Origin of the sequence: Duganella radicis (genome assembly GCF_009720825.1) — a bacterium.
Classification (GTDB): Bacteria; Pseudomonadota; Gammaproteobacteria; order Burkholderiales; family Burkholderiaceae_D; genus Rugamonas; species Rugamonas radicis.
The window spans coordinates 173,014-230,684 of sequence record NZ_WNKY01000001.1 but is presented as its reverse complement, the minus strand read 5'-3'; the positions used below and the strand labels follow the sequence as shown (position 1 = coordinate 230,684).

Sequence of the window (57,671 nt, the reverse complement as noted above, 5' to 3'; positions counted from 1 at the left end):
CCGGTACGGGCAGCGCGCTCGCTCACGGAGAAGGTGCCAAAGCCGACCAGGGTGACGCTGTCGTTTTTCTGCAAGCTGGTGGTCACGCCGTCGATGACAGCGTCCAGCGCGCGAGCAGCAGCCGCTTTCGAAATATCAGCGGTGGTGGCGATATGGTCGATCAATTCAGTCTTATTCAAAGCAATTCCCCGTCACAAAGGTTATATCGTTGTTTCCGCTTAAAACACGGAAACAGAAAAATTTCAGGCCGTATTAAACAAGCCAGCCCACCTTGGTGTCAAGGCTGCACAATAGAAAAATAAGTAAAAATAACAAAACAGGCGCTATATAAGCGCCTGTTTTAAAGTTATTACAGATAAAAACTTAGTGTTTTACTACGTCACCCTGGCCATCGGCCTTGGTCGCCGCGGCCGCCACGGCTTCCACCGGGGCGGTTTCCGTCAGCGCTTCCGGCTGGCGTTCCAGCGCGATTTCCAGCACTTTGTCGATCCAACGCACTGGCACGATTTCCAGCTTGTTTTTGACATTGTCCGGAATGTCGGCCAGATCCTTGACGTTCTGCTCAGGGATCAGCACGGTCTTGATGCCACCGCGCTGGGCCGCCAGCAGTTTTTCCTTCAAGCCGCCGATCGGCAGCACTTCGCCGCGCAGCGTGATCTCGCCGGTCATCGCCACATCGGCGCGCACCGGGATGCCGGTGAACACCGACACCATCGCCACCGTCATGGCGGCGCCGGCGGACGGGCCGTCCTTCGGCGTCGCGCCTTCCGGCACGTGAATGTGGATGTCGCTCTTCTCAAACACTTCGTTCTTGATGCCGAGTCGCTGCGCGCGGCTACGCACCACGGTGCGGGCTGCCTCGATCGACTCTTTCATCACGTCGCCCAGGGTGCCGGTGCGGATCACGCCGCCCTTGCCCGGCATCTGCACCGCCTCGATGGTCAGCAGATCGCCGCCCACCTCGGTCCACGCCAAGCCGACCACCTGGCCGATCTGGTTTTCCTTCTCGGCCACGCCGAAGTCGTAGCGGCGCACGCCCAGGAACTTGTCCAGGTTTTTCGGCGTGACGGTCACTTTCTTGTCCGACTTCTTCAACAGCAGCATCTTCACTACCTTGCGGCAGATTTTCGACACTTCGCGTTCCAGCGAACGCACACCGGCTTCGCGGGTGTAGTAACGCACGATGTCGCGCACGGTCGCTTCGCTGACCGAGATCTCGTCCTCTTTCAGGCCGTTGTTCTTGATCTGCTTCGGCAGCAGGTAGCGCTGGGCGATGCTGGTCTTCTCGTCCTCGGTGTAACCCGACAGGCGGATCACTTCCATCCGGTCCAGCAGCGCCGGCGGGATGTTGTACGAGTTCGAGGTCGCCACGAACATCACATCCGACAGGTCGAAGTCGACCTCGATGTAGTGGTCGGAGAAGGTGTGGTTCTGTTCAGGGTCCAGCACCTCCAGCAAGGCCGACGATGGATCGCCGCGGAAGTCCGCGCCCATCTTGTCGATCTCGTCGAGCAGGAACAGCGGGTTGCGCACGCCGACCTTGGCCAGCGATTGCAGCACCTTGCCCGGCATCGAGCCGATATAGGTACGGCGGTGGCCGCGAATCTCGGCCTCGTCGCGCACGCCACCCAGCGCCATGCGCACGAACTTGCGGTTGGTGGCGCGGGCGATCGACTGGCCCAGCGAGGTTTTACCCACGCCCGGAGGACCGACGAAGCACAGGATAGGCGCCTTCAGCTTGTCGACGCGCTGTTGCACCGCGAGGTATTCCAGGATGCGCTCTTTGACTTTTTCCAGGCCATAGTGGTCGCCTTCCAGCACTTTTTCAGCGTTGGACAGGTCGTTGTTGACCTTGGATTTTTTCTTCCATGGCAGGCTGACCAGGGTGTCGATGTAATTGCGCACCACGGTGGCTTCGGCCGACATCGGCGACATCAGCTTCAGTTTTTTCAGCTCGGCGGTTGCCTTGTCCAGCGCCTCTTTCGGCATCTTGGCCATGGCGACCTTTTTCTCCAGCTCGTCCAGGTCGGCGCCGTCTTCGCCCTCGCCCAGTTCCTTCTGGATGGCCTTGACCTGTTCGTTCAGGTAGTACTCGCGCTGCGACTTCTCCATCTGGCGCTTGACACGGCCACGGATGCGCTTCTCCACTTGCAGGATGTCGAGCTCGCCTTCGAGCTGGCCCAGCAGGTGCTCCAAGCGCTTGGCGACCGAGAAGATCTCCAGGATGACCTGTTTCTGTTCCAGCTTGAGCGGCAGGTGCGCCGCCACCGTGTCGGCCAGACGGCCCGCATCGTCGATGCCCGACAGCGAAGCCAGGATCTCCGGTGGAATCTTTTTGTTCAGCTTAACGTACTGGTCGAACTGCTGAACGATGGCGCGGCGCATGGCTTCGATTTCCGAATCGTCGCCCAGCTCGGATTCGAGCGGCGTCAGATCGGCCACGAAGTGCGTCGGCGTATCGGTGATTTTATTGATGCGCGCGCGCTGAGCGCCTTCGACCAGCACCTTCACGGTGCCGTCCGGCAGTTTCAGCATTTGCAGAATATTGGCCACGCAGCCGATCTCATAGATATCGGAAGCAGAAGGTTCGTCCTTGGCAGCGGCTTTTTGCGCGGCAAGCATGATGCTCTTGCCCTGCTCCATAGCGGCTTCCAGCGCCTTGATCGATTTTGGGCGCCCTACGAACAGCGGTATCACCATATGCGGAAATACGACGACGTCCCGCAGCGGCAATAACGGCAGTTGAGTTTGCTCAGTTAATTTGGAAGTTGTCATGGCGTACCTTATGTGAAAGCGTGATTATGATGTGGGCGCTGTTTTGCCAAATCACAAGACCGACCTGCAAGAAATAATTCCTCATATTAAAGAATGTTTTCCAAAGAAGCAGTCCACTCTAAAAGCCGGGCTAAATAAAAAAGCCACGCGCGACCGGGGTCACGTGTGGCTTTCCGAATGAAGCCTGAATTCTTTTATTGGTTTTGATTGTACCGCCTTGCCCCACGGATGCGAAATGAATTTTGCTGCTGAGCGGGGCAAGTGTGCACAAGTTATTTAATTCTCACCGGAGGCTTTGGCCTGCTCCTGATAAATCAACAAAGGTTTGGCGCCACTGGTGATGGTATTCTCATCAATAACCACTTTGGTGACATTGGTTTCATTCGGCAATTCATACATGGTATCGAGCAGCGCGTGCTCCAGGATGGAACGCAGGCCGCGGGCGCCGGTCTTGCGCGCCAGCGCTTTCTTGGCGATCGCGTGCAATGCCGCCGGGCGGATTTCCAGTTCCGCGCCTTCCATCTCCAGCAGCTTGGAGTACTGCTTGATCAGGGCGTTCTTCGGCTCGACCAGGATCTGGATCAGGGCTTCCTCGGTCAGCTCCGACAGCGTGGCCACCACCGGCAGACGGCCCACCAGCTCAGGGATCAGGCCGAACTTGATCAGATCTTCCGGCTCCGCTTCCATCAGCACCTCGCTGACGTTGCGCTCGGACTTGCTCTTCACCGAGGCGCCGAAACCGATGCCGGATTTCTCCGAACGGTTCTCGATCACCTTGGCCAGGCCGTCAAACGCGCCACCACAGATGAACATGATGTTGGTGGTGTCGATCTGCACGAAGTCCTGGTTAGGATGCTTGCGGCCGCCTTGTGGCGGCACCGAGGCCATGGTGCCTTCGATCAGCTTCAGCAACGCCTGCTGCACGCCCTCGCCCGACACGTCGCGGGTGATGGACGGGTTGTCCGACTTGCGCGAGATCTTGTCGATCTCATCGATGTAGACGATGCCGCGTTGTGCCTTGTCGACATCGTAGTTGCAGCTTTGCAACAGCTTCTGAATGATGTTCTCGACGTCCTCGCCCACGTAGCCGGCTTCGGTCAGGGTGGTGGCGTCGGCGATCACGAACGGCACGTTCAGCATGCGCGCCAGGGTCTGGGCCAGCAGGGTCTTGCCGGAGCCGGTAGGGCCGACCAGCAGGATATTGGACTTGGCCAGTTCGACGTCGTCCTTCTTGCCCAGGTGCTTGAGGCGCTTGTAATGGTTGTACACCGCCACCGACAGGATGCGCTTGGCGGTTTGCTGGCCGATCACGTACTGGTCCAGCAAGTCCTTGATTTCTTGCGGCGTCGGCAGGTCCGACTTGGCGCCCGTGACCGACTCGATGGCCGAGGTTTCATCGCGGATGATGTCATTGCACAGGTCGATGCACTCGTCGCAGATGAACACGGACGGACCGGCGATGAGTTTCTTCACCTCGTGCTGGCTTTTGCCGCAGAACGAGCAGTACAGAAGTTTTTCGCCGCTGGAGGATTTTTTGTCTGACATGGGCAGTTTTCTTTGGTTACAGGAAGCAAGTGATACAGTGCAATGCGGCCGGGAAACTCGGCCTACATGCACATGCTACCCGAAATAAAAACGAAACGCCCGAACGATTAATCGCCCGAGCGTTTTTTCTAGCAATGCTGCAAAGGATGCATCAAGCCCGGTTGGTCAACATTTTGTCGATCAAACCGTACTCTACCGCTTCTTCCGCCGACATGAAACGGTCACGATCGGTGTCTTTGGCGATCTGTTCAACGGTTTGGCCGCTGCGCTCCGCCATGATCGAGTTCAGGCGGTGACGCAGGTACAGGATTTCCTTGGCCTGGATCTCGATGTCCGAGGCCATGCCCTGCGAGCCGCCGGAAGGCTGGTGAATCATGATGCGCGAGTTCGGCAGCGAGAAGCGCTTGCCCTTGGCGCCGGCAGCCAGCAGGAACGCGCCCATCGAGGCGGCGATGCCGGTGCACAGGGTCGACACGTCAGGCTTGATGAACTGCATGGTGTCGTAGATCGCCAGACCGGCCGACACTGAGCCGCCTGGGGAGTTGATGTACAGCGAGATGTCCTTGTCTGGATTTTCGCTTTCCAAGAACAGCAGCTGGGCGACCACCAGATTGGCCATCTGGTCGTTGACCGGACCGACCATGAAGATAATACGTTCCTTGAGCAGGCGCGAGTAGATGTCGTAAGAGCGCTCGCCGCGACCGCTTTGTTCCACCACCATCGGCACCAGGCCGAGCATTTCGGTGTCCAACGCCGGATTTCGGTTCATACCAGTCATTCTATTTCCTTGTGAAGCAGCTTTAGGGGCCGGAAGGTTTATCTTACATCATCCGGCCCAAACTGAATTACGCTTGTGCGTTGCTTCCCATCAGTTCGTCAAAGGCGATTACCTTGGACGAAGTCTTCGACAGGCCCAGGACGTAGTTGACGACGTTTTCTTCCAATACAAGGGCTTCGACTTCGGCCAGGCGACGACGATCGCTGTAGTAGTACTTCAGCACTTCGCGCGGGTCTTCGTAGCTTTGTGCGAAGTCTTCGATCTGGGCTTTGACTTGCTCAGGCTGGGCTTGCAGGTTGTTCTCGCCAACCAGCTGCGACAGGATCAGGCCCAGGCGTACGCGACGCTCGGCTTTTTCCGCGAACAGTTCTGGTGGGAACGGCACGTCCTTGACGTTCATGCCGCGCTGCGCCATGTCCTGGCGGGTCATTTCGGCCAGACGCTCGGTGTCCTGGGCGATCAGCGATTTCGGCACTTCCAGGGTGGCGGTTTTCACCAGGGTTTCCATCACGGCTTCTTTGTTGCGTGCCTTCACGCGGCCGGCGACTTCACGCTCCAGGTTGACTTTGATGTCTTCGCGCATTTTGGCAACGTCGCCATCGGCCACGCCCAGCGATTTGGCGAACTCGGCGTCCACTTCCGGCAGGTGCGCCCATTCCAGCTTTTTCAGGGTGATGGTGAACGAGGCGGTTTTGCCGGCCACGTCCTTGCCATGGTAGTCCTCCGGGAAGGCCAGCGGGAAGGTCTTGGACTCGCCCACTTTCAGGCCGACGGTGGCGGCTTCGAATTCTGGCAGCATGCGGCCTTCGCCCAGCACGAACGGGTAGTCTTCGGCTTTACCGCCTGGGAATTCCACGCCGTCGATCGAGCCGACGAAGTCCACGGTCACGCGGTCGCCGTTGGCGGCGATGGCTTCGCCGCCGTCGCCGTGTTCACCGGCTTCGCCCTTGGTGTGGAAGTGCACGCGCTGCTTGCGCAGGATTTCGATGGTCTTGTCGATTTCAGCGTCGCTGACTTCGGCTTTGACGGTTTCGATTTCCACGGTGGTCAGGTCGCCGATTTCGACTTCCGGATAGACTTCGAAGGTCGCGTCGAAGGTCAGCACGCCGGCAGGCGATTCTTGCTTCGGTTCGATGTTCGGGTAGCCAGCTACGCGCAGCTGGTTTTCGTTTGCGGCGTCGTTGAAAGCGCGGCCAACTTTATCATTCAGCACTTCGGTTTCGATTTGATAACCGTATTGTGCTGCGACCATTTTCAGAGGAACTTTGCCCGGACGGAAGCCTGGTGCCTTAGCCGTTTTGGCTTGCACTTTCAGGCGCTTCTCAACTTCAGCGCGGACTTCGGTCAGCGGGAAGGAGATCGTGATACGACGTTCGAGTTTGCCCAAGGTTTCGACTGCAGTTGCCATGTTAAAAAATCGTCCAAAAAATAAAAAATACAGTTGGTGCGAGGAGGGGGACTCGAACCCCCACACCATTGCTGGCGTCAGGACCTAAACCTGGTGCGTCTACCAATTTCGCCATCCTCGCGGCTTGTTTGCACAAAAGCAAAGGGCGACCTGTAAGTGAAAAAGGGTCGCCCTCTTCCCGCCTCATAGCGGGAGCTTTCAACTTCAACACGGCATTCTAACGGTTTTTTCGCGGAATGGTGACGATTTTTACTATGTCGCCAACATTCCGCGTTTTTTTATCGTTTTCAGGGCTAAAAACGCCATTTTCAGGAGCATTGATCTCGCTCAAACCAGCCCTTCGAGCAGCCGAAGGCAGCGGCGCCTTTCTCGCGTCAGCCAGGCCGCTTCACCCTGAACCAAGCCGCATACAGCGCCGGCAAGAACAGCAAAGTCAACGCCGTCGCCAGTATCAGGCCGCCCATGATGGCCACCGCCATCGGGCCCCAGAACACGGAGCGCGACAAGGGGATCATCGCCAGCGCGGCGGCGGCGGCCGTCAGGATGATCGGACGGCAGCGGCGTACCGCGGATTCGACGATGGCGGTCCAGGCATCATGGCCCGCTTTGATGTCCTGCTCGATCTGGTCGACCAGGATCACCGAGTTACGGATGATCATGCCGAACAGCGCGATGATGCCCAGGTTGGCGACGAAGCCCAGCGGACGTCCCAGCACCAGCAGCGCCATCGCCGCCCCCGCCACGCCCAGCGGACCGGTCAGGAATACCAGCAGCGAACGCGAGAAACTGTGCAGTTGCAGCATCAGCAGCGTGAAGATCAGGAAGATCGCCAGCGGCAGGTTGGCCGCGATCGAGGCTTCCGCCGCGCCACTGTCCGAGGCCGCGCCTTTCACCGTGATGGCGTAGCCAGCCGGCAGCGCATCGCGCAGCGCCTTCAGTTGCGGCTCGATCTGGCCGGACACGGTCGGGCCCTGGATGTTGTCGGCCACGTCCGACTGCACGGTGATCGCCCAGTCGCGCCCTTCCCGCCACACCACGCCCGGCTCCCACACGAAGTGCGCGCGCGCCAGTTGGCTGATCGGCACCGACTTGCCACTGGCGGTCGGGATATTGGTGTCGTTCAGCACGGCGATGGTGTTGCGCTCCTCGATAGGCTGGCGGATCTGGATGTCGATCAGCTTGATGCCTTCGCGGAACTGGCCGATGGCCGTGCCGGACAGGATAGTGTTGGCCGCGCGCATCACCGTTTGCGAAGTCACGCCCAGCGCGCGCATCTTGTCCTGGTCCAGATCGAGGCGCAGCACCTTGATCGACTCATTCCAGTTGTCGTTGACGCCGATGGTGTTCGGATTGGCGCGCATGATGTCCTTCACCTGATCGGCAATCGCGCGCACCTTGTCCACCTCCGTGCCGGTGACGCGGAACTGCACCGGATACGGCACCGGCGGCCCGTTCGGCAGCAGCTTGACGCGGCCGCGCACCTCCGGGAAGTCATGCTTGAAGACGTTCACGATCTTCTCGCGCAGCGCGGCGCGGGCGTGCAGATCCTTCGGCAGCACCACGATTTGCGACACGTTCGTCTGCGGGAAAATCTGGTCCAACGGCAGGTAGAAACGCGGCGAACCGGTGCCCACATAACTGGTCACGCTGACCACGCCGTCCTGCTTGCGGATGAAGGCCTCAAACTTCTTCACCTGCGCCTCGTTGGCGGCGAAGGTGGTGCCTTCCGGCGTCCACATCTCCACCATCAGCTCGGGGCGACTGGAGTCCGGGAAGAACTGCTTCTCGATGAACTTGAAACCATACACGCCCAGCGCGAACACGGCCAGCGTGGCGCCGATCGTAATCCAGCGGTACTCCACGCACCAGTTGACCAGCGCGCGGAACTTGCGGAAGCCCGGCGTGTCGAACAGATCGTGTTCGCTGCCGCCGTCCGCGTGCGGCTTCACCTTGAGCAGCACGTAACCAAGGTAAGGCGTGAAGGTCACTGCCACCACCCACGAAATCACCAGCGCCAGCGCGTTCACCGAGAACAGCGAGAAGGTGTACTCGCCCGCCGCCGACTTGGCCAGGCCGATCGGCAGGAAGCCCGCCACCGTGATCAGGGTGCCGGTCAGCATCGGGATGGCGGTCGATTTGTAGGCGAAGGTGGCGGCGTCGAAGCGCGACATGCCCTCTTCCATTTTGCGCACCATCATTTCCACCGCGATGATGGCGTCGTCCACCAGCAGGCCCAGCGCGATGATCAGTGCGCCCAACGAAATCTTGTGCAGGTCGATGTCCAGCATGCGCATGAACAGGAAGGTCACCGACAGCACCAGCGGAATACTCAGCGCCACCACCAGGCCGGGACGCACGTCCAGCCGCAGCTTGGGCTTGCTGTGCAGGCCCAGCGCGACGAAGCTCACGGCCAGCACAATCAGCACCGCCTCGATCAGCGTGTGGACGAACTCGCCCACCGAGGCTTTCACCGCCTCCGGCTGGTCGGACACACGCTCCAGCTCGATGCCGACCGGCAGCTTGGCCTTCATCTCGCGCACGGTTTTCTCCATGTGCTTGCCAAGCTGGATGATGTTGCCGCCCTTCTCCATCGACACGCCAAGGCCGATCACTTCCTTGCCGTTGAAACGCATCTTGTTGCCCGGCGGGTCTTGATACTCGCGCTTGATGGTGGCGAAGTCGCCCAGGCGGAAAGTGGTGCCGTTGGCGCGCAGCTCCAGGTCTTCAAGGTCTTTCACCGTTTTCAGCGCGCCGGTCACCCGCACTTGCAGGTTATCGGTCGGCGTCACCAGCACGCCGGTGGCCTCCACCGTGTTCTGGGTGGCGATCTGGTTGACGATGGCCTCGAACGGAATGCCCAGTTGGGCGAATTTCTTGTGCGAGAACTCGATATTGATCTTCTCGTCCTGCACGCCAAACAGCTCGACCTTGGACACCAGCGGCACGGCCAGCAATTGCTGGCGCACGAAATCGGCGTAATCCTTCATCTCGGCATAGGTGAAGCCGTCGCCGGACAGGGCAAAGATGGAGCCGTAGGTATCGCCGAACTCGTCGTTGAAGAACGGCCCCTGCACGCCGGACGGCAGCGTGCCGCGGATATCGCCGATCTTCTTGCGTACCTGATACCAGGACTGCGCCACTTCCTTGGGCGGCGCCGATTCGCGCAGCTTGAGGATGATGGTGGTCTCGCCCGGCTTGGAATAACTGGAGATTTCGTCGATGTCCGGCGTTTCCTGGAGCTTCTTCTCCAGCTTGTCGGTAACCTGCTCGGCCATTTGCAGCGAGGTCGCGCCCGGCCAGTTGGCCCGCACCACCATGGCGCGGAAAGTGAACGGCGGATCTTCATCCTGGCCGAGGTTGGAATAGCTGAGCGCGCCGCCGATCAGCAGCACCGCGATCAGGTAACGGGTCAGCGGGATATGCTCCAGCGCCCAGCGAGAGAGGTTGAATCCTTCCTTCATTTGGCGGCCTTCGGCAAGTCGTTACCCAGGATCTTGACCTTCTGACCCGGCTTCAGCAGGTTGACGCCGGCCGTCACCACGGTCTGGCCCGGCTTCACGCCGCTGGACAGCACGATATCGTTGCCGGCCACGCCGCCGATGGTCACCGGCACCAGCTTGACGGCGCCGTTTTCCACCACCCACACCGAGGTGGCGGATTTTTCATAGAACAACGCGGTCAGCGGCACCTTGATCTGCGGCACCGGCGTCTTGGAAGCGAACTGCACCACCGCCGTCATCCCCAGCTTGGCCTCGGCCAGCGAATCGGGAATCGACACCTTGACCGTGTAGGTGCGGGTGGACGGGTCGGCCACCGGCGAAATTTCACGGATCTTGCCGGGCACGGCGTTCTTCGGATCGGCCCACAGGCGCACTTGCACATCCGGCACGCGGCGCAGGGTCTCGACCTTGTCTTCCGGAATGCCGATCACGATCTCCTTCTCGCCCGACTTGGCGACATTGACCACCGGCGTGCCGGCCGCCACCACCTGGCCGATTTCGGCATTCACCGCCGTCACCACGCCGTCCACGTCCGACAGCAGTGCGGCGTAGCCGGCCTGATTGGACTGGCCGCGCCAGGCCGCCTGCGAGGCGTCGACATTGGCCTGCGCCGATTTGTAGGTCGACTCCTTGGCATCCAGCACCGCCTGGCTGACGAAGCTCTTGCTGCGCAGTTCCTGATAGCGCTGGAGCTCGGCCTTGGCCAGGTCGCGGTTGGTTTCGGCGGCGCGCAGGTTGGCCAGCGCCTGGGCCTGCGACAGTTGCAGGTCTTGCGGATCAAGCTGCATCAGCACCTGGCCCTTCCTGACCAGCGTGCCGACGTCCACCTTGCGGCTGACAATCTTGCCGCCGACCCGGAAGCCCAAACGGGATTCCACCCGCGCCTTCACTTCGCCGGAAAACTCGGCATTGACATCCACGTCGCTGCTGACCAGCGAAATGGCGCGCACCGGGCGGATATCTTCGGTTTTCTCCGCCGGTTTGGAACAGGCGCCCAGCAGGACCAGCGCCGAGGCGGCGACCAGCACATTTTTGAGAGTAGTCACGACAGCTTCCTTTTAATGACTGAAAGGTTATTTATTCATTATAAGCTGAACAATGCTCTTTGCAAATGACCTGAGCGTCATTAATTTCAAGCACGAATACTTGCTCTCATTTCAAGATAGCACTACCATTACGCGCTGGAAACCAAATCATGCCCGGCAACTGCCGCCTTCCCGTTTATGCCGGTCGATCACTACGAAAACTTCCCTGTCGCCTCGATTTTGCTGCCCAAACGCCTGCGTCCGGCGGTGGAGGCCATTTACGCCTTCGCCCGCAGCGCCGACGACCTGGCTGACGAGGGCGATGCCGGGCCGGAAGAGCGGCTGGCGGCGCTGAATGCTTACGAGGCGGCGCTGGCGCGCATCGAGCAAGGCGCGACCGATCACCAGCCCATGTTCGAGCGGCTGGCGCAGGTGGTGCGGGAGTACCAGATGCCGCTCAAGCCGCTGTATGAGCTGCTGTCGGCCTTCAAGCAAGACGTGGTGGTATCGCGCTACCAGACCTTTGACGCGTTGCTGGACTACTGCGCCCGCTCGGCCAACCCGGTCGGCTTCATGATGCTGCACCTGTACGGCGCAGCAGACGAACAGAACGTGCGCGACTCGGACGCCATCTGCACGGCGCTCCAGTTGATCAATTTCCTGCAAGACGTGGCGATCGACCTGCACAAGGAGCGTATCTACATTCCGCTGGAAGATCTGAACCGCTACGCGATTTCGCCGGCGGCGCTGGATCACGCGAGCGCGCGGCCGCGCTGGCGTTCGCTGATGCGGTTTGAAGTGGATCGCGCGCGCAAGCTGATGCTGAGCGGCGCGCCGCTGGCCTTGCGCCTGCCGGGCCGCATCGGCTTCGAGTTGCGCATGGTGGTGCAAGGCGGCCTGCGCATCCTGGACGCCATCGAGGCGGCAGAGTACGACGTGTTCCTGCATCGCCCCAAGCTGAGCAAGCGCGACTGGCTGGGCATTTTCTGGTCGGCCGTGCGCATGAAAAAACACCTGCGAACCGCACTCCGCGCCGCTTGATTTCCCTTAATTGACGCCGCAGATGCGAGTCATATACTCGCAAGATGGCTGAAGACATGACCCGAGAAGAGGTGGACGCAAAAATCGTGGCGAGCGAAGCCCGCACCGATACCAGTTTTGCGGCCCTGATAGGCAAATTGGACGTGCTGATTGCGCGCATGGACAACTTTGACCTCGAATTACGTCAGATCAAAGCGGACATGGCGGATTTGAAGAAAACCATCATTCTCACCATCGTCAGCACCGGCCTCGCAGTCGTATTCGGCGTGGCGGGCTTCAATGCGACGCTGCTCAATAATATGACCGCCTCGTTCGAGTCGGGCAAGGACGCGGGGCAATGGCGGAGCGAAGTCAATCAGAGGCTGGACCAAACCAATCAGCGGCTCGACCAAACCATTCAGAGGGTCGATCAAACCAATCAAAAGCTGGACGAAACGATCCGGAAACTCGATGAGATGCTCGCGGCGCATGAGGCCCGGCTAAATGAAATCAGCGCCGACGTCAAAGCCCTCAAACAGGAGCGAGCGTCTGGGCGGAAATGATTTTCTGCTCGCGCTCTTGCGGCGTCGGCACCGAGGAGGACGGGGGCGCGGCTTTCGGCGCGGCGGCCGGAGCTTGTGGCTTGGATTGTTTCAGCACGAACTCGCGCAGCGAGGCCGCTTCCGACACCGACAGCGCCGTCTGACAATTCACGCCCTCGTTGGAAATCTGCCATTCCTGATACTCGCCGGTATTCAGGGTGCGCTGCTTCTGCTCGTCGAGCAGCTTGCAACGGCTGGCGACCGCCTTGGCCTCATCCAGATGCTGGGTGTAATACGTGGCCGTTTTCATGGGCGCCGTATCTTCCGCAGACGAGCCCTCACATCCAGCGAGCACTGGAATAATGGTCAAGGCTGCAACAATCTGCGACTTCATACGTATGCGTTCTCCCGAAAAGGTAACACATTGTATCCTTAAATCACGCTACGTTGCATCAGGCGGTCCTTTTAGCTCCACCACATTGCCTTCCGGATCAGTCACATAGATTGACGGCCCCTCGCCTTCCGCCCCGTAGCGCGACTCCACCGCCCCCGCTTCCACGCCATGCGTCGCCAGATGCGCCCGGATGGCGTCCGCATCGAAAGGTTCCACCCGCAGGCAGAAATGATCCATGTTACGCCCCTCCGCGCCAGGCGCCGCGCCGCCCATGCGGCCCAGCTTGCCATCCAGCGGCACCAGGTCGATCAGCGAACTGCCGGCGCGCAGCTGCACCAGCCCGATCTCGTCCTGCCGCTTCTCGATCGGACAGCCCAGCGCGCCGCAGTAAAAGTCCAGCATGCGCGCCAGATCCGTCACCCGCAGCACAATATGATCGATTTCCCGAATACAAATCACGAACACCTCCGCCATTTAGTCAACTCATTCCTATAGAATAGCGGCTTCGAACAGTCCTTGCTTTTTTATTCATGTCTCCCGACGACTACTGCCAGCAAAAGACCGCACAAAGCGGCTCCAGTTTTTACTACAGCTTCCTGTTCCTGCCGCCGGAGCGTCGCCGCGCCATCACCGCCCTGTACGCGTTCTGCCGCGAAGTGGACGACACCGTCGACGAGTGCACCGATGAATCCATCGCCCGCATCAAGCTGGCCTGGTGGCGCAAGGAAATCAGCAACATGTACGCCGGCCAGCAGACCCACCCGGTCACACTGGCGCTGCAACCGCACCTCCAGCCCTACAACCTGAAAGAGGAACATCTGCAAGCCATCATCGACGGCATGGAGATGGACCTCAACCAGACCCGCTACCTCGATTACGCGGCGCTGAGCAAATACTGCTGGCATGTGGCCAGCGTGGTCGGCATCCTGTCGGCCAGCATCTTTGGCGTGACCAACCCGCAAACCCTGCAATTCGCGGAAAAGCTGGGCCACGCCTTCCAGCTGACCAACATCATCCGCGACGTCGGCGAAGATGCGCGCAAAGGCCGTATCTACCTGCCGATCAACGAGCTGCAACAGTTCAACGTCACCGCCGCCGAGATCCTGAACGCCAAACACAGCGACAAGTTCGAAAAGCTGATGGCGTTCCAGATCGCCCGCGCGCAACAGGCCTATGACGAGGCCTTCGCCCTGCTGCCGAAAGAAGACCGGCGCGCCCAGCGCCCCGGTCTGATGATGGCCGCCATCTACCGCACCCTGCTGACCGAAGTGGAAGCCGATGGTTACCACGTGCTGGAACATCGCATCTCGCTGACGCCGATCCGGAAACTCTGGCTGGCCTGGAAGACCTACATCCGTGGCTGACCCGCACATCGCCGGCACCCCGGCCGACAAGCGCGGCCAGGCGGATACCGGCCTGGTGGCGCGCTCGATCGCCGTCGTCGGCGCCGGCTGGGCCGGGTGCGCGGCCGCCGTCGAGCTGGCGCGCGCCGGCTACAAAGTCACCCTGCTGGAAGCGGCCCGCACCCTGGGTGGCCGCGCCCGCCGCGTCGACACCGACCGCAAGCAGCTCGACAACGGCCAGCACATCCTGCTGGGCGCCTACAGCGAAACCCTGCGCCTGATCAAGCTGGCCGGCATCGATCACCAGCAAGCCCTGCTGACGCTGCCGCTGCAAATGCGCTATCCGCCCAACACCGGCGGCATGGACTTCGCGGCGCCCGCGCTGCCGCTGCCGGCGCCCCTGCATCTGGCCGCCGCCCTGCTGCGCGCCAAGGGATTGCGGCGCGAAGACAAGCTCAGCCTGGCGCGCTTCTCGACCACCGCGCGCTGGATGGGCTGGCAACTCAACACCGATTGCAGCGTCAGCGAGCTGCTGGAGCGCTTCGACCAGACGCCGCGCCTGATCCAGCTGATGTGGCGCCCGCTATGCCTGGCCGCGCTGAACACGCCGCCAGAGCGCGCCTCGGCCCGGATCTTCCTCAACGTGCTGCGCGACAGCCTGGGCGCCAGGCGCCGCGCCTCCGACATGCTGCTGCCGCGCGTCGACCTGAGCGCCCTGTTCCCCGAAGCCGCCGCCCGCTACGTGACGGAACACGGCGGCACGGTGCGCAGCGGCGCCAAGGTCAACGGCCTGCGCTCGATCGAAGGCCGCCTGTGGCAGCTGGACATCAGCGGCGCGGCGGTCGGCGGCACCTGGAGCACGTATTTCAGCGGTGTGGTGCTGGCCACCGGCGCCAGCCAGGCCGCCGCCCTGCTGCACGACATCCCGGATGCCGACACCTCCGCCCTGTGCGGCCAGCTGACCGCCTTCGAGCCGGAAGCCATCACCACCGTCTACCTGCAATACGACGCCGCCACCCGGCTGGAACTGCCATTCCACGCCCTGCTGGACGACTTGGACAGCCACCAGTACGGCCAGTTCGTGTTCGACCGCGGCCAGCTGGACGCCAGCCAGGCCGGTCTGCTGGCGGTGGTGATCAGCGCCTCCGGTCCGGCCGCCGCCCAGCCGCAGGAATTGCTGGCCGAAGCGGTGGCGGTCCAGCTGGCGGTGGCATTCCAGCGCCCGGAACTGGGCCGTCCGGCCTGGTTCAAGGTTATCACCGAGAAACGCGCCACCTACGCCAGCGCGCCCGGCCTGGCGCGCCCGGCCAACGCCACCGGCCTGCCGGGACTGGCGCTGGCCGGCGACTACACCGCCGGCGACTACCCGGCCACGCTGGAATCGGCGGTCCGCAGCGGCGTGGCCGCCGCCCGCTTGCTGCAAGGAGACGCCGTCCAGTAGCCGAATTTGGTCGCCTGTTCCGCGTTTTGCGCATCCTGTCACATGCCGGTGGCGTCTGGACGGCGAGCTGCGTACAGTTGCACCATCGGCAAAAAGCACGCAACATTGTGGATTTGATATCATGACTAAGCAGGAATACCTCGACGCGCTCAAGCAGGCCATGCAGGGTCTGCCACCGGAAACGGTGGCCAAGACCCTGGCCTACTACGAACAGCGCTACATCGACGGCCTGGTGGCGGGCCAGAGCGACGCCGAGGTCTACAAGGAGCTCGACGAGCCGCGCAAGGTCGCCATGACGCTGCGCGCCAACGCCCACCTGAGCGCCTTCGAGCAGAAGAAAACCCCGGTCAATCTGGCGCGCATGCTGGTGTCCCTGATCGGGCTGGCGGTGTTCAACCTGTTCATGGTGATTCCGGCCATGGTCTACGCCAGCCTGCTGGGCGCGGTCTACATCTCGGCTTTTGCCTTCTACATCGGCGGCGTGGCGCTGACCGCCAGCGGCCTGTCGGGCCAGAACGAACTGGCGCTGGAAGGCCCGCTGCACCACCTGATGGAGTTCACCAACACCCATTTCGACACCCGTGAAGAGGAAGAGGATGCCCAGGGCTGGCGCGTCTCGATCAACAGCATGGGCGTGCAGGTCAACAAGGACGATGTCGAATCGCCGCCATCCGATGACGAAGGCCTGAGCCGCAGCGGCAAGCTGCTGAACCGTGCCGAGGCCGTGGCGGCCGGCGATGTCCACATCACCACCGATTTCGACAGCGGCGCGCGCACCACGCAATCGCTGATCGGCCTCGGGCTGATTTTGGGCGGCATCGGCCTGTGCCTGATCAGCATCGTGCTGACCCGCTACACCGTGATAGGCTTGAAGCGTTATGCGGCGATGAATGCCTCGCTGCTGCGCGGACGTTGAGGAAACCATGATGCGCGCATTGATGAAAATTGGAGCAGGCCTGCTGGTGCTGGCGTTTGTGCTGATCGGCGTCACCTACAGCATGCTGAAGGCTTACGGCAGCAGCAGCCCGACCAGCGTGGCCGGCCGCTCGCTCGGGACGGAGAGCCGCAAGATCGACGCCATGGCCACGGTGGTGGAGCTGAATGGCCCGATCGACCTGATACTGACGCAAGGCCAGACCGCCTCGCTCAAGGTGCGCGGCGAACAGCGTTCGCTGGCCAATATCGAAACCATCCAGGATGGCCGCGACCTGCACATCGGCACCAAGGGCATGCTGCTCAATCCGCGCCATCGCTTGCAGGTGGAGCTGGTGCTGCCGTCGCTGGAAGAGCTGACGGTGCACAGCAGCGGCGATACCAAGGTGTCCGGCTTTAACGGCGAGCGTCTGGAATTGCAGCTGCACGGCTCGGGCAATGTGAATTTTGTCGGCCGCTATCGCGAGCTGACCGCCGGCGCGCATGGCAGCGGCAATATGAACATCAACGCCGGCAGCAGCGAGAATGTGGAGCTGGAGATGGTGGGCTCGGGCCAGATCAGCGCCTCCGGCAGCTGCAAGACGTTGAACGCCGAGTTGACCGGCTCCGGCGATCTGAATGCGCGCCACCTGGCGTCGGACAAGGTGACCGTCAACCTGAAAGGCTCGGGCACCAGCCATGTCTTCGCCAAGCAGTCGGCCGACCTGACGCTGCGCGGCAGCGGCGATATCCGCGTGCTGGGCAATCCGGACCAGCGCAATGTGCAGCGCACCGGCTCCGGCGAGGTTACCTGGGAGTGAGCCAGGCCAGCACGTCGCGGGCAGCGGCCACGCCGCCCGCAAAGCAGGCCGTCAGCAAGTAGCCGCCGGTCGGCGCTTCCCAGTCGACCATTTCACCCGCCACGAACACGCCTGGCGCGTGTTTCAACATCGTACCGTCCAGAGCTTCCCACTTCACGCCGCCGGCGCTGCTGATCGCTTCATCGATGGGACGCGTGCGCTCCAGCCGCAGCGGCAGGCGCTTGATGGCTTGTGCCAGTCGCGCCTCGTCGCTGAATTGTTCCTTGCTCAGGCACTCGCGCAGCAGGCCGGCCTTCACGCCCTTGATGCCAAGACGGCTTTGCAGATGGCTGGACAGGGAGCGCGCACCGCGCGGGCGCATCACTTCGTCGTTCACACGCCCTTGCGTCCAGTCGGGCATCAGGTCCAGCCAGATGGTGGTGTGGCCTTCGGCCGCGATCTGGCCGCGCAGCGCGGCCGACAGCGCGTAAATCAGGCTGCCCTCGATGCCGCCCTGCGTCACCACGAACTGGCCCTGCTTGCGCATCTCCGCGCCCTGCGCATCGCGCGCGATCACGGCCACTGTCATCAAGGGTTCGCCGGCGTGGCGGCCGCTGAAATGCGCGCTCCAGTTGACATCGAAGCCGCAATTGGCCGGCGCCAGCGGCGCCACCTCGACGCCACGCGCGGCCAGCAACGGCAGCCACGCGCCGTCCGAGCCCAGGCGCGCCCAGCTCGCGCCACCCAGCGCCAGAATCAGCGCGTCGGCGTGGGCCAGACGCTCAACAGGCGCGCCATCGTCGCCGGGCGCGCTGAATCGCAGCGCGCCGCCCTGCTCCTGCCATCCCAGCCAGCGATGGCGCATGTGGAACTGCACGCCGCTCTCGCGCAAGCGGTGTACCCACGCCCGCAGCAGCGGCGCGGCCTTCATATCGGTCGGGAACACGCGGCCCGAGGTGCCGACAAAAGTCTCCAGCCCCAGTCCGTGCACCCAGTCGCGCACCGCCTGCGGGCCGAAGGCGTCCAGCATGGGACGCAGCGGCTGCGCGCCGGCGCCGTAGCGGCCGACGAAGTCCTCGTAATCCTCGGCATGCGTAATGTTCATGCCGCTGCGGCCGGCCAGCAGGAACTTGCGGCCGACCGAGGCCATGGCGTCATACAGGTCCACCTGTACGCCGCCCTGCGCCAGCGTTTCGGCCGCCATCAGACCGGCGGGGCCGCCGCCGATGACGGCGACGCGAAAAGGTGTCAAACTAGACTGCATGTGAGGTCCATAAACAAAACAAGGAGATACGATGGGCGCGATATTCTGGATTAAACGCTACCTGCAAGCGGCCGTGCCGCTGTTCGCGATCCTGGCCGCGGTGGAATGGTTCAAGGGCACGACCGCCAGGGAAGATTACCTCAGCGCGCTGGCATGGGCGCTGATCGCGGCGGGCATCTTTACCTACGTGGCCTGGCGCCGCTTCCGCAATGCGATGGCCTGTGCGCCCTGCGAAAATATCGCCAGGGCCTACCAGGACAAGCACGCGAAAAAGTAAATCAGCCGCCCGTCACCGGCGGGAAGAAAGCCACTTCGGCGCCATCGGCCAACGCGGTGTCGGCGCCGCACATCACCTGATTGTACGCCATGCGCAGCGCCGGATGGCCCAGCGCCTGCCGCCAGTTGTCGCCGCGCGCAGCCAGATGGTCGCGCAGCGCGCCCACCGTGGTCACGCCGGCCGGCAAGGCCAGCGACTCCGACGAAGCGCCCACCGCCTCGCGCACGCTGGCGAAAAATTTTACGGTAATCGCCATTAGTACAATAATTCGTTAAACGGTATAAACCGAACCATGTCACCAGCGTTGATCACGGTTCCCGGAGGGTTGTCGATCACGCCATCGCCCCAGACGGTGGAGGTCAGCACGCCGGAGCTCTGGTTGCGGAACAGTTCCAGGCCGCCGTTGTCGTTGATGCGGGCGCGCAGGAATTCATTGCGCTTGTCGGCCTTGGGCCAGCTGAAATCGGCGCGCATGCTGTAGGCGCGCGGCGCCACCGGGCCTTGCACGCCTTGCAGGCGCAGGATGAACGGCCGCACAAACAGCAGGAAGGTGACGAAGCTCGACACCGGATTGCCCGGCAGGCCAACAAAGAAAGCCTGCCCCACCTGGCCAAACGCCAGCGGCTTGCCCGGCTTGACGGCGATCTGCCACATATTCAGCTTGCCCTCGGCTTCCACCGCAGGCTTGATGTGGTCCTCCTCGCCGACCGACACACCACCGGAAGTGATGATCAGATCATGGCCCTGCGCCGATTCGCGCAGCACCGAACGGGTGGCGTCCAGCGTATCCGGCACGATGCCGAAATCGCTGATCTCGCACCCGAGGTTTTCCAGCAGCGCGCGCAACGTGTAGCGGTTCGAGTTGTAGATGGCGCCCGGCGCCAACGGCTCGCCCGGCATGGTCAGTTCGTCGCCGGTGAAGAACACGGCCACGCGCAGCTTGCGCTTGACCGGCAGTTCCGCCAGCCCGACCGATGCGGCCAGCCCCAGCTCCTGGCTGCGCAGGCGCGTGCCGGCCGGCAGGATCACGCTGCCGTCGGTGATATCCTCACCGGCGCGGCGTATCCATTCGCCGGACTTCGGCGCGTGCCTGATGGTGACCACGTCGCCATTCAGCTCGCACTGTTCCTGCATGACCACCGCATCCGCGCCTTCCGGAATCATGGCGCCGGTGAAGATGCGCGCCGCCGTCCCTGGCTGCAAAGGCTGGCCGACGTGGCCGGCCGGGATGCGTTGCGATACCTTGAGCACCGCGCCGCCGCTGACACAATCGGCCGCGCGCACCGCGTAGCCGTCCATCTGCGTGTTGTCGGCGCCCGGCACGTTCATGCCGGAGACCTGGGCCGCCGCCAGCACGCGGCCATTGGCCGCCAGCGTTGAAATCACCTCGGCGTCCGCCACCGGACGCACGGCTTCCAGCATGAAGGCCAGCGCTTCGCTGACCGACAGCATCGGCTTGCGCGGCTCGCTCATTACAGGCCCGTGTTGGCAGCGATGTAGGCCTTCATGGCCGCGACATCCGGCTTCATGACGACAAACTTCTGCGGCAGGTCTTCAATGTTCTCGAAGCCCTCCGGACGCTCGGCGTCTTCGCCCAGCGCTTCCAGGATGGTTTCGTTGAACTTGGCCGCCAGCGCGGTTTCCAGCACGATCATGGTCACGCCGGGCTCCATGTTTTCCTTGGCGACCTTGATGCCGTCGGCGGTGTGGGTGTCGATCACGATGCCGTAATCGTCCGCCACGTCGCGGATGGTGTTGACGCGGTCGTCGTGGGTCGACTTGCCCGACTTGAAGCCGTAGTTGGCCACCAGCTTGAACTCATCGCCATCGCTGCCAGGCTTGCCGGACAGGTCGAAGCCGCCGTGGGTGTCCACTTTCTGGAACAGGGCGCGGGTGCGGTCGCTGTCGCGGCCCACCAGGTCGTAGACGAAGCGCTCGAAGTTGGAGGCCTTGGAGATGTCCATCGACGGGCTGCTGGTGTGATAGGTCTCGGCCGACTTGCGCACGCGGTACACGCCGGTGCGGAAGAATTCATCCAGCACGTCGTTTTCGTTGGTGGCGGCCACCAGCTTGTCGATCGGCAGGCCCATCATGCGGGCGATGTGGCCGGCGCAGATGTTGCCGAAGTTACCCGACGGGACGGTGAACGACACTTTCTGGTCGTTCGACGTGGTGGCGCTCAGGTAGCCGCGGAAGTAGTACACCACCTGCGCCACGACGCGCGCCCAGTTGATCGAATTGACGGTGCCGATCTTCTGCTTGCTCTTGAATTCGAGGTCGTTGGACACGGCCTTGACCATGTCCTGCGCATCATCGAACACGCCTTCGATGGCGATGTTGAAGATGTTCGGATCCTGCAAGGAGAACATCTGCGCGGTCTGGAAGGCGCTCATTTTCTTGTGCGGCGACAGCATGAAGACGCGGATGCCCTTCTTGCCGCGCATGGCGTATTCGGCGGCGCTGCCGGTGTCGCCGGAGGTGGCGCCGAAGATGTTCAGTTCCGCGTTCTGCCTGGCCAGCGCGTATTCGAACAGATTACCCAGCAGCTGCATGGCCATGTCCTTGAAGGCCAGCGTCGGGCCGTTGGACAGCGCTTGCAGCACCAGTTTCGCGCCGTCGTCGCGCTCTTCCAGCACGCGCAGCGGCGTGATCTGGGTGGCTTTTTCGCCCTTGCGGACGTTTTTGTACACTTCCTTGGTGTAGGTCTTGGCGGTCAGCGCGCGCAGGTCGGCTTCCGGAATATCGGTCGCGAACTTCTTCAGAATCTCGAACGCCAGGTCGGCGTAGGACAGCTGGCGCCAGGCGTCCAGCTCCGCACCGGTCACCTGCGGGTAGGCGGTCGGCAGGAACAAGCCGCCGTCAGCGGCAAGGCCGCCCAGCAGAATGTCGGAAAATTGTTGGGAAGTCGAGGCGGCGGCCGACGAAGCGGCGCGGGTAGACACGTATTGCATAAATGAGAAAAAATTCCAGTTGGGTGCAGGACGGTACAAAGGCGAGCGGCTATTATAGTGCCCCGCGCCGATTCCCGTGAAATTCACGTTGTTTTATGGTCATCCCCCGCCCCCGGCGCTGCTATATACTGTCGAGCTCAGCTCTCGTCGTACAACATCATGAAGTCTGCCTCACCCTCTCAATTTGCCGGCTACCTGTGGGTCTGCGCCGGCACCCTGCTGCTGGTGACGGTGGCGTTCATGTTCTATGTATGGACCGAAAAGCGCATCGATCATGCCAATGAGCTGCGCTATGCCTCGCATAATCTGGTCGAGGAACTGCGCCAGTCCTCCGATGACCTGAGCCGCATGGCGCGCACCTACGTGGCTACCGGCGATGCGCAATACCGCAAGCATCACCAGGAAATCGTCGACATCCGCGAAGGGCGCGCCCCGCGTCCCGATAATTACCAAAACGTCTACTGGGACCTGGTGCAGGCGAACGGCCATCGGCCGCGCGGCAACGGCGTGGCGGTGCCATTGATGCAACTGCTGCGCGAAGCCCACCTGGAGCCGGAGGAGCTGGCGCTGCTGGCCGCCGCCAAGAACGAATCCGACAAGCTGGCCAGCGTCGATATCGCCGCCATGGACCTGCGCGATGCCGGGGATGCAACGCGCGCCACCGCCATGCTGCACGATACGGCCTACCATCGCGCCAAGGCCGACATCATGCGCCCCATCGGGGAAGTCAACGACGATGTCGACCGCCGCACGCGCCAGCAGCTGGAGCACGCGGCGCTGGCCGCCAATATGGCGCGTATCACGTTCATGCTCAGCGCCTTGCTGCTGGTGCTACAGGTATGGCGCGCCAAGCGCCAGCTCGACAAGGAACGCAACGAGGCGATGGCGCGCGCGCAGCGCGTCGGCCGCCTGTATTCGGCGCTCAGCCAGTGCAACCAGGCGATTGTGCGCAGCCATGACGAGACCGAACTGTTTGAACGCATCTGCCGCGACGTGGTGAACTACGGCGGCATGCAGATGGCGTGGATAGGCCTGATCGACCGCGAACATGGCCGCATCAGCGTGGCCGCTTCGTTTGGCGGCGGCGTGGAATACCTCGATGAACTGGAAGTCTCGCTGGACGTTAACACGCCAGCCGGACGCGGACCGATCGGCCTGTCCTACCGCAGCGGGGAGCCGCACTGGTGCCAGGACTACCAGCATGCGCCGGAGACAGCGCACTGGCACGCCCACGGCGCGCGCTATGGCTGGGCCTCGTCCGCGGCGATTCCGCTGCGCCGCGACGGCGAGATCATCGGCTTTTTCGCGCCCTACTCCAGCGCCGTCAACGCCTTCGACGAGGAGGTGCGCGAGCTGCTGCTGGAAATGACGCTGGATATCGAATTCGCGCTGAAGAACTTCGACCGCGAAGCGGTGCGCCAACAGGCCGACCAGCGGGTCCACTACCTGGCCCACTACGATGTGCTGACCGGATTGCCGAATCGTTCGCAATTGCACGAACGCGCGCGCCTGCTGCTGGAACAGGCGCGCAGCAGCCGCACGCCGCTGGCGCTGATGATGCTCGATCTCGATCACTTCAAGGACATCAACGATTCGCTGGGCCACACGGTGGGCGATGCCCTGCTGTCCGAGCTGGCGCTGCGCCTGACCAGTTGCCTGCGCGACGGCGACATGGTGGCGCGCCTGGGCGGCGACGAATTCATCTTCGTCATGCGTAACCTCAACAGCGGCGAGGCCAGCGACATCGCCCGCAAGCTGCTGGACCTGACCGGCCAGTCCTATACCGTCGGCGCGCACGATCTGCGCGTATCGGCCTCGATCGGCATCGCCATGTACCCGGACGACGGGGTGGACGTCGAGACCCTGTTGCAGCGCGCCGACGCCGCCATGTACCAGGTCAAGCGTGCCGGCCGCCATGACTTCCGCTTCTTCACCGCCGCCATGCAGCAACGCGCCGCGCGCCACCTGCAACTGGTGAACGCGCTGCGCTTTGCGCTGGAGCGCGGCCAGATGCACGTGGTGTACCAGCCGCAGGTGTCGCTGAAGACCGGCCGCATCATCGGCGCCGAAGCGCTGCTGCGCTGGGCCACGCCGGAACTGGGAGCGGTATCGCCGGCCGAATTCATTCCGGCGGCCGAGGAAAGCGGCTTGATTATTCCGATCGGCGAATGGGTGCTGCGCCAGGCCGTGCGCCAGGCGCGCCTCTGGCTCGATGCCGGCCTGCCGCCGCTGGTGATGGCGGTGAACCTGTCGGCCATCCAGTTCCGCACCGCCGACCTGCCGTCGCATGTGGCGCAAGTGCTGTATGAGGAAGGCCTCCCGCCCGAGTACCTGGAACTGGAGCTGACCGAGGGCGTGGCGGTGCAAGACCCGCCAGGCGCCATCGCCACCATGAACCAGTTGCACGACCGTGGCATCCGCATGTCGATCGACGATTTCGGCACCGGCTTCTCCTCGCTCAGCCATCTGAAGAAATTCAAGGTCTACAAGCTGAAGATCGACCAGTCCTTTGTGCGCGACATCAGCACCGACACCGAGGACAAGGCCATCGTCAGCGCCATCATCAACATGGCGCGCAGCCTCGGACTGACGACGATCGCGGAAGGCGTGGAGACGGTGGAACAGCTGGAATTCCTGCGCGAGCAGCACTGCGACGAGATACAGGGCTACCACATCAGCAAGCCGCTGCCGCCGGCCGACTTTGAACGCTTGCTCGGCTAGCGGCTCAGGCGCCTGTGGGCGTGATGGCGCGCAGCACGGCGTCCGCGTCCAGGTTGCTCGGCAGTTGCAGTTCGCCGCGCTCGGCCATGGCCTCGGGCTGCGCCAGGGCGCGCGCGATGAAACCCTCACGCTCCGCCGCCGTCCCCGCGACACAGCCCACCCAGCCGTTCCTGCCCGCGCGCTTGGTGGCGTACAGCCCGAGGTCGGCCAGTTCGACGATGTCGGGCCAGGCCACGGCGGCCGGCGCGGCCGGGAAGAACGGGAAGCAGGCGAAGCCCACGGAGCAGGTCTTGCGCAGCTTCTGGCCGCCGGGCAGGGTGAAGTCCTCGTCGGCCACGCTGGCGCGCACGCGTTCGGCCTGGGTGGCGGCGTGCGCGCGCGAGGTCGCGCGCGCCACCACCAGGAATTCCTCGCCGCCCCAGCGGATCAGGTAGTCCGAGGCGCGGAACACCCGTTGCAGCCGCTCGCGCATCTGCATCAGCACCGCGTCGCCCGCCGCGTGGCCGCACTGGTCGTTGACCTGCTTGAAGTGGTCGATGTCGACCAGGAAGAAAACCAGGTCGGCGTTTTCCGGCGCCTGGCCGGACCTGGCGCCGTTGATGTGCTGACGGGTCACATGGGCGATGTCCTCATCCAGATTGAGCGTCAGGAAACGGCGGTTGCGCAGGCCGGTCAGCGGATCGGTCAGGCTGGCCACCTCCAGCGCCTGCGTGGCGGCCAGCAGGCTGGCGGTGCGCTCGGCCACCTTGTCCTCCAGCTGCCGCTGGACGCGGCGCAGATAGGCGGTGCGGGTGTGCACCACGCCATAGACCGCCAGCAACGCCGCCAGTCCCGCGCCCAGCCGGAACCAGACGGTCTGATACCACGCCGGCAGCACCATCACCGGTATCCGCAGTTCCGGCTCGCTCCAGACCCCCTCGCGGTTGGCGCCGCGCAGACGCAATGTGTAGTTCCCGGGCGGCAAATTGGTATAGGCCGCCAGACGGCGGTGCGGGCCGGAATCCACCCAGTCGCGATCATAGCCGTCGAGCCAGTAGGCGTAACGGTTGCGCTCGGGCGCCGAGAAGTCCAGCGCAGCGAACTCAATCGCCAGGCTGTTGGCCTCCGGCGTGACGCGCAGTGGCGTTGTCGCCCCGCCCGGGTCGTTGTAGCGGTTGGCCATCACGCCCAGGTCGCCGACCCGCGCCTCGGTGATCACCACGCGCGGCCGGAAGGTCCAGGGCCGCAGTTTGCGCGGCCGCACGACGGTCAGGCCGCCGTTGCCGCCAAACAGGATCTCTCCTTCCGCCGTGATGGCGCCGGCGCCGCCCCAGTAGGTGCGGATCTGGAAACCGTCGTCGCGCCGCAGCGCGCGCACCGCCAGCGTTTCCGGCGCGATCAGCGCCACGCCGTCGTCGGTGCTGGCCCAGACCGCGCCATCCTGGTCGAGCATCAGCTTGTTGACGCCCTCGTCCGGCAGGCCCTCGCGCAGGCCCAGGCGGGCGAAGCGCGGCCGGCCCTGGCCGTCGCGCTCGCGCAGGATGCTGATGCCGCCGCCCAGGGTGCCGACCCACAGCCGGCCCTGGCGATCGGTCATGAGCGAGGTGATCGCGCCGGCGCCCAGGCCCTGCGGGTCGGCCGTGTCGGGGACGATGCGCTCCACCGCGCCGCTGGCCGGATCGTAGCGGTTCAGGCCATTGGCCGTCCCCAGCCAAAGCGCGCCGTCCGCCGCCAGTTCGATGGCGTTGATACGCTGGTCCGTCAGGCGCAGGGCGCCCTCGTGGCGCAGCACCCGGGTGGCGCCCTTGACGCTCACGTCCAGTTGCCACAAGCCGTCGGCCCAGCTGCCGACCCACAGGGTGTCGCCGTCGAGACGCAGGGCGTCGACCCGGGCGCCCGGCTTGGGCCGGCTCAGCGCCAGCCGGGTCATGCCGCGGCCGCCACGGTCCACGCGGTACAGGCCGCGCTGCGTGCCCAGATACACCTCGCCGGCCCGCGTGGCCACCATGCTCCACACATAGTCCCCGGGCAACGCGGTGGCCGGATCGGCGCCGGGCCGCAACGCGCCCGTTCGGCGTCCGAGCGGATCGATGATGTCAACGCCGTTGGTGGCCAGCCCCAGCCAGACGCTGCCGTCGGGCATCGGCAGCACCGAGGTCACGTTGGCGTCGGACACGCCGTCCTTGCGGGACGCGCCGCCGTACACCGTCAGCACCGCGTCCTGGCCCGAGTCGTGGCGGCTCAGGCCCAGATTGCTGGAGACCCACATCAAGCCGCTGCGCTGGCACAGCAGTCCCGTGATCGTGTCGTCGGCAACGCTGCTCGGCACGGCGGCGTCGTGGCGCACCCGGCGCGCGGCCAGGGTGACCGGATCGACGATGATGATGCCCTTGCTGTTGGTGCCGAGCCAGATGTCGCCGTTGGCGGCCGCGCTGATGACGCTCACCGCCTCCTGCCGTTGCGCCACCCCGGCCGCGCCATTGGCAACGATCCGGGTGGCGGTGAGCGTGTCGGCCGCCACCACATAAGCCCCCTGCTCCGTGGTGCCGACCCAGACGCGGCCCTGCTTATCCTCCATCAGGCTGCTCACGTATTCGCCCACGCCGCCCGACGCGTGCAAGGTGACCGCCTCGAAGCGGGTGGCGCCGGGCGCGCGCCGCACCAGTCCGGCCGGCGTGCCCACCCACAGCGCGCCGCCGCGGTCGCGCGCGATGGCGGTGATGCTCTTGTTGGGCAGGCCGCTATCGTTGTGCAGCGTGTGGGTAACGGCGCCGCTGTCGGGCGTGAGATGGTCGAGGCCGCCGTCGGTGCCGATCCACAGTCCGCCCTGGCCGTCATCGGCGATGGCGCGCACGAAGCCGTTGCTCAACCCCTTCGGGCCGGCGCCATAGCGGATGAAACTGTCGGTGGCGCTGTCATAACGCGCCAGACCGTTGGCGTTGGTGCCGATCCACAGCCGCCCGCGCGTGTCGCTGTGCAGGGTCTGCACCCAGTTGTCGGGCAGTGACCGCGCATCGTCCGGTTTGGCGCGGTAAACGCGGAAGCGGTAGCCATCCCAGCGGGCCAGGCCGGACTGGGTGGCCACCCACAGAAAGCCCTCGCCATCCTCCGCCAGCACGGTGACCACCGCGCCCGGCAGGCCGGCGTCCTGGCTGATGTTCTGAAAAGCCGTGTCCAGCAGCTGGTTCCAGCGCGGCGCCGACGTGGCGACACCGGCCAGTAGCAAGGCGCAGATGGCGAGGCAGGCGCGGAAAACGGACAAAGGCATGTGCGGCACGGATCAGGGGTCTGTTTAACGTACGACAATTATCATTCAGCCTAGCATAAAAGATTCGTTGCTCGTTTCCTATCAACTTATACCTGAATTACCATAAGGAAATCCCTACCCCAGGGTTTTCCGAGCCGCCATCCCCAGCGATTCCCAGTCGAAGAAGAAACCCGTTGACGAAGTCAATTACACATGTAATCATCAATCATTTACATGGGTAATCGAAATGACGGGGACTGACATGAAGCAAGCAGTACCGATTAGCGAGGCGGAATCACTGGTCATGGAAGTATTGTGGAGCGACAGCCCGCGCACTGCGGAGGACGTGGTGGAGGCGCTGCGCCATCGACAGAACTGGCAGGAAGCGACTATCAAGACTTTGCTGAATCGCCTGCTAAAGAAAGGCGCGATACAAGCGGAGAAGGAAGGACGCCGCTTCCTGTACTCACCCCTTCTGACCCGCGACCAATGGGTGGTGGAGGAAAGCAGTAGCATGCTCGAACGCCTGTTCGGGGGCCGCGTCGCGCCCTTGGTTGCGCACTTTGGACAGCATGGGAAGCTGAGCGCCAGCGACCTGAATGCGCTGAAAGCATTAATCAAAGAGCTTAGTGATGACGAATGATATCTTGCATGCGCTGCTCGCGTGCAGCGTCACCGGCGGCGGCACCATGCTGTTGATATGCGCACTGCGCATCCCCTTGCGGCGCATATTCGGCGCCCGCCTGGCCTATCTGGCCTGGAGCGCGGTGCCGGCCACGATTGCCATAGCGTTGCTTCCTGCGGCGCGATTACCCCAACCGATTCCGCAGGTGGGGGCACCGTTCCAACGGGCGGTGGGCGCCAGTGAATCCGCCCTGCTCGCTAACGCCTCAGATTGGCCGCAATGGCTGCTGTTGGCGTGGCTGACGGTTTGCGTCTTGATGCTGGTGTCGCTTTGGCGTGCGCATATCCGCTATCGGAGCAGTCTTGGTCCACTGCGTTGGGAGCATGGCGTCTTTTACAGCGCCAGCACCGCCGAAGGCCCGGCGGCAGTTGGCTTATGGCATCCGGCCGTCGTGGTCCCGGCCGATTTCGCGACCCGCTATACGCCAGAAGAACAACGACTGATACTCGCCCACGAGGCGGTGCACGTTCAGCGCCGCGATCCGTTGATCAACGCCCTTTGGGCGCTGACGCAATGCGCGCTCTGGTTTAACCCGCTGGTGCATTATGCCGCGCGCAAATTCCGGCTGGATCAGGAACTGGCGTGCGACGCCGTCGTCATGCAGCGGCATCCGGGCCTGAGGCGCAGCTACGCCGAGGCCATGCTCAAGACCCAGATGTCGGCGCAGGCCGCGCTGATTCATTGTCACTGGCAATCCAACCATCCCTTGAAGGAGCGCATCATGCAGTTACAACAGACACCACCACGGCGCCGGCGCATGTCGTTGGGCCGCCTCGTCGTGGGCACTATCGTTATCGCTTGCGGCATGGGAGCGATGGCGGCCAACACCGGCGTAACGCCGGCCGACCACGCCGATGAGTATCTGATCACCATGAAGCTGAACGCAAAAGACCAGTCCTCCTCGCCGGCGCTGCTGGTTCGGGAAGGGGTTCCGGCCGCCGTGGAAAGCACGGGAGCTGACGGCGTGTGGCGGACCGAGCTCATGCTAAAGAAAGCCGGTGACGCCTCGGTATTCGTCAAGGCGGTCATCAAGCGTGATGACCGTGTGATCGGCGAGCCTGGACTGCTGCTGCCTGTCGGTGAGACAGCGGCCGTCGCCATTAATGACGACGTCAGGGTGCAACTCACCGTAGGGCTCAGCAAGCGGCGTGATTGACGGTGATGACATGAATCGCCAAGCCGCCGAGCGACGTTTCCTTGTACTTGGCCTGCATGTCGGCGCCGGTCTGGCGCATGGTTTCAATCACATCATCGAGGCTGACGAAGTGGGTGCCGTCGCCTTTTAACGCCAGCGAACCGGCCGTGATGGCCTTGACCGCGCCCATGCCGTTACGCTCGATGCACGGGATCTGCACCAAACCGCCGATCGGATCGCAGGTCATGCCCAGATGGTGCTCGATGCCGATTTCCGCGGCGTTCTCGATCTGGCCATTGCTGCCGCCCAGCGCAGCGACCAGGCCCGCAGCCGCCATGGCGCAGGCCACGCCGACTTCGCCCTGGCAGCCGATTTCCGCACCGGAGATGGAGGCGTTACGCTTGCACAGCATGCCGATGGCGGCCGCCGTCAGCAGGAAGTTGCGCACGCCCGCCACCGGATCGGCCGGTTTGCAGTCCTCCGCGTAATAGCGCAGCACGGCCGGGATAATGCCGGCCGCGCCGTTGGTCGGCGCCGTGACCACGCGGCCGCCGGCGGCGTTTTCCTCGTTGACCGCCATCGCGTACAGGCTGACCTGATGCATGGCGTCGTGCGGCAGGCTGTTGACGGCAGCGGTACTCGCCTGGGTCCACAACGCGGCGGCGCGGCGCTTGACGTTCAGGCCACCCGGCAGCTGCCCCTTGGTTTCAAGACCGTGCGCAATGCAGTCGCGCATGACGTGCCAGATTTTATCCAGGCCGGCATCCAGCGCCTCCTCGCTCATGCGCGCGCACTCGTTCGCGCGCAGCATCCGCGAGATGGTCAGGCCGCTGCGCGCGCCGTGCGCCAACAGTTCCGCCATGGTGCCGAAGGGGTAAGGCACGGCCACGCTGGCCGCAGCAGCGGCCGGTGCCTCGCCCTCCTCGCGGATAAAACCGCCGCCAACCGAGTAATACACTTTGCTGATGCTGCGGCCATCCTTGCGGGTCAGGGTGAAGCGCATGCCGTTCGGGTGCTCGGGCAGCGATTCGGCCATGTGGAACACCAGATGCGTGCCGCGCTTGAACGGCACGGCGCAGGTGCCGAGCAGTTTCAGTTGGCCGGCCGCTTCGGCATCGGCCAGTTGCGCATCGACGCTGGTGGGCACCACGTCTTGCGGCGTTTCGCCCATCAGGCCTAGCAGCACGGCTTTGTCGGTGGCGTGACCAACACCCGTCAACGCCAGCGAGCCATACAGCTCGGCCTTGATTTCGGCGACGTCGTCCAGTGGCGCGTTATCCAGCAGGAAGCGGCGTGCCGCCACCATCGGGCCGACGGTGTGGGAGCTCGATGGTCCAATGCCGATCTTGAACAGATCGAATACGCTCATGTCCATCAGGCGGCCTTACCCAGGTTGACGTCGATATTGGCCAGCATGTCTTCGACCATCTGATCGATGCCGATGCGCGCTTTCCAGCCCCAATCCGCACTGGCGGTGGCGTCGTCCAGGCTTTGCGGCCAGGTGTCGGCGATGGCCTGGCGACTATCCGGCTTGTAGGCGATTTTGAAGTCCGGCAGCTTGCGGCTGATGGCCGCCGCCAATTGCTCCGGATTGAACGAAACACCGGCCACATTGTACGAAGAGCGTACTTTCACCTGTTCGGCCGGCGCATCCATCAACTCGATGGTGGCGCGGATAGCGTCCGGCATGTAGATCATCGGCAGCGTGGTTTTCGGGCCGAGGAAGCATTCATACTGCTCGCCGCGCAGCGCCGAATGGAAGATGGCGATGGCGTAATCGGTGGTGCCGCCGCCAGGTGGCGACTTGAAGCTGATGATGCCCGGATAGCGGATCGAGCGCACGTCCACGCCATATTTCAGGAAGTAGTATTCGCACAGGCGCTCGCCAGCCAGCTTGCTGATGCCGTAGATGGTGGTCGGGTCCATCACGGTCAGCTGCGGCGTCTCGGTGGCCGGCGTATTCGGGCCGAAGGCGGCGATCGACGATGGCCAGAACACTTTCAATGGTTTCCCAATGGCGCCGCGCTCGCGCGCCACTTCCAGGATATTCAGCAAGCCATCCATGTTCAGGGCCCATGCCTTGAGCGGCGCCGACTCGCCAGTGGCCGACAGCATGGCCGCCAACTGGTACACCTGGGTGATGCCTTCATCGGCCACCAGTTTGGACAAGCCCTGCTTGTCCATCACGTTCAGCGTGACATAGCGCATGGCGTGGTACAGGTTGGTCGGGCTGACATCGCTGGCGATGACGTTTTGTGCGCCGTGCTGCATGGCCAATGCTTCCACCAGTTCGCTGCCGATCTGGCCATTGGCGCCGATGACGAGGATTTTTTGCTGAGTCATTTGATTGTGTCCTGACGTTTTATTTTTTGAGCAGGCCAAGCTCGTGACCGGCCTGCTCGAATGCTTTCAATACGGTGTCCAGCTGCTCGCGGGTATGCGCAGCGGACAATTGGACGCGCACGCGCGCCTGCCCCATCGGCACTACTGGGTAGAAGAAGCCGCTGAGCAGCACGCCCAGTTCATACATGCGGGCCGCAAACTTCTGCGCCACCGGCGCGTCGAACAGCATCACAGGAACGACAGGGTGCGTGCCCGGCTTGATGGTAAAGCCGATGCGCTCGATCTCCTTGCGGAAGTATGCCGTGTTTTCGTGCAGGCGGTCGCGCAGCTCGGTGGAAGCCGACAGGCGCTCCAGCACCGCCAGCGAAGCGCCGGCGATCGATGGCGCCAGCGTGTTCGAGAACAGGTAAGGACGCGATTTCTGGCGCAGCATCTCGATCACTTCCTTGCGGCCGGAGGTGAAGCCGCCCATGGCGCCGCCCAGCGCCTTGCCCAGCGTGCCGGTGATGATGTCGATCTTGCCGATGACGTGATGGTGCTCGTGGGTGCCGCGGCCGGTCTTGCCCATGAAGCCGGAGGCGTGGCACTCGTCGATCATCACCAGCGCGCTGTATTTGTCGGCCAGTTCAACGATCTTGTCCAACTGGGCGATGGTGCCGTCCATTGAGAACACACCGTCGGTGACGATGATTTTGTGGCGCTTGCCGGCGGCGTCCTGCAACTGTTTCTCCAGATCGGCCATGTCGTTGTGGGCATAGCGGAAGCGCGCGGCCTTGCACAGGCGGATGCCGTCGATGATGGAAGCGTGGTTCAGCGCATCGGAGATGATGGCGTCGTTCTCATCGAACAGCGGCTCGAACACCCCGCCGTTGGCGTCGAAGGCGGCGGCATACAGAATGGTGTCCTCGGTGCCGAGGAACTTCGAGATCGCCTGCTCCAGCTGTTTGTGCACGGTCTGGGTGCCGCAGATGAAGCGCACCGACGACAGGCCGTAGCCGTATTTTTCAGTGGCGTCGATGGAGGCTTGCGCCACCCACTCCTGGCCGGACAGGCCGAGGTAGTTGTTGGCGCACATATTAATCAGCGTGCGACCATCCTCGCTTTTCACTTCCGAGCCCTGGCGCGACGCCAGCACGCGCTCCGGTTTATACAGCCCCTGCTCGCGCAGTTGATCCAGATTTTGCTGGAGGCCACTATAGAACGTGTCTTTTTGATTGCTCATGATGGTCCTTGTATGTGATACGATTTCACTACCTTAGGCGAAATTCATTATTTCGAATACAAATTCGATATATTGAATTTTATAGCGAGCCAGTGAACTCCGCAACTCAAACAATGAAAACACCAGTACCAAACAATGCGCCACCAGAAGTAGGCGCCGCCTTGCAGCGCCTGCGCCTGGCCCGGGGCCTGACGCTGGAAGACCTGTCGCGCATTGCCGGCGTCTCCAAGTCCATGTTATCCCAAATCGAGAGAGAGAAAGCCAATCCGACCATCGCGATTACCTGGCGTCTTGCCAACGCCCTGGGGGTGCAGATCGGCGAATTGCTGGCCACCGCCGAGCGGGAAAAGGAAACCATCCGTGTGGTCGACGCGCATGAAACGCCCACCCTGCCCGGCCTGCACGCCGGCTATGTGCTGCGCATTCTGGGACCGCTGGAACTGGCCAGCCGCTATGAGTGGTACGAATTGACGCTGTCGCCGGGCGGCGAACTGGCCTCGCAAGGCCATGATCCGGGCGCGCAAGAGCATCTGACGCTGCTGCACGGTTCAGTGGAAGTGGAAGTCGGGACCGACAAGAAGAAGGTGAAACTGGGCAGCACGGCGCGCTACCCGGGCGACCAGCAGCACATTATCCGCAACGTTGGCAAAACCGAGGCGAAGGCGCTGCTGGTGGTGATCCACCGCTAGGGATTACCAGTTGGATTCGCGCTCCGGCGTCGAGGTAATGCGGTGAATCGACAGGTCGGCGCCCTGGAACTCCTCTTCAGGATCGAGGCGCAGGCCGACGGTTTTCTTCAGCAAGCCATACACCAGGGTGCCGCCGGCGGCGGCAATCACCACGCCCATCACGGTGCCGATCAGCTGCGACGCCAGAGCCACGCCGCCGGCGCCGCCCAGCGCTTTCAGGCCGAAGACGCCAGCCGCGATGCCGCCCCACGCGCCACACAGGCCATGCAGCGGCCACACGCCCAGCACATCGTCGATCTTCCACTTGTTTTGCGCCAGCGTGAACATCCACACGAAGATGGCGCCGGCCACGCTGCCGGTCACCAGAGCGCCCAGCGGATGCATCACATCGGAACCGGCGCACACCGCCACCAGGCCGGCCAGCGGGCCGTTATGCACGAAGCCGGGGTCGTTCTTGCCGAGCGAGGTGGCGACCAGCGTGCCGCCCACCATGGCCATCAGCGAGTTGACCGCCACCAGGCCGTTCATCTTGTCCAGCGCCTGCGCGCTCATGACGTTGAAGCCGAACCAGCCCACCATCAGAATCCATGCGCCCAGCGCCAGGAAGGGAATCGACGATGGCGGGTGAGCGGCGATGCCACCGTTTTTCATGTAGCGGCCACGGCGCGCGCCCAGCAGCAGCACAGCCGGCAACGCGATCCAACCACCCACGGCGTGCACCACCACCGAGCCGGCGAAGTCGTGGAACTCGGCGCCGAAGGTTTGCAGCAGCCATTCCTGCACGCCGAAACGGTGGTTCCAGGCGATGCCTTCAAAGAAGGGATAGACCAGCCCGACCAGCAGCGCGGTAGCCGCCGTCTGCGGATGGAAACGCGCGCGCTCGGCGATGCCGCCCGAGATGATGGCCGGGATGGCGGCGGCAAAGGTCAGCAGGAAGAAGAATTTGACCAGCTCATAGCCGTTTCTTGCGGCCAGCACATCGGCCGAGGAGAAGAAATTGACGCCGTAGGCGATGCTGTAGCCGACGAAGAAATACACGATGGTCGAGACGCAGAAATCGACCAGGATTTTGACCAGCGCATTGACCTGGTTCTTTTTACGGACGGTGCCCAACTCCAGGAAGGCAAAGCCCGCGTGCATCGCCAAAATCATGATGGCGCCGAGCAAGATAAACAGCGCATCCGCACCGTCTTTGAATCCAGACATCAAAATTACTCCCCAAAATAAAGCACATAAAATAAAGTACTAACATGGGAAGCAATTTCTGTACCACTTTGGTGCAAAATCTTAAGCTGCTGATTTTAATACGGTTTCATGTTGGTGCATCGGCGGGCGTGCGCCGCCGATGCACCAAATTGAGGCGCTAAATTGGTGCACCCGGCGGAGCCGTTGGCGCGGGCCGCAATTTGACGGTGCGCGGATCGGACAAGTAGGCGGATATGTGCTCGGCCGCTTGCCTACGGCTGTCGGCGGTCACGCCCTTACCCGGGTTCTTTTGCAACCATTGCGCCAGTTCGCGCACGGACTGGCGCACCTCGGCCGCCACTTGCGGATGCAGCTGACCGCCGTCCAGCAGCCGCAGCAGACTGTCGGCCACCACCCAGTTGGACGCCAGTTGCACCGCCTCGCCTCCGATCACCGAGGATGGCACGGCGTCGCGCTTCCAGGTTTTTTGCAATGTCTGCGCCAACACCTCCTGCACGCCCGGCTGCTTGCTGTCGCGCGCGTGCTGCCACGCCACGCGGTTGATGCGGCCCGCATCCAGCAGGAAGCTGGCGGCATGGCCGGCGGCCGCTTCGGCGATGGAGAAGGCGTCGAACACGGAGTCCATGCGGGTGGCGAAGTATTCGCGGTTGCGCTCATGGCCGGCCGCCGGTGGCGTCAGGATATCCAGCACGTTGGCCGGCAGCGCAAGGTATTCCGCGCGCAGACTGTCGGTCAGGCGGTTGAGGGCTTGGCGCTGCACCTCCGGTGGTGTGGCCTTGACACCAGCCCTGGCAATGCCTGCCTTGACGTCGCCGGCGCTGGTGTAATCGAAGTCGCCGCCGCCGATCAGGCGCGCTACCGCCTCGCCCTGATAGCGTTGCAGCAGGTAGACCGGCACCAGGCGTGCTTCCAGTTCGCCGATCTGCCGGGCGTCCGGCAGCACATCCGGGGAGAAGGTTTGCAGGGCGCGCTGACGTACGGCACCCAACTGGTCCCAGGTCTTGAGCGTGTCCGGACCGAAGTCCCACAGCAGGCCGTCCGGATGGCTGGCGCCCGGCGTACGATCGTCCTGATCGCTGGAGTACAGCATGCCGGCGGCGCCTGCCTCCGCTCGCAACCTGGCCAGCGCCGCCTGTTCCTGCGCGCCGCCGCCGAAATCGCCGTAGATGTACTTGACGATGTAGTCGTCCCACGGGCCGACGCCCACGCCGTAGGCGTTGGAGATGTCCACCTCGCCCTGCGCGTTCAGCTTGAGGATGGGATGCGGGTAGTCCATCACCGAGCCATTGCCCATGCGGCTGGCGGCGAAGTTATGTGCGAAGCCCAGTGTGTGGCCGACTTCGTGCGCGGCCAGTTGACGCAGGCGGGCCAGCGCCATTTGCTCCGCCAGCTTCTGCTTGTCGGAGCCACTGCTTTTGCCATATGGCGCCAGCAGCGCTTCGGCAATCAGAATGTCCTGCCGCACGCGCTGCGATCCCAGTGTGACGGCGCCGCGCAGGATTTGCCCGGTGCGCGGATCGGTCAGCGCGTTGCCGTAGGACCAGCCGCGCGTGGCGCGGTGTACCCAGGTGATGACGTTGTAGCGGATGTCCAGCGCATCCACACCTTCCGGCAGCAGTTCGACGCGGTAGGCGTCCTTGAAACCGGCTTTTTCGAAGGCCTTGGCCCACCAGGATGCGCCTTCGATCAGCGCCGAGCGTACCGGCTCTGGCGCGCCACGGTCGACGTAGTAGACGATCGGTTTCTTCACGGTGCTGACGGCGGCCGAGGGATCGGTCTTTTCCAGCTTGTGGCGCACTTGCCAGTGCACGTCGATACTGCTGGAAAGCGGCGTGGCGAAGTCGAAGTAGCTGGCGTCGAAGCCGCCGGAGTATGGATGATAGGCGCGCGGACGCCATGCATCGGCGGCCGGCAGACGCACCATGCTGATACGCTGGCGCATCGACAGGCTGGCCGGGTCGGCGCCGACCTGCTTGACGAATTCCGCCTGGCCCGGGCCGGCGAAGGTGAGCAAGGCTTCCAGCTCCACATTGTCCGGGAAGGCTTTGGCCTCGGCAGCCAGCACGGCGCTGCGGGCGGGATCGATGGCGTATGCGCCCTGCTTCGTGCCCGCAAGCCGCGCGGCGATACCGTGGCGATCGGCCAGCAGGAAGCCGGAGAAGTCGACCAGGTGGCGGTCCTTGTCGCTGGCGAGAATGTCGCCCGACCACAGCACAGAGTTGGAGAAGGACTCGCGCACGGCGGCGCGTTCATCGCGGTCGGCGGAGTTGGCGACGTAGTTGGTGTTTTCCTGTACCAAGAACAATCTGGCGCCGTGTTTTTCAAAATGGACCATGCGCATCTCGCCGGGCTGGGCGCGGTCGAGGCCAACATCGTTCGAGCCCAGGGCGTACGGCAGGGAGCTGACCAGCAGGAAGGGCTGCTCCAGCGTGGCCACCGACAGCAGCACCCTGCCCTTGCCGGTATCGCGCCAGACGTCGATGAAGCCGGGCTGCGATTGCAGGTTGCGCGTGACGTCGGCGATGGACTTCGCCGGCGTCGCGTCAGCGGCCGGTGCGGCGCTCGCGGCCGGCGACAGCGGCAGCGCGGTGGCCAGCAGCGCTAGCAGCAGCGGGGTTGCGGCGGCGGCCCGCATCATTGCTGGCCCGCCGCCTGGGTGGCGCTGCCGCCATCCATGTGCAGCGCGCGGGTCAGGAAGCCCCAGCGATCGGCCACTTCTTCGATCTGTTTATTGGTCGGTTTGCCCGCACCGTGGCCGGCCTTGCTGTCGATGCGGATCAGGATAGGCGCGCCGCCCGGCGCCTGGTCGGCCTGCGCGGTGGCGGCGAACTTGAAGCTGTGGGCCGGCACCACGCGGTCGTCATGGTCGGCGGTGGTGATCATGGTGGCCGGGTAGCAGGTGCCCTTCTTCAGATTGTGCAGCGGCGAATACTTGACCAGCGCCTTGAATTCGTCGGCGTTATCGGACGAGCCGTAGTCCGAGGTCCACGCCCAGCCGATGGTGAACTCATGGAAGCGCAGCATGTCCATTACGCCCACTTGCGGAATCGCCGCCGCGAACAAGTCCGGACGCTGGGTCATGGCCGCGCCAACCAGCAGGCCGCCGTTGCTGCCGCCGCCGATCGACAGTTTGGATGGTGAAGTCACCTTGTGCGCCACCAGCCACTCCGCCGCGCCGATGAAGTCGTCGAACACGTTCTGCTTTTGCAGCTTAGTGCCCGCCGCGTGCCACGATTCGCCGTACTCGCCGCCCCCGCGCAGGTTGGCCATCACGTACACGCCGCCCATTTCCAGCCACGCCAGATTGGCCACCGAGAAGGTCGGCGTCAGCGAGACATTGAAACCGCCGTAGCCATACAGGTAGGTCGGATTGCTGCCGTTCAGCTTCAAGCCTTTTTTCGACACGATGAACATGGGCACCTTGGTACCGTCGCGCGAGGTGAAGAATTCCTGGCGAGTCTCAAACGCGTTCGGATCGAAGTCCACTTTCGGCTGGCGGTACACGCTGCTCTTGTTCGATTTCAGGTCGTAGCGGTAGATGGTGGTTGGATTGGTAAAACCGGTAAAGGAATAGAACGTCTCGCTGTCCGCGCGCTTGCCGCTGAAGCCACCGGCGGTGCCAAGCCCAGGCAGTTCGATATCGTGCAGCGCCTTGCCTTTCAGGTCGTAGACCTTGACCAGGCTATGCGCATCGCTCAGGTAATCGACGATCAGCTGATTGTTGACCAGCGACGCCGACACCATGGTGTTGCTGCTCTCCGGGACGATCTGCTTCCAGTTCAGCACACCAGGCTTGCGGGTGTCGATGCTGACGATGCGGCCGCGCGGCGCATTGCGCTCGGTGCGGAACAGGAACACCGGGCCGTCGTTGCCGATGAAGTCATAGGCCGCGTCGAAGTCTTCCAGCAGGCCGACCACTTTCGAATCCTTCTTGCTCAAGTCCTTGTAGAACACGCGGTTCTTGTTCTCCGTACCTTGCGTGGCGTTGATGATCAGGAAGCGGCCATCCTCCGTGACCTGGGCGCCGAAGCCCCAGTCCTTGTGGTCCGGACGGTCATACACCAGCACATCCGCGCTTTGCGGCGTGCCCAGTTTGTGGAAGTACAGCTTCTGGAAGTAGTTCACGTCCGCCAGCTTGGTGGCTTCCCGCGGCTCGTCGTAGCGGCTGTAGAAGAAGCCGGAACCGTCTTGCAGCCATGCGGTGTTGGAGAACTTGACCCACTTGATGTGGTCCTCGATATCTTTGCCGGTGTCGATGTCGCGCACCTTGATCTCGTTCCAATCCGAGCCCGAGGCGGCGGTGCTGTAAGCGAGGTACTTGCCATTCGGGCTGACCGCCAGGCCGGCCAGCGCCACCGTGCCGTCAGCAGCCAGCGTGTTCGGATCGAGCAGCAGGCGCGGCACGTCGGCCAGCGACTTCATGGTGTACAGCACCGACTGATTTTGCAGGCCGTCGTTACGGCTGTAGAAATAGCGGCCGCCTTCTTTGAACGGCACGCTGAAACGTTCGAAGTTCCACAGCTTGGTCAGGCGCGCCTTGATCGCCTCGCGGCCCGGGATTTGCGCCAGGTAGCTTTGCGTGAGCTGGTTCTGCGCCACCACCCAGTCCTTGGTCTCGGCGCTGTTGGCGTCTTCCAGCCAGCGGTACGGATCGGCGATGACGGTGCCGTGGTAATTGTCCTGCTGATCCACAGTGCGCGACACCGGGTAAGTCAGCGCGGCGCCGGGCGCCGGGCAATTTTGCGCCAGCGTGGATTGGGCGATCAGGAGGGAAGCCAGGAGTGCTCGTCGTTGCATGTGTGATCCGTATCCATGTAGGGTTCATCAAGAACACAGATCATAACGTGAAGCATAGCAAATATGACACGTTAGCTGAAAAACAAAGGCGATTTTTATTTGGCGTAACTGACGTCCACCGCCACCGTCTCAGGCTGCGGCGCGGCCAGCGCGATCGGCGCCTGCCATTTTTCCAGCCACGGTATCAATTGGTCGCCGGGAATCGGGCGACTCATGAAGTAGCCCTGGCCCTGGTCGCAACCCAATTCCGCCAGCAAGCGCCATACGGCCTCGCTCTCGATGCCCTCGGCCACCACGCGCAAGCCCATATTGTGGCCCAGGTCGATGGTGGAGCGCACGATCTTGGTGTCGCCTTCATCCTTTTCCATATTCAGCACGAAGGACTTGTCGATCTTCAGCTCATTCACCGGCAGGCGCTTGAGATAGGCCAGCGAGGAATAGCCGGTGCCGAAATCGTCGATCGACAGGTCCAGGCCCATGGCGCTCAGACGCTCCAGCGTGTTCTGCGCGCGCACCGGATCGTCCATGATGGCGCTCTCGGTGATCTCCAGGCAGAAGGAGCCGGGAGTCAGCTTGTGGCGCGCCAGCAGATCGGCAAACTTGGCCGGCAAATCCTGATCCAGCAGGTCGCGCGTGGACAGGTTGACCGACACCTTCAGATGATGGCCCTTGCCGGCCAGCTCGCGGCACAACTCGGCCGACTTCTCCATCACCCAGCGCGTCAGCACGCGGATAAAGCCGGTCTGCTCGGCGAACGGTATGAACTCGTCGGGGAACACATTGCCGCGCTCCGGATGCACCCAGCGCACCAGCGACTCCATGCCGACCACGCGCCCCGTTTGCAGCGAAATCTTGGGTTGCACATGCAGGCGGAACTCGTTGCGCTCGATGGCGCCGCGCAACTCCGTCAGCAGCGACAGGCTCTTGGCGCTGCCCTTGTCCATGGCCGCATCGTAGACCACGGCGCCGTCGTTGCGCTGCTTGGCGGTGTACATCGCCACTTCGGCCATGCTCAGCAAGGTCTCGCCATCGTCGGCATGTTCCGGATAGCCGGCGATGCCCAGGCCCGCGCCAATGTCGACCGTCTGGTCTTCCAGCGACAGCGGGGTTTCCAGCGCCTGCAAGATCTCGGCCGCCATCAGCTGGGCGGCGTCGATGTCCGTGGCCGGCAGCAAAACGGCAAACTCGTCCCCGCCGAGGCGCGCCACCTGCGCCGAGGACTGGCGGCGATTGGCCAGCAGCAGCTGCAAGCGGCCCGCCACCTGGCGCAGCAAGGCATCGCCGAAGCTGTGGCCCATGACGTCGTTGACGTGCTTGAAGCGATCCAGGTCCATCATCAGCACGAACAGGGCTTCCTCGCGGCGGCGGGCGTCCAGCAGCGCATCGTTCAGCAGCAGCACGAATTGCGCGCGGTTCGGCAGGTTGGTCAGCGTGTCCCAATACGCCAGCCGGCGGATCTCCTGCTCGCGCTTGGCGATCCCTTCACGCATGGCGTCGAAGGCGTGCGCCAGCTGGCCGATTTCATCTTCGCGCGTGCTGTCGATGGTGACCTTGTAGTCGCCCTCCTCCAGCCGCTTGGCGGTCACCGCCAGTTGGCTGATCGGCTGGGCGATGCGCTTGGCGGTGAACACGATGGCCAGCGCGGAAGCGAAGATACCGCCCAGCGTCAGGCCGATCAGCCAGCGCTCAAGGCGGCGGTAGTCTTCGGTGGCTTCGTCGATCGAGCGCGCCAGCAGCACGCTGGCGCTCTGGCCATTGTCCTCGCCGATGGAGATCAGGCGCGCGCTGTACCTGGCGGCTTCCACCGTCATGTCGAACGGGCTGACAGGCGTGGCCGGCAAGGCTTGCAACTGGTCGACCACCGCCTGCGCCGACGGCCCGACAAAGGTGGAGCCGACCGGCAGCCACTTGCCTTGCGCGTCGCGCGTCATGATCGAGGTATGCAGCGAGCTGACTTCGCGCATTTCATTGGCCAGCTGGCGGTCGATGGGAAAAGTCATGACAATCCAGCCGATGGTGATCGGCGCCTTGACCGGCATGGCGACGATCTGGAACGGCCGGTGGTCGACGATGGCGATGCCGATGGCGCCGTCGGCCGCTTCGGCCGCATCCAGCATCGACAGCGCCATCTGTTCAAGGCCGGCCGACTGCTTGGGATTGGTGGTGGCGCTGATCTTGCGGTCGTCGCCGATCAGCATCGACAGCGAGGCCTTGATGCGCCGGCCGCTGTTGGCCAGCGCCGATTCGATGGTGGCGCGGTCGCTTTCATCGTTGTTGCCGATGGCTGCCACAAAAGCGGTGTCGCGCGCCAGCAAGCGCGCCCCGAAGCGCAGGCTTTGCGCATTCTGCTCCAGCAGGCGGCGGAACACCTTGGCGCCGTTGGTCAGTTCCGAACTGATGGCGGCGCGCGCGTTGCTGTCGATGCCTTGCTGGATGACGAACAGGCCGATCACCTGCACCGCCACGATCAGGACCAGGAACAGCGTGACGATGCGGCTTTCGAGGCTGCGAAAGCGCACATTCAGCTTGAACCGGTCAAAGAGAGGCATCGTCCACCACCACTGGCTTCATCGGCAACTTGAAAATGGCGGTAGTCAGTTCGCTGCCCGCCTTCACTGTCAGCGTCTGTTCCGGCGTGGCGCCGCCTAGCGTGTTGTAGTGCCACGCCTTGACCACGTACTTGCCGGCGGCCGGCAACTCGATGCGCGCCGCGCCCGATCCATCGGTCTTGGCGAAATACGGGGTGTCGACCACTTTGACGTAGGCGATCATTTTGTCATGAATATTGCAACCGAGGACAACCGTACCGGCCTTATCGAACACCTGCGGCGACGCCGCCTGGCCGGAATACAGCTTCTGGTCGAATTTATGGGCCGGCGAAAACGAGTAAATATGGTGCCGGACCTTGTCATTATTCGGGAAATTGATGGTGCTGCCGACCTGCACCACGGTCACCAGCGGCATGAATTTCAAGCCTTTCTGCTCGATCTGGGCGGCGGGCGGGGACTTGGCGGCGGGCGCCCCGCCCTCCGGCTCGACGTAGACCACGGTATCGGGCAGCACCTTGCCGGTGGCATCCTGCACTTGCACCGCAATCCCGGTGGCGCCGGCGCCGGCGGCGCTCAGCAGGCTAAGGTGGAAAACGACATGGCGGGTCACACTGTGCATAAACTTCCTGTCCGGAACAAAACAATTCCATAATTCATCATGTGGTCATAATTGTCCACTAAGATCGTACAGTTAAACCGATATTTGGCAAACGACCGATCGTGAATTCAGCACTCCAAGCCGCCACCGGCGCCACAATCACCTATCTGAAACCCCGCGAGGATGACGAGGAGGCGGTGTTGCGTGCACATTTATACGACATCCTGGCGCGTCGCCAGCTGAGCGCGCTGTTTCAACCGATTGTACACATGCAGAGCGGCGAAATCATCGCCTACGAGGGCCTGATACGCGGCCCGTCCGACAGCCCGCTGCATGCGCCGATGAACCTGTTCAAGGCGGCGCGCGCCAACGGTCTGACGGTGGAAGTCGAACACCTGTGCCGCAAGGTGGTGCTGGAGCGCTTCGCCGAGCTCGGTTTGCCAGGCAAGCTGTTCCTCAACGTCAGCCCGGAATGCCTGTTGCAGCGCGACGCGCGCCACGGCGAAACGCTGGAGGTGATCCACCAGATCGGCATCAATCCCGAACGCGTGATCATCGAGCTGACCGAAAACCAGCCGACCTACGACTACGACCTGATGCGCGACGCGGTGCTGCATTACCGCAAAATGGGGTTCCAGATCGCCATCGACGACCTGGGCGAGGGGTTTTCCAGCCTGCGCCTGTGGTCGGAATTGCGGCCGGAGTATGTCAAGATCGACATGCACTTCATCCAGGGCATCAATCACGACCCGGTCAAGCTGCAATTCGTGCGCTCGATCCAGGAGATCGCCGAAAAATCCAACACCCGCGTGATCGCCGAAGGCATCGAAACCCAGGCCGAGCTGCTGGTGCTGCGCGACGTCGGCGTGGCTTACGGCCAGGGCTACCATCTGGGCCGGCCGCATCCGACGCCGGCGCGGGCGGCGCCGGCCGAGGTGGTCAAGGCGTTGTCGCGCAACGGCGTGGCGGTCTATCCGCAGCGCGGCGCCGACAAGCAAGCCACTGTGCTCAAGCTGCTGAACCAGGTGCAGGCGGTATCGACCAGCATGAACAACAACGAGGTGTACGAGATTTTCCAGCGCGCGCCGGACTTGCTGATCATCCCGGTGGTGGACGACGGCATGCCGCAGGGCCTGATCAGCCGCTTCGTCATGATCGAGCACTTCGCGCGGCCCTATGAGCGCGAGCTGTACGGCAAAAAGTCCTGCCGCCAGTTCATGGACCAGAAGCCACTGATCGCCGACAAGTCGACCAGCTTGCAGGAACTGAGCTTCCGCATGGCGCAGGCCGACGCCCACCACCTGTTCAACGGCTTCATCATCACCGACCAGGGCCGCTACCTCGGCATGGGCACCGGCCACGACCTGATGCGCGAGATCACGCAGATGCAGATCCACGCCGCGCGCTATGCCAACCCGCTGACCCAGTTGCCGGGCAATGTGCCGATCACCGAGCACATCGACCGCCTGCTGGAAAGCGGCAGCCGCTTCTGGGTCTGCTACTTCGACCTCGACCATTTCAAGCCGTTCAACGACGTGTACGGCTACCGGCGCGGCGACGACGTGATCCAGCTGACCGGCAACCTGCTCACCAGCCACTGCGACCCGGACCGCGATTTCGTCGGCCACATCGGCGGCGACGACTTCATGGTGCTGTTCCAGAGCGAGGACTGGGAGCAGCGCTGCCAGACGGTGATGGAGGAATTCGGCCGCAACGTGCTGGATTTCTACAGCACCGAGGACCGCGAGCGCGGCGGCTACATCAGCGAAGACCGCCAGGGCAAGAAAGTGTTTTACTCGCTGATGAGCGTGTCGATCGGGGCGATCCGGGTCGAGCCGCACCAGTATTACACCCACCACCAGATCGCCACGGCGGCGGCGGAATCGAAGAAGCAGGCCAAGAAAACCTTTGGCAACAGCCTGTTCCTGGACCGCCGTCAGGCCTGATCAATCCAGCGCGCGGGCGCGCGCCGGCTGCGCTTCCGGATGGGCGCGCAGCCACCGGCGCGCCGCCTCCTTGGCGGCCCTGACCGATTGCGGCGTCATCACCAGCGTCATGCGGCGGCGGTTGCTGATGGCGGCGATGTCGCCCGCCTGCGCCGACAGGGTCAGCCACATGAACGATTTCTGCGCATCGCGCGCCACCCCGCGCCCGGCGCTGTACATGCCGCCAAGATTGAACTGGGCCAGCGCGTGGCCCTGCTCGGCGGCCTTGGCGTACCAGTCCACCGCCTGGATATCGTCGCGTTCGACGCCCAGACCGTTGGCGTACATCACGCCCAGATTGTTCTGGGCCGGCGCATCGCCCTGCTCGGCCGCGCTGCGGTACCACAGCGCCGCCAATGTGTCGTCGCGCATCACGCCATGGCCGTTGGCGTACATCACCGCCAGATTGAACTGGGCGCTGGCCGCGCCCTGCTCGGCCGCCAGCCGGTACCACTCCAGCGCCCGGCGGTCGTCGCGGTCGACGCCGCGGCCGATGGCGTACATGCCGCCGAGGTTGTACTGCGCCAGCGCGTGGCCGGCCTCGGCGGCGCGCTGGTACCACACCAGCGCCAGATCGTGGTCGCGCTGCACGCCCTTGCCGAGCGATAGCATCAGCGCCAGATTGAACTGGGCATCCGCATCGTCCTGCTCGGCGGCGCGCATGGTCCACAACAGGGCGCGCGGCGGATCGCACGGCACGCCCAGCCCTTCGGCATAGGCCACGCCAACCAGCCGCTGGGCCGCCGCCACGTCCTGCATGGCCGACTGGCGGAACCACGCGGCGGCCTGTGTCTCGTTGCGCGCCACGCCGCAGCCGTGCTTGTACATCAGGCCGAGGCGCAACTGGGCGTGCGGATCGTTTTGCAGCGCCGCCTTGCGGTACCAGGCCAGCGCCAGCGGATAATTGCGCGGCACGCCGCGTCCTTCGGCATGGCATTCGCCGGTCAGCGTCTGGGCGCTGGCCAGTCCCTGCTCGGCGGCGCGGCAAAACCAGGCAAACGCCAGCTCGTCGCAACGCGGGATGCCACGCCCCTTGCGGTACATCTGACCGAGGTTTTGCTGGGCCGACGCTTCGCCCTGCCGCGCCGCGAGGCGGAACCAGTGGACCGCCAGATCGTCGTCCGGCCCGGTGCCGCGGCCGTAGTAGTACATGGCGCCCAGCTGGTTCTGGGCGTAGGCCAGCCCCTGCCGCGCCGCCTTGGCCATCCAGTGAAAGGCTTGCGCTTCGTCGCGCGCGATGCCGTCGCCGCTCTTGAACATGCGGCCGAGATTGAACTGGGCGTAGGCGTTGCCGCGCTGGGCGGCGTCAAGGAACCAGCGGAAATTATCGGATGCCTCCCGGGGCGAGCAGACTTTTTTCACGGCACACCTCTGATCAATTTTTTAACAATGTTGATCGAAGTGTAAAACGCGCTCCCCGCAGGAGTTTGAGCGCGGTCAAACGCGCGCGCCGGCGCGTTTGGTCAGGAATTGTGGCACCTTGGCGGCCGCCAGTTTATTGACCGAGACCAGCAGTTCGTTGTCGACCTCGGCGATGCCATAACTGTTGCGCAGGTGGCGGCCGATGTGGATCAGCACCTGCGCCGCCACTTCGGCATCGGCCTCGGCGCGGTGGGCGGCGCTGCGGAACCGGATGCCGAGCGCGCTCGACAGCTGCCCCAGCTTGTAGCTGCCCAGTTGCGGGAACACGCGGCGCGACAGCTTGAGCGAGCACACCAGCGCGGCGTGGCGCGGCGCCAGCGCCAGCCGGGCCGCTTCCGCGCGCAGGAATTTTTCATCGAAGCTGGCGTTGTGGGCCGACAGCGCATCGCGGCCGATGAAGTCCAGCAGTTGCGGCACCACTTCCTCCACCGGCGGCGCGCTGTCCACCATGGCCTGGGTGATGCCGGTCAGGCCGGTGATGAAGGCCGGGATGCGCACGTCGCAATTGACCAGCGAAACGTAGCGCTCCACCACCTCGCCGCCGACGATGCGCAGCGCCGCCACTTCGGTGATGCGGTCGCCCATGGCGGGCGACAGGCCGGTGGTTTCAAAGTCCAGCATGACGATGGGTTGATCGAGCATGGCCGTCCTTAACCGAATTTGCGCACCGCATCCAGCGCCAGGCCGGCGCCGATGCTGCCAAACAGATCGCCCTCTACCTTGCGGGCGGACGGCACCAGCGCGCCGATGCGCTCGCGCAGCTTGAGCACGCCGCTGGAGCCGCCGGTGAAGAATACCGTGTCGACGTCCTCCGCCTGGATGCCGGCGTCGGCCAGCAGCTGATTGACCGTGCCCTCGACCGACACCACCAGATGGTCGACCGCGCCGTCGAACTGATCGCGTTGCAGTTCCAGCGTCACCGGCGGCGCCAGGCGGTCCAGCTCCAGCTGCACTTGCGCGGCGGACGAGAGGGCGATCTTGCCCTCTTCCGCCTTCATCGCCAGCCAGTGGCCGGCGCGCTCGTCGATCAGGCGTTGCAGGCGGTGCAGTTTTTCCTGCTGGTCCGAATCGCGGATCAGGTCGGACAGCTGGGCCCACATTTTCTTGGTGTAGACCTGGTTGATGGTGTGCCAGGTGGCCAGGTTGAAGAAGTAGCTGGACGGGACTTCGCTGTTGTTGCGCAGGCGGCTGCCGTAACCGAGCAGCGGCATGATGGCGGACAGGCTCAGGTATTTATCGAAGTCGGTGCCGCCGATGTGGACGCCGCCGTTGGCCAGGATATCGTCGCGGCGCTCGGCCTTTTTGGCGCGTTCCGGCGACAGGCGCACCAGCGAAAAGTCGGAGGTACCGCCGCCGATGTCGGCGATCAGCACCAGTTCCTCGCGGTCGATTTGCGACTCGTAATCGAAAGCGGCGGCAATCGGCTCGAACTGGAAGGCGATGTCCCTGAAGCCGACCGAACGCGCCACCTCGGCCAGCGTATCCTGCGCCAGCTGATCGTTTTCCTTGCTGTCGTCGATGAAGTGGACCGGGCGGCCGAACACCGCCGAGCTGAACTCGCGGCCGGCGGCGCGCTCGGCGCGGCGCTTCAGCTCGCCGATGAACTGGGACAACAGCATGCGGAACGGCAGCGCCCGTCCGCCCACTTCGGTCTGGCCGTCGATCAGGCTGGTGCCGAGCAGGCTCTTCATCGAGCGCATCAAACGCCCTTCGTAGCCGGCCAGGTACTCGGTCAGCGCCGCGCGGCCGTAGGTGACTTCATCGTCATCCGCGTTGAAGAACACCACCGAGGGCAAGGTCGTCTTGCCATCCTCCAGTCCCAGCATCACCGGGTGGCCGGGACGCACCCAACCCACGGTGGAATTGGACGTTCCAAAGTCGACGCCGCAAGCGATGGCCATCTTGCCCCTTCCTGTAAATTAAGGGGCGATATGCTATCAGAAAAAGCCGCATCGCAGGGAAAATTGCATCATAGCCACAAGACAGAAGACATTTCTTTCCAGAAATGCGATATTTGTTGCTATCAAGTAAGTTTTTAATTATTCTAGATTACTACACAAGAATGGCCGCCCCGAGAGACGATGACCAAATCCAAGCTGTCAGTTGAGCAATGCGCGACCGAGCTGAAGGCCGTGATCGCCCGCGAGAACCGCCGCGTGACGTCGTATGATGTGGCGCAGGTGGCCGGGGTGTCGCAGTCGGCGGTGTCGCGCTGCTTCAAGCCGGGCGCCAGCGTGTCCAAGGCCACTTATGCGCTGGTGATGCGGGCCGCCGCCCTGCTCGACTACATCCCCAACGCCGCCGCCCGCAGCCTGATCACGCGCCGCTCGAACATGGTGGCGCTGATCATCACCAACCAGGCCAATCTCTACTACCCGGAACTGCTGGCCGAGCTGAGCCAGCAAATCAACGCGCGCGGCAAGCGCGTGCTGCTGTTCACCTTGCAGCGCGAGGCCGATGTCGACTGCGTGCTGGCCGACGTCTGGCAATACCAGGTCGACGGCGTGATTGCCGCCGCCCGCCTGTCCGCGGAACACATCGCCGAATTTGAACGCCGCCGCATGCCGCTGGTGCTGTTCAACCGCATGCTGCGCGACCACTCGGTCAACACCGTCACCTGCGACCACGACGAGGCCGGCCGGCTGCTGGTGTCGCGGCTGGCGGCGGCCGGCCACCGCCAGTTCGGCATCATTGCCGGCGACGCCGACCTGAGCGTGGCCTACGAGCGCCGCCGCGGCGCCTGCGAACGGATCGCCGAGCTGGGCCTGCCGCCGCCCGTGATCGCGCCCGGCCAATATGATTACCGCAGCGGCGCGCTGGGCCTGAAAGCCATCATCGCCCAGCTGGGCAGTGTGCCGGATGCCATCATCTGCGGCAACGATCTGATGGCCATCGGCTGCCTCGATTGCGCCCGGCTGGAACTGGACATCGAAGTGCCGGGTCAGCTGTCGGTGGCCGGTTTCGACGCGGTCGAGCCATCCAGCTGGATCGGCTACAACCTCACCACGCTGCGCCAGCCGTTGCCGAAAATGGCCGCCTCCGCCGCCGACCTGCTGTGCGCCCGCATCGCCCAGCACGATACCGAGATTGAAAAGCGCGTGTTCAGCGCCCAGTTCATCGAAGGCGCCACCGCGCGCCTGACGCCGGCCGGCGCCAGCATCACGGCGCCGGCGCGCAGCGCTACCGGCTTGCCGCTGCCGGTCGCTATAATGTAGCGGATGAACCAGTCCAATCCTCCCCGCTTCACTCCGCAAGGCCTGATCCCGACCGCTGAACAGACCGCCATCCAGCTGGCGCAAAGCAAGGTCGTGCTGATCGACGCCAACGCCGGCGCCGCCAAAACCACCACGCTGGCGCTGCGCATCGGCGAGGCGCTGGCGCGCAAGCTGGCGCCGGAACAGATCCTGGCCCTGACCTTCACGCCGGAAGCGCGCGAGGTGCTGCGCCGGCGCCTGCTGCAAGTGGGCGTGCCGCAAGTGACGATCGACCGCATCGCCGTGCTGAGCTTTGAAGACTTCGCCGCCTGGATGCTGGACCTGACCGACGGCGACAACCTGCGCCAGTGCCGCGACGTGCGCGCGCTGAAGAACTACGCGCTGCAAGCCATCGACCACACGGCCGAGCGCTACGCCGGCCGGGTCGACGGGCTGGAGCTGCACACCCACAGCCTGGCGCTGAGCCAGTTCCTCGACGTGCAGCTGAACCTGAAGGCCACCATGGCGCTGGACGCCGACGTCGAACTCATGGGCATGGAGGAGGCGGCGGAAACGCTGGGCGTGCCGCTGACCGATTACCTGACCACGCTGGAATACGAACGCCTGCGGCTGGACGGCGGCGCCGGCGCCATGTTCCGCGGCCCGTTCGACGCCACCTACGACCTGGCCTGCAATCTGCACGGCGGCGGCCGGCTGGCCGAGCAATTTCCCGACTACCGGCTGGTGCTGTGCGACGAGCTGCACGACTTGAACGAGGCCGCCTTCCGCATCCTCGACGCCCTGATCGACCGGCCGCAGTGCTACTTCGTCGGCGCCGGCGACAAGGACCAGGTGATCTACGCCAGGCTGGGCGCCAGCGATGAATACCTGAACCGCCGCTTCGCCGAACGCTATCCCAAGCTGCAACGCTACCCGCTGACGCAGACCTGGCGTCACGGCCCGCATCTGGCCTACGCCATGGCCGAGTTCAAGCAAAAGCCGGTGGAATCGCAACTGCCGCTGCATACCGAGATCCAGCAAGCCCACTACGGCAACGCGGCCGAATGCGCGCAGCGGGTGGTGGCGGCCGTGCGCCAGTGGAAAGCCGACGGCTACGACCTGGACGGCTGCGCCATCCTGATCCGCGACCGCCACCAGTCAATGGCCATTGAAAACGCCCTGATCGAGGCCGACATCGACTACCGCACGCCGCCCATGGCCGGTTATTTGCAGCGCGATGAGATCCTGTTCCTGCGCGGCCTGCTGGCGATCGCGCTGAAAGACTTCGCCGCCGTCAAATCCGAGCAGGTGCGCACCGCCATCGTCGACGCGCTGGTGGCGTTCAGCGAGATGAAGTTTTCGGCCCACAGCATGGACAACTTCAAGCAGCAAATCCTGAAAAGTCCGGACTTGCTGGGCGAGCTGTTCCTGATCGAGGACGAGCGGCGCGACGGCGTCGTGCCCGGCTACCGCGACGTCGCCAGCGAAGGCACCAAGCGCGCCGTGATCGCCGCGCTGGCCTGGCTGGCCGAAGTGGACAAGGACGCCCCGGCCGCCGCCGTCCTGACCGAGTTGTGCGAACGGGTGCAGCTGGCCGCCACCGCGCGCCGCATCTTCGTGCGCGCCTACGATGCCGGCGTCATCAACAAATCCATCGCCAGCCTGCTGGAAGCGGCGGCCGCCTCCGGCCAGAGCCTGCGCGAATTCTGGAGCGCGGTGAACGCGCGCGAAGCCTTCGTGCGGCGCAAGCGCGACCGCAAGTCGGTGCTGATCGAATGCGTGGCCAACGCCAAGGGCAAGGAATTCGACCATGTCATCTTGCCGTTCCTGCAAGATGACGAATTTCCGCACCCGATGCAGCCAAGGCGCGAGGAAGAAAACCTGTTCTATGTGGCCGCCACCCGCGCCCGCGCCCGCCTGACCTTGCTGTCGCCGGCCGACACCGCCCGGCGCAGCGGCTTCATCGCGCAGATGCGGCTGCTTAAATCTTCGGCAGCGGCCACGACAGCGCTGGCGCGCAACGAACGTGCGCCGGCCGCCGCGCCCGCAGCGCGCCGCTATCTCAACGCCGGCTTCCAGGATAAGGACACAGTCAAGGCGCTGGGGGCGAAATTCGACATCGCCCGCCGTGCCTGGTATGTGGAAAATGATGCCGATTTAACGCCTTTTAGCCCTTGGCTAAAAAAATAATGCATGGCACCAATATTTCCAAGGGAAACCCTTATATAATACCGCTCGCGGCTGGAGGTACAGCCTCACACCCTTGTGTGTCCCTTGTCCCACAAACAAAACCAATTCGGGAGTATTACGATGAAAGCTAAAACCAATCTTCTGCTGGCAGCCTGCACCATCGCTCTGCTGAGCGCCTGCTCGACCCCAGCACCAGCCCCTGCTCCGGCACCGGCCCCAGCACCAGCCCCGGCGCCAGCGCCAGCCCCAGTGGCCGCCCCAGCGCCAGCCCCGGTTGCCGCCCCGCTGCCAGCCTACCTGGACCCAAACAGCTCGATCTACAAAAACCGTAGCGTCTACTTCGACTTCGACAAGTACACCGTCAAGCCAGAATTCGACGCGCTGGTGGCCGATCACGCCAAATTCCTGGCTGCCAACCCGAACGTATCGATCAAAGTCGAAGGCAACACCGACGACCGCGGCGGCGCCGAATACAACCTGGCCCTGGGCCAGAAGCGCGCGCAAGCCCTGATCACCGCCCTGAAAGTACAAGGCGTGAAAGAAGGCCAGATGGAAGCCGTTTCGTACGGTAAAGAGAAAGTCACCGGCACCGACGACGCAGCCCGCGCGCACGACCGTCGCGATGACATCATCTACCCAAGCAAGTAATTTGACGTAGTATCGAACGCCCGGCACCGCCGGGCGTTTTTCATTGCGGCTCTCTCTTTTGAGAGCGGTAAAAAGTTGCTGTAGTAGTTAAGCTGGAAGTTTCCATTCATCCCCAATCAGGCGAAGGAAGTTTCATGAAAAATCTCACTACTGCCGCCGGTGCGCCGGTCGTCGACAACCAGAATATCCAGACCGCTGGTCCGCGCGGCCCCGCGCTGCTGCAAGATGTCTGGCACCTGGAAAAGCTGGCCCACTTCGCGCGCGAAGTCATTCCCGAGCGCCGCATGCACGCCAAGGGTTCCGGCGCCTACGGCACCTTCACCGTCACCCACGACATCACCAGATACACGCGCGCGGCGCTGTTCTCGGAGATCGGCAAAAAGACCGACGTGTTCCTGCGCTTCTCCACCGTGGCCGGCGAGCGTGGCGCGGCCGACGCCGAGCGCGATATCCGCGGCTTCGCCGTCAAGTTCTACACCGAGCAAGGCAACTGGGACATCGTCGGCAATAACACGCCGGTGTTCTTCTTCCGCGATCCTTTGAAGTTCCCGGACCTGAACCACGTGGTCAAGCGCGATCCGAAGACCAATCTGCGCAACCCCGAAAACAACTGGGACTTCTGGACCCTGCTGCCGGAAGCGCTGCACCAGATCACCATCGTCATGAGCGATCGCGGCATCCCGAAGGGCTACCGCCACATGCACGGTTTCGGCAGCCACACCTTCTCGTTCATCAACGCGGCCAATGAACGCTACTGGGTCAAGTTCCACTTCGTGTCGCAGCAAGGGATTGAGAACCTGAGCGACGCCGAAGCGGCGGCCCTGGTCGGCGTCGACCGCGAAAGCTCGCAGCGCGATCTGTTCGACGCCATCGAGCGCAAGGAATTCCCGCGCTGGAAACTGGCGGTGCAGATCATGCCGGAAGCCGATGCCTCCAAAGTGCCGTACCACCCGTTCGACCTGACCAAGGTATGGCCGCACAAGGACTACCCGCTGATCGATGTCGGCATTCTGGAGCTGAACCGCAATCCGGAGAACTACCATGCGGAAGTCGAGCAATCGGCCTTCTCGCCGGCCAACGTGGTACCGGGCGTGGGCTTCTCGCCGGACAAGATGCTGCAATCGCGCCTGTTCTCGTATGGCGACGCCGCGCGCTACCGCCTGGGCGTGAACCATCACCAGATTCCGGTGAACGCGCCAAAGTGCCCGTTCCACAACTACCACCGCGACGGCGCCATGCGCGTCCTGCCGAACGAGGGTGGCAGCACGCCGTATGAGCCGAACAGTCGTGGCGAATGGGTCGAAAGCCCGCAGTTCAAGGAACCGCCGCTGTCGCTGGAAGGCGCGGCCGACCACTGGAACCACCGCGTCGACACCGACTACTACTCGCAGCCTGGCGCCCTGTTCCGGCTTCTGACCGCCGAAAAGAAGCAACTGCTGTTTGAAAACACGGCGCGGGCGATTCACGGCGTATCGAAGCCGGTGCAGGAACGTCACATCTACAACTGCACCCAGGCCGATCCGGCCTACGGCACCGGCGTGGCAGCGGCCATCGCGGCGCTGGAAGGCAAGTAAAACCGGTACAATGAGGCGGCCCTGACTTCGCCGCCCCCTCATTGACCGATGCCCTTCGTTTATCTGCTAGTCGCGCTATTCCTGCCCGCTGCCGCCTGTGCGCAGCAGATCGCATGGCTATGGGATGGCGCGGCGCTTCCAGCATGGTCGCGGCAGGAAGCCGCAGTCCTTCACCGTCACATCCTCCTGAGCGGCGCCACCGCCCTCACCCGGCCTCGCGCCGGCTGGCCGCCCGCGTCGCGCATCACGCCGGTGGTGCATGTGGAAGTCAGCACCGTCAAGCCACCCATCGATATCGAAAGCCGGCGCGCCATGATTGTGCGGGCGATGCATGAAGCGGCGGATGCCAGCACCTCCGGCTGGGTGCAACTGGACATGGAAGCCAAACCTTCGCAGCGCCTGTTCTATCGTTCGCTGGTGCGGCAGTTGCGCGGCGAGCTGCCGCCGCATATCAAGTTGAGCGTCACCGCGCTGGCGTGGTGGTGCCGCTCCCCGGCATGGCTGGACGAACTCGGTGCGGACGAAGTGGTGCCGATGTTCTTCCGCATGGGCAGAGACAGTGCGCACCTGCGCGACATCATCGAACACTCGCCCGCCACGCTGCACGCCAGTTGCCGCAATGCCGCCGGTTTCTCGCCACAGGAGCCGTTTGCAGCGCAGATAGTGGCGCGCTATCGCAAGACATACTGGTTCGACCGCTACGCCTGGAAGCGTGGCACAGACATTGGGAGCATTCCATGATTCGCTGTTATAAAACCGGCGCGTTCGCCGCCGCGCTGCTGACCATCGCCAACGCCGGCGCCAGCGGCGACCTGCCCTACGACCGCTACGCCAGCCGTTATGCGCCCGACATCCCGCTGGAGCGCTATCAAGCGGGTGAGCTGGGCGTCGTGCTGCCGACCTATGCGCGTACTTATCTGTACGCCGCCTGGCGCGGCGTGATGCTGGGTGCGCGCGACCTGAAGGCGTCGCCGGGCATGGAGCATGGCCTGGCCGTGTCCGTGGAAGGTCGCCCCGGCGGCTACGGTGACTGGCGCCAGAACGCGCCGGACGATGTGTATGCGGCCTGGCGCAACGCTGTCAGCGCGGCGCTGAAGCGCGAAGTGCTGCCGACGCGCGAAAAGGACAATGTCGCCAACACCTATCGCAGCTGCCCGGACAGCAGCTACTTCTTTGCCGCACAGACGCTGAATGATCTGTCCAGGCGCAGCGATGCCACCCCGGCGCGCTTGCAGGCTTGGGTCGCCACGCAACGGCAGGTCTTCCGCATCTGCGGCGACGATCCCGAGATGCGCCGTCCGGGCTATGGCCAGCCGAAAGTCGTGGCCTCGCAACCGGCGGCGCTGCCGGCATCGGAGGCACTTTACTGGCGGCAGATGCAGGAATACCAGCTGGCGTCGGCCGCGTTTTATGCGGAGGACTACACCAGTAGCGGCAAACTGTTTGCCCACATAGGCGCCACCGACAAGCACCCGTTGCGCCACTGGGGCAAATATCTGGCCCTGCGCTCGCAAGCACGCGCGGCGACCTACATTCCCCCATCCGTATCGCAGGAAGAGCGCTGGAAACAGCAGCAGGCCATGGCCAGCGAAAGTCCGGAAGCCGCGGCGGCGCGCCAGACGGCGCAACAGCAAAAAGTGGACGCCATCCAGGCCGGCATCGATGACATCCTTGCCGATGCGGCGCTGAAAGATCTGCACGAAGACGCGCGCGCCGTCGGCCGCGCCATGCGCGCCCAGCTGACGCCCAAGCTGCGCTTCGCGGAACTCAGCAAAGCGCTGGACAATCCGCGCATCGATCCTTACGCCGATGACCAACTGGGCGATTGGCGTTTGCTGGCCGATCAGCTGATGCCGGTGGCGGCGCTGCGCAAATCGGCAGGCTTCGTGGACTGGATACAGACCATTCAGCAGTGCCACGGTTACAAGCCGGAAGCCAGCTGCGAACAGGAGCGCGAGCACGCGCTGGAGCAATGGCGCCGCTACGTCAAGGAAGGCAACCAGCCGCAAGCCCGCGTGTGGCTGATGGCCGCCGCCATGCGCGGCGACGCCATGCCGGCGGATCTTGAGCAAGCCAGCTTGCAGGTATCCGCCGATGCGCCGGAATACCTGACCGTGCGCTACGCGCTGGCGCACCACTACCGCGTCGGCAAGCAGGCGGATCAAGCACGCGCGCTGGAAGACGCGATGTTGGCGCAGTTGGGCGCCACCTCATCGCCAAGCGCGCGCAATCTGTTCCGGCAGGAGCGTCTGGCGATGGTGACCTCGCCGGCCGAAGCAGTGCCGTATCTGCTGCGCGCGCCGCTGGAAGGCCGCGATGGCGATACCGGCGAGAAGGCGGATATCAAGCCGCCCGATCTGGAACTGGCGTCGGACGGCCAGCGCTGGCTTAACAGCGGGCTGGCCACGGCCGACCTGTATGCCTTGAGCGCCGACCAGCGTCTGCCGGCCGCGCTGCGCGCGCGCATCGCCATCGCCGCGTGGATGCGGTTTGATTTGCTGGGGCAGGAAGCCGGCGCTGTCGCCGCCGCCAAACGCATCGGGCAAACCGCGCCGGCGCTGGCGGCGGACATGCGCAAGTATCAGGCGCAGACCAGTGAATCGGAGCGGCGTCACGCGATGCTGCTGACCGCCTTGAAATGGCAGCTGACGCCAACACTGAACTGGTACAACGCAACGCTGGGTGAATTCAAACAAACGCCCCCGGACGAGGTCACGGCCAGCATGTGGTGCAAGCTGCCGGCCAAAGCGGGCGTCACCATGATGGAAGACACGGCCATCGAAATGGCGCCGCCCGCCCCTGACACCGGCAACGCCACCGCGCGCGACAAGGAACTGGCGCAACTGGGCCAGTTGAAGACCGCCACCGGTTTTGTCGGCGACCACGTCCTGCGCCGCGCGGCGGCAGTGCCGAAAGATCCGGACCTGCCTTGGCTGTTGTACGTGGTGGTCCAATCCACACGCGGCGGCTGCCTCGACGCCGACGCCAAAGCGCTGTCAAAAAACGCTTTCACCCTGCTCGGCAAGCGCTATGGCAACACCGAATGGTCGCGCAAAACACCGTACTACTATTGAGTTGTATCAGACCCCGGAATGCGCGTAGGATTAAGCTACGCCTTTCTGGAGGTGCGACATGCAAACGCTAGTTCAATCCCGCAGCGGCCCGAGCTACGACGACGATCTGGTGCTATGGATAGATGCGCAAATCCATCTGCTACTGGAAAAGAGGTTTTCGGAACTGGATATCGAAAACCTGGTCGAGGAGCTCGACGGCATGAAAAAACAATATGCGCATGAACTGGACAGCCGGCTGACGGTGCTGATCATGCACTTGCTTAAGTGCGAGTACCAGAAAAATCATCCTCAAAACAAATGGCACTCGACTTTGACAGAACAGCGCCGCAGAATCGCTTTTCTGCTCAAGGATGCGCCCAGCATGCGCCCCTCTGTCCTACCGTTTTCACTCGACTGCTACAAGACGGCGCGCCGCCGCGCATCCCTGGAAACAGGTCT

General features: G+C 63.6%; 44 protein-coding genes and 1 tRNA gene (2 of these 45 only partly in view). 19 read left to right on the top strand and 26 right to left on the bottom strand.

From position 1 onward, the window contains the following. From hbs to GM676_RS00875, 8 genes are all read right to left on the bottom strand, one after another. Positions 1-179 carry the 5' portion of a non-specific DNA-binding protein Hbs gene (gene hbs / locus GM676_RS00910; RefSeq protein WP_155461497.1) on the bottom strand. It extends 94 nt beyond the left edge of the window, so only the first 179 of its 273 coding nucleotides appear in the window; it begins with the start codon at positions 177-179; the stop codon falls past the left edge of the window. Between the two features lie 184 nt (positions 180-363). Beyond that, complete coding sequence (lon, locus tag GM676_RS00905) at positions 364-2,775, bottom strand: endopeptidase La (protein ID WP_155461496.1); 2,412 nt, start codon at positions 2,773-2,775, stop codon at positions 364-366. A gap of 276 nt (positions 2,776-3,051) precedes the next feature. Continuing rightward, positions 3,052-4,320: an ATP-dependent Clp protease ATP-binding subunit ClpX gene (gene clpX / locus GM676_RS00900; protein ID WP_155461495.1), complete on the bottom strand. Its 1,269-nt coding sequence runs from the start codon at positions 4,318-4,320 to the stop codon at positions 3,052-3,054. Positions 4,321-4,471: 151 nt separating this feature from the next. Beyond that, entirely contained in the window at positions 4,472-5,089 is a 618-nt protein-coding gene (clpP, locus tag GM676_RS00895; protein ID WP_371866049.1) for an ATP-dependent Clp endopeptidase proteolytic subunit ClpP, read from the bottom strand. Positions 5,090-5,165: 76 nt separating this feature from the next. Continuing rightward, positions 5,166-6,506 (bottom strand): trigger factor, encoded by a 1,341-nt coding sequence (gene tig / locus GM676_RS00890; RefSeq protein ID WP_155461494.1) that lies wholly within the window; start codon positions 6,504-6,506, stop codon positions 5,166-5,168. Positions 6,507-6,540: 34 nt separating this feature from the next. Next, positions 6,541-6,627: transfer RNA gene (locus GM676_RS00885), tRNA-Leu, on the bottom strand. Positions 6,628-6,880: 253 nt separating this feature from the next. Then, a complete protein-coding gene (locus GM676_RS00880) occupies positions 6,881-9,967 on the bottom strand; it encodes an efflux RND transporter permease subunit (RefSeq protein ID WP_155461493.1) in 3,087 nt (1,028 codons plus the stop codon). Continuing rightward, positions 9,964-11,052, bottom strand: coding sequence for an efflux RND transporter periplasmic adaptor subunit (locus GM676_RS00875; protein WP_371866048.1), 1,089 nt, complete (start codon positions 11,050-11,052; stop codon positions 9,964-9,966). The genes GM676_RS00880 and GM676_RS00875 overlap by 4 nt, the downstream gene beginning before the upstream one ends. Before the next feature lie 177 nt (positions 11,053-11,229). Between GM676_RS00875 and hpnC the strand changes: the two genes are divergently transcribed. Together hpnC and GM676_RS00865 are read left to right on the top strand one after the other, a co-directional pair. Then, a complete protein-coding gene (gene hpnC, locus GM676_RS00870; RefSeq protein ID WP_155461492.1) occupies positions 11,230-12,072 on the top strand; it encodes a squalene synthase HpnC in 843 nt (280 codons plus the stop codon). A 56-nt stretch (positions 12,073-12,128) separates the two neighbouring features. After that, the gene (locus GM676_RS00865) at positions 12,129-12,614 is read left to right on the top strand and encodes a hypothetical protein (RefSeq protein ID WP_155461491.1); all 486 of its coding nucleotides are present in this window, start codon (positions 12,129-12,131) and stop codon (positions 12,612-12,614) included. On the opposite strand, the gene GM676_RS00860 is transcribed toward GM676_RS00865, so the two are convergent. Both GM676_RS00860 and GM676_RS00855 read right to left on the bottom strand, forming a co-directional pair. Continuing rightward, entirely contained in the window at positions 12,583-12,903 is a 321-nt protein-coding gene (locus tag GM676_RS00860) for a hypothetical protein (protein WP_155461490.1), read from the bottom strand. The two genes, GM676_RS00865 and GM676_RS00860, sit on opposite strands and share 32 nt — an antisense overlap. Positions 12,904-13,035: 132 nt before the next feature. Further along, positions 13,036-13,461 carry a VOC family protein gene (locus tag GM676_RS00855; RefSeq protein ID WP_155461489.1) on the bottom strand — a complete coding sequence of 142 codons (426 nt, stop codon included), beginning with the start codon at positions 13,459-13,461 and terminating at the stop codon, positions 13,036-13,038. Positions 13,462-13,517: 56 nt separating this feature from the next. Between GM676_RS00855 and hpnD the strand changes: the two genes are divergently transcribed. From hpnD to GM676_RS00835, 4 genes are all read left to right on the top strand, one after another. Then, the gene (hpnD, locus tag GM676_RS00850) at positions 13,518-14,351 is read left to right on the top strand and encodes a presqualene diphosphate synthase HpnD (protein ID WP_155461488.1); all 834 of its coding nucleotides are present in this window, start codon (positions 13,518-13,520) and stop codon (positions 14,349-14,351) included. 7 nt (positions 14,352-14,358) lie between these two features. Continuing rightward, entirely contained in the window at positions 14,359-15,771 is a 1,413-nt protein-coding gene (gene hpnE / locus GM676_RS00845; protein WP_371866085.1) for a hydroxysqualene dehydroxylase HpnE, read from the top strand. Positions 15,772-15,892: 121 nt separating this feature from the next. After that, positions 15,893-16,687, top strand: coding sequence for a DUF1700 domain-containing protein (locus GM676_RS00840; RefSeq protein WP_155461487.1), 795 nt, complete (start codon positions 15,893-15,895; stop codon positions 16,685-16,687). A 22-nt stretch (positions 16,688-16,709) separates the two neighbouring features. Then, complete coding sequence (locus GM676_RS00835; protein ID WP_229262471.1) at positions 16,710-17,504, top strand: head GIN domain-containing protein; 795 nt, start codon at positions 16,710-16,712, stop codon at positions 17,502-17,504. Here the strand turns inward: GM676_RS00835 and GM676_RS00830 are convergent. Continuing rightward, a complete protein-coding gene (locus tag GM676_RS00830) occupies positions 17,491-18,747 on the bottom strand; it encodes a TIGR03862 family flavoprotein (protein ID WP_155461486.1) in 1,257 nt (418 codons plus the stop codon). The genes GM676_RS00835 and GM676_RS00830 overlap by 14 nt on opposite strands. Positions 18,748-18,778: 31 nt before the next feature. Here GM676_RS00830 and GM676_RS00825 point away from each other — a divergent pair, with 31 nt between their 5' ends. Continuing rightward, positions 18,779-19,024, top strand: coding sequence for a hypothetical protein (locus GM676_RS00825; protein ID WP_155461485.1), 246 nt, complete (start codon positions 18,779-18,781; stop codon positions 19,022-19,024). Position 19,025: 1 nt separating this feature from the next. Here the strand turns inward: GM676_RS00825 and moaD are convergent, their stop codons facing one another. From moaD to thrC, 3 genes are read right to left on the bottom strand one after another with little or no spacing between them, the layout of a single operon-like run. Beyond that, positions 19,026-19,280: a molybdopterin converting factor subunit 1 gene (moaD, locus tag GM676_RS00820; RefSeq protein ID WP_155461484.1), complete on the bottom strand. Its 255-nt coding sequence runs from the start codon at positions 19,278-19,280 to the stop codon at positions 19,026-19,028. Next, on the bottom strand, positions 19,280-20,497 hold the full coding sequence (locus GM676_RS00815) for a molybdopterin molybdotransferase MoeA (RefSeq protein ID WP_155461483.1): 1,218 nt from the start codon (positions 20,495-20,497) through the stop codon (positions 19,280-19,282). The genes moaD and GM676_RS00815 overlap by 1 nt, the downstream gene beginning before the upstream one ends. After that, complete coding sequence (thrC, locus tag GM676_RS00810; RefSeq protein WP_155461482.1) at positions 20,497-21,975, bottom strand: threonine synthase; 1,479 nt, start codon at positions 21,973-21,975, stop codon at positions 20,497-20,499. The genes GM676_RS00815 and thrC overlap by 1 nt, the downstream gene beginning before the upstream one ends. A gap of 159 nt (positions 21,976-22,134) precedes the next feature. On the opposite strand from thrC, the gene GM676_RS00805 reads away from it, so the two are divergent. After that, positions 22,135-24,696: a putative bifunctional diguanylate cyclase/phosphodiesterase gene (locus tag GM676_RS00805; protein ID WP_155461481.1), complete on the top strand. Its 2,562-nt coding sequence runs from the start codon at positions 22,135-22,137 to the stop codon at positions 24,694-24,696. A gap of 4 nt (positions 24,697-24,700) precedes the next feature. On the opposite strand, the gene GM676_RS00800 is transcribed toward GM676_RS00805, so the two are convergent. Next, positions 24,701-27,943 (bottom strand): two-component regulator propeller domain-containing protein, encoded by a 3,243-nt coding sequence (locus tag GM676_RS00800; protein ID WP_155461480.1) that lies wholly within the window; start codon positions 27,941-27,943, stop codon positions 24,701-24,703. Between the two features lie 241 nt (positions 27,944-28,184). Here GM676_RS00800 and GM676_RS00795 point away from each other — a divergent pair, with 241 nt between their 5' ends. Further along, on the top strand, positions 28,185-28,565 hold the full coding sequence (locus tag GM676_RS00795; protein ID WP_211923121.1) for a BlaI/MecI/CopY family transcriptional regulator: 381 nt from the start codon (positions 28,185-28,187) through the stop codon (positions 28,563-28,565). After that, positions 28,555-29,763 carry a M56 family metallopeptidase gene (locus GM676_RS00790; RefSeq protein WP_155461478.1) on the top strand — a complete coding sequence of 403 codons (1,209 nt, stop codon included), beginning with the start codon at positions 28,555-28,557 and terminating at the stop codon, positions 29,761-29,763. The genes GM676_RS00795 and GM676_RS00790 overlap by 11 nt, the downstream gene beginning before the upstream one ends. Here GM676_RS00790 and GM676_RS00785 read toward each other — a convergent pair. The 3 genes from GM676_RS00785 to kbl are packed head-to-tail and all read right to left on the bottom strand — an operon-like array spanning position 29,744 to position 33,307. Beyond that, the gene (locus tag GM676_RS00785) at positions 29,744-31,117 is read right to left on the bottom strand and encodes an L-serine ammonia-lyase (RefSeq protein WP_155461477.1); all 1,374 of its coding nucleotides are present in this window, start codon (positions 31,115-31,117) and stop codon (positions 29,744-29,746) included. The genes GM676_RS00790 and GM676_RS00785 overlap by 20 nt on opposite strands. Next, a complete protein-coding gene (locus GM676_RS00780; protein ID WP_155461476.1) occupies positions 31,117-32,085 on the bottom strand; it encodes an NAD-dependent epimerase/dehydratase family protein in 969 nt (322 codons plus the stop codon). The genes GM676_RS00785 and GM676_RS00780 overlap by 1 nt, the downstream gene beginning before the upstream one ends. A 19-nt stretch (positions 32,086-32,104) precedes the next feature. Continuing rightward, positions 32,105-33,307, bottom strand: coding sequence for a glycine C-acetyltransferase (kbl, locus tag GM676_RS00775; protein WP_155461475.1), 1,203 nt, complete (start codon positions 33,305-33,307; stop codon positions 32,105-32,107). 113 nt (positions 33,308-33,420) lie between these two features. Between kbl and GM676_RS00770 the strand changes: the two genes are divergently transcribed. Continuing rightward, positions 33,421-33,996 (top strand): helix-turn-helix domain-containing protein, encoded by a 576-nt coding sequence (locus GM676_RS00770; RefSeq protein WP_155461474.1) that lies wholly within the window; start codon positions 33,421-33,423, stop codon positions 33,994-33,996. A gap of 3 nt (positions 33,997-33,999) precedes the next feature. Here the strand turns inward: GM676_RS00770 and GM676_RS00765 are convergent, their stop codons facing one another. From GM676_RS00765 to GM676_RS00745, 5 genes are all read right to left on the bottom strand, one after another. Beyond that, on the bottom strand, positions 34,000-35,202 hold the full coding sequence (locus tag GM676_RS00765) for an ammonium transporter (RefSeq protein WP_155461473.1): 1,203 nt from the start codon (positions 35,200-35,202) through the stop codon (positions 34,000-34,002). Between the two features lie 157 nt (positions 35,203-35,359). Beyond that, positions 35,360-37,840: a zinc-dependent metalloprotease gene (locus GM676_RS00760; protein WP_229262470.1), complete on the bottom strand. Its 2,481-nt coding sequence runs from the start codon at positions 37,838-37,840 to the stop codon at positions 35,360-35,362. Next, positions 37,837-39,999, bottom strand: coding sequence for a prolyl oligopeptidase family serine peptidase (locus GM676_RS00755; protein WP_155461472.1), 2,163 nt, complete (start codon positions 39,997-39,999; stop codon positions 37,837-37,839). The genes GM676_RS00760 and GM676_RS00755 overlap by 4 nt, the downstream gene beginning before the upstream one ends. 95 nt (positions 40,000-40,094) lie before the next feature. After that, positions 40,095-42,548, bottom strand: a complete 2,454-nt coding sequence (locus tag GM676_RS00750; protein WP_170304182.1) for a putative bifunctional diguanylate cyclase/phosphodiesterase — start codon at positions 42,546-42,548, stop codon at positions 40,095-40,097. Next, a complete protein-coding gene (locus GM676_RS00745; RefSeq protein ID WP_155461471.1) occupies positions 42,535-43,167 on the bottom strand; it encodes a methylamine utilization protein in 633 nt (210 codons plus the stop codon). Before GM676_RS00745 ends, GM676_RS00750 begins: the two co-directional genes overlap by 14 nt. Before the next feature lie 179 nt (positions 43,168-43,346). On the opposite strand from GM676_RS00745, the gene GM676_RS00740 reads away from it, so the two are divergent. Then, on the top strand, positions 43,347-45,092 hold the full coding sequence (locus GM676_RS00740; protein ID WP_155461911.1) for a GGDEF domain-containing protein: 1,746 nt from the start codon (positions 43,347-43,349) through the stop codon (positions 45,090-45,092). On the opposite strand, the gene GM676_RS32900 is transcribed toward GM676_RS00740, so the two are convergent. The 3 genes from GM676_RS32900 to GM676_RS00725 all read right to left on the bottom strand — a co-directional run bounded on the left by GM676_RS32900 (position 45,093) and on the right by GM676_RS00725 (position 48,454). Next, positions 45,093-46,493, bottom strand: coding sequence for a tetratricopeptide repeat protein (locus GM676_RS32900; protein ID WP_371866047.1), 1,401 nt, complete (start codon positions 46,491-46,493; stop codon positions 45,093-45,095). 75 nt (positions 46,494-46,568) lie between these two features. Further along, positions 46,569-47,195 carry a 3'-5' exonuclease gene (locus GM676_RS00730; RefSeq protein WP_155461470.1) on the bottom strand — a complete coding sequence of 209 codons (627 nt, stop codon included), beginning with the start codon at positions 47,193-47,195 and terminating at the stop codon, positions 46,569-46,571. A gap of 8 nt (positions 47,196-47,203) precedes the next feature. After that, positions 47,204-48,454: an Hsp70 family protein gene (locus tag GM676_RS00725; RefSeq protein ID WP_155461469.1), complete on the bottom strand. Its 1,251-nt coding sequence runs from the start codon at positions 48,452-48,454 to the stop codon at positions 47,204-47,206. A gap of 180 nt (positions 48,455-48,634) precedes the next feature. Here GM676_RS00725 and GM676_RS00720 point away from each other — a divergent pair, with 180 nt between their 5' ends. The 7 genes from GM676_RS00720 to GM676_RS00690 form a co-directional block, all read left to right on the top strand. Next, positions 48,635-49,768 (top strand): LacI family DNA-binding transcriptional regulator, encoded by a 1,134-nt coding sequence (locus GM676_RS00720; RefSeq protein WP_155461468.1) that lies wholly within the window; start codon positions 48,635-48,637, stop codon positions 49,766-49,768. 3 nt (positions 49,769-49,771) lie between these two features. Continuing rightward, entirely contained in the window at positions 49,772-51,937 is a 2,166-nt protein-coding gene (locus GM676_RS00715; RefSeq protein WP_155461467.1) for an ATP-dependent helicase, read from the top strand. 120 nt (positions 51,938-52,057) lie between these two features. Next, entirely contained in the window at positions 52,058-52,585 is a 528-nt protein-coding gene (locus GM676_RS00710; protein ID WP_155461466.1) for an OmpA family protein, read from the top strand. A gap of 134 nt (positions 52,586-52,719) precedes the next feature. Next, on the top strand, positions 52,720-54,159 hold the full coding sequence (locus GM676_RS00705) for a catalase (RefSeq protein WP_155461465.1): 1,440 nt from the start codon (positions 52,720-52,722) through the stop codon (positions 54,157-54,159). Positions 54,160-54,207: 48 nt separating this feature from the next. Then, positions 54,208-54,900, top strand: coding sequence for a hypothetical protein (locus GM676_RS00700; protein WP_155461464.1), 693 nt, complete (start codon positions 54,208-54,210; stop codon positions 54,898-54,900). Next, positions 54,897-57,233 carry a hypothetical protein gene (locus GM676_RS00695; protein ID WP_155461463.1) on the top strand — a complete coding sequence of 779 codons (2,337 nt, stop codon included), beginning with the start codon at positions 54,897-54,899 and terminating at the stop codon, positions 57,231-57,233. Before GM676_RS00700 ends, GM676_RS00695 begins: the two co-directional genes overlap by 4 nt. 58 nt (positions 57,234-57,291) lie before the next feature. Next, positions 57,292-57,671, top strand: partial view of a DUF29 domain-containing protein gene (locus GM676_RS00690; protein ID WP_155461462.1) — the 5' portion only. Its footprint extends 73 nt past the window's final position; the window shows 380 of its 453 coding nt (coding positions 1-380); it begins with the start codon at positions 57,292-57,294; the stop codon falls past the right edge of the window.

Bases quoted from the DNA above. Each gene is read 5' to 3' on its own strand.
- GM676_RS00780 (WP_155461476.1), bottom strand. From the start codon at position 32,085: ATGACTCAGCAAAAAATCCTCGTCATCGGCGCCAATGGCCAGATCGGC.
- GM676_RS00755 (WP_155461472.1), bottom strand. From the start codon at position 39,999: ATGCAACGACGAGCACTCCTGGCTTCCCTCCTGATCGCCCAATCCACG.
- hpnC (WP_155461492.1), top strand. From the start codon at position 11,230: ATGCCGGTCGATCACTACGAAAACTTCCCTGTCGCCTCGATTTTGCTG.
- GM676_RS00785 (WP_155461477.1), bottom strand. From the start codon at position 31,117: ATGGACATGAGCGTATTCGATCTGTTCAAGATCGGCATTGGACCATCG.
- lon (WP_155461496.1), bottom strand. From the start codon at position 2,775: ATGACAACTTCCAAATTAACTGAGCAAACTCAACTGCCGTTATTGCCG.
- GM676_RS00725 (WP_155461469.1), bottom strand. From the start codon at position 48,454: ATGGCCATCGCTTGCGGCGTCGACTTTGGAACGTCCAATTCCACCGTG.
- GM676_RS00770 (WP_155461474.1), top strand. From the start codon at position 33,421: ATGAAAACACCAGTACCAAACAATGCGCCACCAGAAGTAGGCGCCGCC.
- hpnD (WP_155461488.1), top strand. From the start codon at position 13,518: ATGTCTCCCGACGACTACTGCCAGCAAAAGACCGCACAAAGCGGCTCC.
- GM676_RS00830 (WP_155461486.1), bottom strand. From the start codon at position 18,747: ATGCAGTCTAGTTTGACACCTTTTCGCGTCGCCGTCATCGGCGGCGGC.
- GM676_RS00695 (WP_155461463.1), top strand. From the start codon at position 54,897: ATGATTCGCTGTTATAAAACCGGCGCGTTCGCCGCCGCGCTGCTGACC.
- GM676_RS00880 (WP_155461493.1), bottom strand. From the start codon at position 9,967: ATGAAGGAAGGATTCAACCTCTCTCGCTGGGCGCTGGAGCATATCCCG.
- GM676_RS00815 (WP_155461483.1), bottom strand. From the start codon at position 20,497: ATGAGCGAGCCGCGCAAGCCGATGCTGTCGGTCAGCGAAGCGCTGGCC.
- tig (WP_155461494.1), bottom strand. From the start codon at position 6,506: ATGGCAACTGCAGTCGAAACCTTGGGCAAACTCGAACGTCGTATCACG.
- GM676_RS00765 (WP_155461473.1), bottom strand. From the start codon at position 35,202: ATGTCTGGATTCAAAGACGGTGCGGATGCGCTGTTTATCTTGCTCGGC.
- GM676_RS00865 (WP_155461491.1), top strand. From the start codon at position 12,129: ATGACCCGAGAAGAGGTGGACGCAAAAATCGTGGCGAGCGAAGCCCGC.
- GM676_RS00800 (WP_155461480.1), bottom strand. From the start codon at position 27,943: ATGCCTTTGTCCGTTTTCCGCGCCTGCCTCGCCATCTGCGCCTTGCTA.
- moaD (WP_155461484.1), bottom strand. From the start codon at position 19,280: ATGGCGATTACCGTAAAATTTTTCGCCAGCGTGCGCGAGGCGGTGGGC.
- GM676_RS00750 (WP_170304182.1), bottom strand. From the start codon at position 42,548: ATGCCTCTCTTTGACCGGTTCAAGCTGAATGTGCGCTTTCGCAGCCTC.
- GM676_RS00790 (WP_155461478.1), top strand. From the start codon at position 28,555: ATGACGAATGATATCTTGCATGCGCTGCTCGCGTGCAGCGTCACCGGC.
- thrC (WP_155461482.1), bottom strand. From the start codon at position 21,975: ATGCAATACGTGTCTACCCGCGCCGCTTCGTCGGCCGCCGCCTCGACT.
- GM676_RS00760 (WP_229262470.1), bottom strand. From the start codon at position 37,840: ATGATGCGGGCCGCCGCCGCAACCCCGCTGCTGCTAGCGCTGCTGGCC.
- GM676_RS00730 (WP_155461470.1), bottom strand. From the start codon at position 47,195: ATGCTCGATCAACCCATCGTCATGCTGGACTTTGAAACCACCGGCCTG.
- GM676_RS00840 (WP_155461487.1), top strand. From the start codon at position 15,893: ATGACTAAGCAGGAATACCTCGACGCGCTCAAGCAGGCCATGCAGGGT.
- GM676_RS00860 (WP_155461490.1), bottom strand. From the start codon at position 12,903: ATGAAAACGGCCACGTATTACACCCAGCATCTGGATGAGGCCAAGGCG.
- GM676_RS00705 (WP_155461465.1), top strand. From the start codon at position 52,720: ATGAAAAATCTCACTACTGCCGCCGGTGCGCCGGTCGTCGACAACCAG.
- GM676_RS00825 (WP_155461485.1), top strand. From the start codon at position 18,779: ATGGGCGCGATATTCTGGATTAAACGCTACCTGCAAGCGGCCGTGCCG.
- clpX (WP_155461495.1), bottom strand. From the start codon at position 4,320: ATGTCAGACAAAAAATCCTCCAGCGGCGAAAAACTTCTGTACTGCTCG.
- GM676_RS00745 (WP_155461471.1), bottom strand. From the start codon at position 43,167: ATGCACAGTGTGACCCGCCATGTCGTTTTCCACCTTAGCCTGCTGAGC.
- GM676_RS00795 (WP_211923121.1), top strand. From the start codon at position 28,185: ATGAAGCAAGCAGTACCGATTAGCGAGGCGGAATCACTGGTCATGGAA.
- GM676_RS00805 (WP_155461481.1), top strand. From the start codon at position 22,135: ATGAAGTCTGCCTCACCCTCTCAATTTGCCGGCTACCTGTGGGTCTGC.
- GM676_RS00700 (WP_155461464.1), top strand. From the start codon at position 54,208: ATGCCCTTCGTTTATCTGCTAGTCGCGCTATTCCTGCCCGCTGCCGCC.
- GM676_RS00855 (WP_155461489.1), bottom strand. From the start codon at position 13,461: ATGGCGGAGGTGTTCGTGATTTGTATTCGGGAAATCGATCATATTGTG.
- clpP (WP_371866049.1), bottom strand. From the start codon at position 5,089: ATGAACCGAAATCCGGCGTTGGACACCGAAATGCTCGGCCTGGTGCCG.
- GM676_RS00710 (WP_155461466.1), top strand. From the start codon at position 52,058: ATGAAAGCTAAAACCAATCTTCTGCTGGCAGCCTGCACCATCGCTCTG.
- GM676_RS00715 (WP_155461467.1), top strand. From the start codon at position 49,772: ATGAACCAGTCCAATCCTCCCCGCTTCACTCCGCAAGGCCTGATCCCG.
- GM676_RS00835 (WP_229262471.1), top strand. From the start codon at position 16,710: ATGAAAATTGGAGCAGGCCTGCTGGTGCTGGCGTTTGTGCTGATCGGC.
- kbl (WP_155461475.1), bottom strand. From the start codon at position 33,307: ATGAGCAATCAAAAAGACACGTTCTATAGTGGCCTCCAGCAAAATCTG.
- GM676_RS00720 (WP_155461468.1), top strand. From the start codon at position 48,635: ATGACCAAATCCAAGCTGTCAGTTGAGCAATGCGCGACCGAGCTGAAG.